The organism is Saccharomonospora sp. (assembly GCF_027317685.1).
Classification (GTDB): Bacteria; Actinomycetota; Actinomycetes; order Mycobacteriales; family Pseudonocardiaceae; genus Saccharomonospora.
In genome coordinates this window covers 1-56,849 of the sequence record NZ_DAHVQP010000045.1, presented here as the reverse complement: position 1 = coordinate 56,849, position 56,849 = coordinate 1, and the positions used below count along the sequence as shown (strand labels likewise).

The 56,849-nt window shown below is 66.8% G+C and carries 53 protein-coding genes (1 of these 53 running past the window's edge); 32 read left to right on the top strand and 21 right to left on the bottom strand.

Going from position 1 to position 56,849, the window contains the following annotated elements:
* Together M7H19_RS05570 and M7H19_RS05565 are read left to right on the top strand one after the other, a co-directional pair.
* Nucleotides 1-772: the 3' portion of an ROK family protein gene (locus M7H19_RS05570; RefSeq protein ID WP_298177840.1), read on the top strand. Its footprint begins 179 nt before the window's first position; the window shows 772 of its 951 coding nt (coding positions 180-951); its start codon lies beyond the left edge, outside the window; it ends in the stop codon at nucleotides 770-772.
* Nucleotides 773-883: 111 nt separating this feature from the next.
* Nucleotides 884-1,786 carry an NUDIX domain-containing protein gene (locus tag M7H19_RS05565; RefSeq protein ID WP_298177839.1) on the top strand — a complete coding sequence of 301 codons (903 nt, stop codon included), beginning with the start codon at nucleotides 884-886 and terminating at the stop codon, nucleotides 1,784-1,786.
* A 7-nt stretch (nucleotides 1,787-1,793) separates the two neighbouring features.
* On the opposite strand, the gene M7H19_RS05560 is transcribed toward M7H19_RS05565, so the two are convergent.
* Entirely contained in the window at nucleotides 1,794-2,303 is a 510-nt protein-coding gene (locus M7H19_RS05560) for a hypothetical protein (protein WP_138977671.1), read from the bottom strand.
* Nucleotides 2,300-3,061, bottom strand: coding sequence for an alpha/beta fold hydrolase (locus M7H19_RS05555; RefSeq protein WP_298177835.1), 762 nt, complete (start codon nucleotides 3,059-3,061; stop codon nucleotides 2,300-2,302). The genes M7H19_RS05560 and M7H19_RS05555 overlap by 4 nt, the downstream gene beginning before the upstream one ends.
* A gap of 250 nt (nucleotides 3,062-3,311) precedes the next feature.
* On the opposite strand from M7H19_RS05555, the gene M7H19_RS05550 reads away from it, so the two are divergent.
* Together M7H19_RS05550 and M7H19_RS05545 are read left to right on the top strand one after the other, a co-directional pair.
* Entirely contained in the window at nucleotides 3,312-4,073 is a 762-nt protein-coding gene (locus tag M7H19_RS05550) for a lysophospholipid acyltransferase family protein (RefSeq protein ID WP_298177834.1), read from the top strand.
* Nucleotides 4,074-4,129: 56 nt separating this feature from the next.
* Nucleotides 4,130-4,645, top strand: coding sequence for a polyadenylate-specific 3'-exoribonuclease AS (locus M7H19_RS05545; protein WP_298177832.1), 516 nt, complete (start codon nucleotides 4,130-4,132; stop codon nucleotides 4,643-4,645).
* A gap of 11 nt (nucleotides 4,646-4,656) precedes the next feature.
* On the opposite strand, the gene M7H19_RS05540 is transcribed toward M7H19_RS05545, so the two are convergent.
* Complete coding sequence (locus M7H19_RS05540) at nucleotides 4,657-5,784, bottom strand: 3-deoxy-7-phosphoheptulonate synthase (protein ID WP_298177830.1); 1,128 nt, start codon at nucleotides 5,782-5,784, stop codon at nucleotides 4,657-4,659.
* Between the two features lie 259 nt (nucleotides 5,785-6,043).
* On the opposite strand from M7H19_RS05540, the gene M7H19_RS05535 reads away from it, so the two are divergent.
* The 6 genes from M7H19_RS05535 (at nucleotide 6,044) to M7H19_RS05510 (ending at nucleotide 12,932) form a co-directional block, all read left to right on the top strand.
* Nucleotides 6,044-7,069: a 6-phosphofructokinase gene (locus tag M7H19_RS05535; protein WP_298178025.1), complete on the top strand. Its 1,026-nt coding sequence runs from the start codon at nucleotides 6,044-6,046 to the stop codon at nucleotides 7,067-7,069.
* Nucleotides 7,070-7,267: 198 nt separating this feature from the next.
* The gene (locus tag M7H19_RS05530) at nucleotides 7,268-8,779 is read left to right on the top strand and encodes an SLC13 family permease (protein ID WP_298177828.1); all 1,512 of its coding nucleotides are present in this window, start codon (nucleotides 7,268-7,270) and stop codon (nucleotides 8,777-8,779) included.
* A 102-nt stretch (nucleotides 8,780-8,881) separates the two neighbouring features.
* On the top strand, nucleotides 8,882-10,306 hold the full coding sequence (gene pyk / locus M7H19_RS05525; RefSeq protein ID WP_298177826.1) for a pyruvate kinase: 1,425 nt from the start codon (nucleotides 8,882-8,884) through the stop codon (nucleotides 10,304-10,306).
* A 47-nt stretch (nucleotides 10,307-10,353) separates the two neighbouring features.
* A complete protein-coding gene (gene tesB, locus M7H19_RS05520; protein ID WP_298177824.1) occupies nucleotides 10,354-11,259 on the top strand; it encodes an acyl-CoA thioesterase II in 906 nt (301 codons plus the stop codon).
* Nucleotides 11,260-11,834: 575 nt separating this feature from the next.
* Complete coding sequence (locus M7H19_RS05515) at nucleotides 11,835-12,686, top strand: helix-turn-helix transcriptional regulator (protein WP_298177822.1); 852 nt, start codon at nucleotides 11,835-11,837, stop codon at nucleotides 12,684-12,686.
* A 36-nt stretch (nucleotides 12,687-12,722) separates the two neighbouring features.
* Nucleotides 12,723-12,932, top strand: coding sequence for a DUF397 domain-containing protein (locus M7H19_RS05510; protein ID WP_298177820.1), 210 nt, complete (start codon nucleotides 12,723-12,725; stop codon nucleotides 12,930-12,932).
* 165 nt (nucleotides 12,933-13,097) lie between these two features.
* Here the strand turns inward: M7H19_RS05510 and M7H19_RS05505 are convergent, their stop codons facing one another.
* Together M7H19_RS05505 and M7H19_RS05500 are read right to left on the bottom strand one after the other, a co-directional pair.
* Complete coding sequence (locus M7H19_RS05505) at nucleotides 13,098-14,711, bottom strand: succinic semialdehyde dehydrogenase (protein ID WP_298177818.1); 1,614 nt, start codon at nucleotides 14,709-14,711, stop codon at nucleotides 13,098-13,100.
* 172 nt (nucleotides 14,712-14,883) lie between these two features.
* Nucleotides 14,884-15,480: a TetR/AcrR family transcriptional regulator gene (locus M7H19_RS05500; RefSeq protein WP_298177816.1), complete on the bottom strand. Its 597-nt coding sequence runs from the start codon at nucleotides 15,478-15,480 to the stop codon at nucleotides 14,884-14,886.
* Nucleotides 15,481-15,575: 95 nt separating this feature from the next.
* Between M7H19_RS05500 and M7H19_RS05495 the strand changes: the two genes are divergently transcribed.
* From M7H19_RS05495 to M7H19_RS05470, 6 genes are all read left to right on the top strand, one after another.
* Nucleotides 15,576-16,727 (top strand): acyl-CoA dehydrogenase family protein, encoded by a 1,152-nt coding sequence (locus tag M7H19_RS05495; RefSeq protein WP_298177814.1) that lies wholly within the window; start codon nucleotides 15,576-15,578, stop codon nucleotides 16,725-16,727.
* A 471-nt stretch (nucleotides 16,728-17,198) separates the two neighbouring features.
* On the top strand, nucleotides 17,199-17,366 hold the full coding sequence (locus M7H19_RS05490; RefSeq protein ID WP_298177813.1) for a hypothetical protein: 168 nt from the start codon (nucleotides 17,199-17,201) through the stop codon (nucleotides 17,364-17,366).
* A gap of 318 nt (nucleotides 17,367-17,684) precedes the next feature.
* Complete coding sequence (locus tag M7H19_RS05485) at nucleotides 17,685-18,179, top strand: helix-turn-helix transcriptional regulator (protein ID WP_298177810.1); 495 nt, start codon at nucleotides 17,685-17,687, stop codon at nucleotides 18,177-18,179.
* A gap of 133 nt (nucleotides 18,180-18,312) precedes the next feature.
* Nucleotides 18,313-19,140, top strand: coding sequence for a lytic murein transglycosylase (locus M7H19_RS05480; RefSeq protein WP_298177809.1), 828 nt, complete (start codon nucleotides 18,313-18,315; stop codon nucleotides 19,138-19,140).
* Nucleotides 19,141-19,206: 66 nt separating this feature from the next.
* Nucleotides 19,207-19,638, top strand: coding sequence for a transcriptional regulator (locus M7H19_RS05475; RefSeq protein ID WP_298177807.1), 432 nt, complete (start codon nucleotides 19,207-19,209; stop codon nucleotides 19,636-19,638).
* A gap of 1 nt (nucleotide 19,639) precedes the next feature.
* Nucleotides 19,640-19,984, top strand: coding sequence for a DUF3817 domain-containing protein (locus M7H19_RS05470; RefSeq protein WP_298177805.1), 345 nt, complete (start codon nucleotides 19,640-19,642; stop codon nucleotides 19,982-19,984).
* Here the strand turns inward: M7H19_RS05470 and M7H19_RS05465 are convergent.
* Genes M7H19_RS05465 through M7H19_RS05455 form a run of 3 tightly spaced genes read right to left on the bottom strand, consistent with a single transcriptional unit; the run spans nucleotide 19,962 to nucleotide 22,374 of the window.
* Nucleotides 19,962-20,825: a spermidine synthase gene (locus M7H19_RS05465; protein WP_298177803.1), complete on the bottom strand. Its 864-nt coding sequence runs from the start codon at nucleotides 20,823-20,825 to the stop codon at nucleotides 19,962-19,964. The genes M7H19_RS05470 and M7H19_RS05465 overlap by 23 nt on opposite strands.
* Nucleotides 20,826-21,215 carry an adenosylmethionine decarboxylase gene (speD, locus tag M7H19_RS05460; RefSeq protein WP_298177801.1) on the bottom strand — a complete coding sequence of 130 codons (390 nt, stop codon included), beginning with the start codon at nucleotides 21,213-21,215 and terminating at the stop codon, nucleotides 20,826-20,828.
* Nucleotides 21,205-22,374: a type III PLP-dependent enzyme gene (locus M7H19_RS05455; RefSeq protein WP_298177799.1), complete on the bottom strand. Its 1,170-nt coding sequence runs from the start codon at nucleotides 22,372-22,374 to the stop codon at nucleotides 21,205-21,207. The genes speD and M7H19_RS05455 overlap by 11 nt, the downstream gene beginning before the upstream one ends.
* 608 nt (nucleotides 22,375-22,982) lie before the next feature.
* On the opposite strand from M7H19_RS05455, the gene M7H19_RS05450 reads away from it, so the two are divergent.
* The 7 genes from M7H19_RS05450 to M7H19_RS05420 all read left to right on the top strand — a co-directional run bounded on the left by M7H19_RS05450 (nucleotide 22,983) and on the right by M7H19_RS05420 (nucleotide 33,359).
* Nucleotides 22,983-26,504 (top strand): nitrate- and nitrite sensing domain-containing protein, encoded by a 3,522-nt coding sequence (locus tag M7H19_RS05450; protein WP_298177797.1) that lies wholly within the window; start codon nucleotides 22,983-22,985, stop codon nucleotides 26,502-26,504.
* Nucleotides 26,501-26,953 carry a roadblock/LC7 domain-containing protein gene (locus tag M7H19_RS05445; RefSeq protein ID WP_298177795.1) on the top strand — a complete coding sequence of 151 codons (453 nt, stop codon included), beginning with the start codon at nucleotides 26,501-26,503 and terminating at the stop codon, nucleotides 26,951-26,953. Before M7H19_RS05450 ends, M7H19_RS05445 begins: the two co-directional genes overlap by 4 nt.
* A 151-nt stretch (nucleotides 26,954-27,104) precedes the next feature.
* Entirely contained in the window at nucleotides 27,105-27,479 is a 375-nt protein-coding gene (locus M7H19_RS05440) for a DUF742 domain-containing protein (protein ID WP_298177793.1), read from the top strand.
* Nucleotides 27,460-28,074, top strand: a complete 615-nt coding sequence (locus tag M7H19_RS05435; protein ID WP_298177791.1) for an ATP/GTP-binding protein — start codon at nucleotides 27,460-27,462, stop codon at nucleotides 28,072-28,074. The genes M7H19_RS05440 and M7H19_RS05435 overlap by 20 nt, the downstream gene beginning before the upstream one ends.
* A gap of 124 nt (nucleotides 28,075-28,198) precedes the next feature.
* Nucleotides 28,199-31,435: a fused isobutyryl-CoA mutase/GTPase IcmF gene (gene icmF / locus M7H19_RS05430; protein WP_298177789.1), complete on the top strand. Its 3,237-nt coding sequence runs from the start codon at nucleotides 28,199-28,201 to the stop codon at nucleotides 31,433-31,435.
* 44 nt (nucleotides 31,436-31,479) lie between these two features.
* Nucleotides 31,480-32,313: an LLM class F420-dependent oxidoreductase gene (locus M7H19_RS05425; RefSeq protein WP_298177787.1), complete on the top strand. Its 834-nt coding sequence runs from the start codon at nucleotides 31,480-31,482 to the stop codon at nucleotides 32,311-32,313.
* Between the two features lie 56 nt (nucleotides 32,314-32,369).
* The gene (locus M7H19_RS05420) at nucleotides 32,370-33,359 is read left to right on the top strand and encodes a TIGR03557 family F420-dependent LLM class oxidoreductase (protein WP_298177785.1); all 990 of its coding nucleotides are present in this window, start codon (nucleotides 32,370-32,372) and stop codon (nucleotides 33,357-33,359) included.
* A gap of 30 nt (nucleotides 33,360-33,389) precedes the next feature.
* On the opposite strand, the gene M7H19_RS05415 is transcribed toward M7H19_RS05420, so the two are convergent.
* Entirely contained in the window at nucleotides 33,390-34,631 is a 1,242-nt protein-coding gene (locus M7H19_RS05415; protein ID WP_298177783.1) for an alpha/beta hydrolase, read from the bottom strand.
* Between the two features lie 255 nt (nucleotides 34,632-34,886).
* On the opposite strand from M7H19_RS05415, the gene M7H19_RS05410 reads away from it, so the two are divergent.
* Complete coding sequence (locus tag M7H19_RS05410; RefSeq protein WP_363321337.1) at nucleotides 34,887-35,426, top strand: DUF5134 domain-containing protein; 540 nt, start codon at nucleotides 34,887-34,889, stop codon at nucleotides 35,424-35,426.
* A 64-nt stretch (nucleotides 35,427-35,490) separates the two neighbouring features.
* Here the strand turns inward: M7H19_RS05410 and M7H19_RS05405 are convergent, their stop codons facing one another.
* Complete coding sequence (locus tag M7H19_RS05405) at nucleotides 35,491-37,050, bottom strand: putative glycoside hydrolase (RefSeq protein ID WP_298177778.1); 1,560 nt, start codon at nucleotides 37,048-37,050, stop codon at nucleotides 35,491-35,493.
* A gap of 142 nt (nucleotides 37,051-37,192) precedes the next feature.
* On the opposite strand from M7H19_RS05405, the gene M7H19_RS05400 reads away from it, so the two are divergent.
* The 3 genes from M7H19_RS05400 (at nucleotide 37,193) to M7H19_RS05390 (ending at nucleotide 39,535) form a co-directional block, all read left to right on the top strand.
* Nucleotides 37,193-38,200, top strand: coding sequence for a polysaccharide deacetylase family protein (locus tag M7H19_RS05400; protein WP_298177776.1), 1,008 nt, complete (start codon nucleotides 37,193-37,195; stop codon nucleotides 38,198-38,200).
* Nucleotides 38,201-38,333: 133 nt separating this feature from the next.
* Nucleotides 38,334-39,005 carry a WGxxGxxG family protein gene (locus M7H19_RS05395; protein ID WP_298177773.1) on the top strand — a complete coding sequence of 224 codons (672 nt, stop codon included), beginning with the start codon at nucleotides 38,334-38,336 and terminating at the stop codon, nucleotides 39,003-39,005.
* Nucleotides 39,006-39,082: 77 nt separating this feature from the next.
* Nucleotides 39,083-39,535 (top strand): hypothetical protein, encoded by a 453-nt coding sequence (locus tag M7H19_RS05390; RefSeq protein WP_298177771.1) that lies wholly within the window; start codon nucleotides 39,083-39,085, stop codon nucleotides 39,533-39,535.
* A gap of 61 nt (nucleotides 39,536-39,596) precedes the next feature.
* Here M7H19_RS05390 and M7H19_RS05385 read toward each other — a convergent pair whose 3' ends face one another.
* The 4 genes from M7H19_RS05385 to M7H19_RS05370 form a co-directional block, all read right to left on the bottom strand.
* A complete protein-coding gene (locus M7H19_RS05385; RefSeq protein WP_298177769.1) occupies nucleotides 39,597-41,303 on the bottom strand; it encodes a fumarate hydratase in 1,707 nt (568 codons plus the stop codon).
* A gap of 353 nt (nucleotides 41,304-41,656) precedes the next feature.
* A complete protein-coding gene (locus M7H19_RS05380) occupies nucleotides 41,657-42,682 on the bottom strand; it encodes a sigma-70 family RNA polymerase sigma factor (protein ID WP_298177767.1) in 1,026 nt (341 codons plus the stop codon).
* Nucleotides 42,683-42,956: 274 nt separating this feature from the next.
* Nucleotides 42,957-43,382, bottom strand: coding sequence for a D-aminoacyl-tRNA deacylase (gene dtd, locus M7H19_RS05375; RefSeq protein ID WP_298177765.1), 426 nt, complete (start codon nucleotides 43,380-43,382; stop codon nucleotides 42,957-42,959).
* The gene (locus M7H19_RS05370; protein ID WP_298177763.1) at nucleotides 43,379-44,878 is read right to left on the bottom strand and encodes a class I SAM-dependent methyltransferase; all 1,500 of its coding nucleotides are present in this window, start codon (nucleotides 44,876-44,878) and stop codon (nucleotides 43,379-43,381) included. The genes dtd and M7H19_RS05370 overlap by 4 nt, the downstream gene beginning before the upstream one ends.
* A 105-nt stretch (nucleotides 44,879-44,983) precedes the next feature.
* On the opposite strand from M7H19_RS05370, the gene M7H19_RS05365 reads away from it, so the two are divergent.
* Nucleotides 44,984-45,328, top strand: a complete 345-nt coding sequence (locus tag M7H19_RS05365) for a DUF3099 domain-containing protein (protein ID WP_298177761.1) — start codon at nucleotides 44,984-44,986, stop codon at nucleotides 45,326-45,328.
* A gap of 36 nt (nucleotides 45,329-45,364) precedes the next feature.
* Here M7H19_RS05365 and M7H19_RS05360 read toward each other — a convergent pair whose 3' ends face one another.
* Together M7H19_RS05360 and M7H19_RS05355 are read right to left on the bottom strand one after the other, a co-directional pair.
* Nucleotides 45,365-46,231 carry a sugar kinase gene (locus M7H19_RS05360; RefSeq protein ID WP_298177758.1) on the bottom strand — a complete coding sequence of 289 codons (867 nt, stop codon included), beginning with the start codon at nucleotides 46,229-46,231 and terminating at the stop codon, nucleotides 45,365-45,367.
* On the bottom strand, nucleotides 46,228-47,163 hold the full coding sequence (locus M7H19_RS05355; protein WP_298177756.1) for a pseudouridine-5'-phosphate glycosidase: 936 nt from the start codon (nucleotides 47,161-47,163) through the stop codon (nucleotides 46,228-46,230). Before M7H19_RS05355 ends, M7H19_RS05360 begins: the two co-directional genes overlap by 4 nt.
* Nucleotides 47,164-47,228: 65 nt before the next feature.
* Between M7H19_RS05355 and M7H19_RS05350 the strand changes: the two genes are divergently transcribed.
* A complete protein-coding gene (locus tag M7H19_RS05350) occupies nucleotides 47,229-47,477 on the top strand; it encodes a DUF3039 domain-containing protein (protein ID WP_298177754.1) in 249 nt (82 codons plus the stop codon).
* Between the two features lie 18 nt (nucleotides 47,478-47,495).
* On the opposite strand, the gene M7H19_RS05345 is transcribed toward M7H19_RS05350, so the two are convergent.
* The gene (locus M7H19_RS05345; RefSeq protein ID WP_298177751.1) at nucleotides 47,496-48,713 is read right to left on the bottom strand and encodes a YihY/virulence factor BrkB family protein; all 1,218 of its coding nucleotides are present in this window, start codon (nucleotides 48,711-48,713) and stop codon (nucleotides 47,496-47,498) included.
* Nucleotides 48,714-48,899: 186 nt separating this feature from the next.
* Here M7H19_RS05345 and M7H19_RS05340 point away from each other — a divergent pair, with 186 nt between their 5' ends.
* Nucleotides 48,900-50,669 carry a DEAD/DEAH box helicase gene (locus M7H19_RS05340; RefSeq protein WP_298177749.1) on the top strand — a complete coding sequence of 590 codons (1,770 nt, stop codon included), beginning with the start codon at nucleotides 48,900-48,902 and terminating at the stop codon, nucleotides 50,667-50,669.
* Between the two features lie 292 nt (nucleotides 50,670-50,961).
* Here M7H19_RS05340 and M7H19_RS05335 read toward each other — a convergent pair whose 3' ends face one another.
* Nucleotides 50,962-51,141, bottom strand: coding sequence for a hypothetical protein (locus M7H19_RS05335; RefSeq protein ID WP_298177745.1), 180 nt, complete (start codon nucleotides 51,139-51,141; stop codon nucleotides 50,962-50,964).
* A 262-nt stretch (nucleotides 51,142-51,403) separates the two neighbouring features.
* Between M7H19_RS05335 and M7H19_RS05330 the strand changes: the two genes are divergently transcribed.
* Nucleotides 51,404-52,267 carry an EamA family transporter gene (locus M7H19_RS05330; RefSeq protein WP_298177743.1) on the top strand — a complete coding sequence of 288 codons (864 nt, stop codon included), beginning with the start codon at nucleotides 51,404-51,406 and terminating at the stop codon, nucleotides 52,265-52,267.
* A 110-nt stretch (nucleotides 52,268-52,377) separates the two neighbouring features.
* Here M7H19_RS05330 and M7H19_RS05325 read toward each other — a convergent pair whose 3' ends face one another.
* Nucleotides 52,378-53,763, bottom strand: coding sequence for an RNA polymerase sigma factor (locus tag M7H19_RS05325; protein ID WP_298177741.1), 1,386 nt, complete (start codon nucleotides 53,761-53,763; stop codon nucleotides 52,378-52,380).
* 232 nt (nucleotides 53,764-53,995) lie between these two features.
* Nucleotides 53,996-54,757: a polyphosphate--glucose phosphotransferase gene (gene ppgK, locus M7H19_RS05320; protein WP_298177739.1), complete on the bottom strand. Its 762-nt coding sequence runs from the start codon at nucleotides 54,755-54,757 to the stop codon at nucleotides 53,996-53,998.
* 82 nt (nucleotides 54,758-54,839) lie between these two features.
* Between ppgK and M7H19_RS05315 the strand changes: the two genes are divergently transcribed.
* A complete protein-coding gene (locus M7H19_RS05315; RefSeq protein ID WP_298178023.1) occupies nucleotides 54,840-55,667 on the top strand; it encodes an inositol monophosphatase family protein in 828 nt (275 codons plus the stop codon).
* Between the two features lie 139 nt (nucleotides 55,668-55,806).
* On the opposite strand, the gene cei is transcribed toward M7H19_RS05315, so the two are convergent.
* Nucleotides 55,807-56,526 carry an envelope integrity protein Cei gene (gene cei / locus M7H19_RS05310; RefSeq protein ID WP_298177738.1) on the bottom strand — a complete coding sequence of 240 codons (720 nt, stop codon included), beginning with the start codon at nucleotides 56,524-56,526 and terminating at the stop codon, nucleotides 55,807-55,809.
* Nucleotides 56,527-56,849: the final 323 nt, after the last annotated feature.

Below are 56,849 nucleotides of genomic sequence, written 5' to 3'. Positions count from 1 at the left end.
GCTGGCTGTGGCGGGGTTCGTGCGGCCGGATCGGCGATCGGTGCTGTTCGCGCCGCACCTGCCGTGGCGAGCGGCGCCGGTGGCCGACAGGATGTCGGCGCGCCTTGGCGTGCCGGTGACGCTGGAGCACGACGCCAATGCCGCCGCTGTCGGTGAGCACCGCTTCGGGGCGGCGCGTGGTGCGAACGTGGCGTTGCTGTTGGCGCTCGGCACCGGCATCGGTGCCGGACTGTTGCTCGGTGGGGAGGTCTTTCGCGGCGCACACGGCGTGGCGCCCGAACTGGGGCATATACGAGTGGTACCGAACGGTCGTCCCTGTCCCTGCGGTCGTCACGGTTGTTGGGAGCGTTACTGCAGTGGTACGGCTCTCGCGGCCACAGCCATCGAACTCCTCGCGCGCTGGCCCGCGAGGCCGTCGACACTGAGACAGGAGGTCGCCGATCCCGCGGCGATGACCGGGCTGCGTGTGGCCCGGGCGGCACGGGAGGGGGACGCGGTGGCGCGGGAGGCGCTCGCCGACCTCGCCCGGTGGCTCGGGGAAGGTCTGGCGCTCATCGCCGATGTCTACGACCCCGAGATCGTCGTTCTCGCGGGAGGCGTGGCGGAGTCGTCGCCGTTGTTCGCCGACGAGGCGCGGGAGCACTACGCCAGGGTCGTCACCGGAGCCGGACACCGGCCGCTCGCTCGCATCCGTACCTCGCAACTCAGTGACGCGACAGCGATTGTCGGCGCGGCTACCCTGGCCGTCGAGCGGATGGCCAGACAGGCCTGACAGACCTTTCCCGAGAGTACTTCCGCGCTGCTCCGGTGCTGCGCCGCCGTATCACGCGGAGAGCCGGTGTCACGGGGTAGTGCGACGCCGAAACGTCGCTAGAGTGGGCGAATGCTGCTCGGTGAAGGCGAGGGGTTCGTCAGCTGCGCGTGTGGACGACGACATTGGGGGCCGTACGGAGCGGCCGGACTGCTGTTGGTCGACCCCCTGCGAGGGGTGCTGTTGCAACACCGGGCTGTGTGGACGCATCACGGCAGTACGTGGGCGTTGCCCGGTGGTGCGGTGCTGCCGGGGGAGACCCCCGCCGACGCCGCCATCCGTGAGACCGAGGAAGAGACCACCGTTCCGTCCGAGGCCGTGCGCGTCCTCGCCTCGTGTGTCGAGGACCACGGCACATGGTGCTACACCACCGTGCTCGCCACCGTCCGGAACGCGGTGGAAGCGCGCGTGGCGAACGGTGAGAGCACGGCCCTGCACTGGGTGCCGCCCGACGAGGTCGAGGGGTATCGGCTGCATCATGATTTCGCGGCCGCCTGGCCCCTGCTGCGAGAACAACTGGGCAGGGAACTCGTCCTGGTCGTCGACGCGGCCAACGTGATCGGTGCTCGTCCGGACGGCTGGTGGCGGGACAGGGCGGGGGCCGTCGCACGGCTACGCGACCGGCTCGCTGTCCTGTCGCGTGTCGGTGTTGCCGCACATCGGGTCGGCCTCGACCTGGAACGGCGTTGGTGCTGGTGGCCGCGCGTGGTGTTGGTGACCGAGGGAAAGGCCCGCCACGTCGACGAGGTAGAGGGTGTGGAGATCGTGGCCGCGCCGGGGGAGGGCGACGACACGCTCGTCGAGACGGTCGCGGACCTGCGGTCGAGTCGGCCCCGGGATCACGTCGTGGTCGTCACCGCCGACCGCGAACTACGCCGCCGGGCAGGCGAACACGGGAGCGCTTTCCTGGGGCCCACCGAGTTGTGGCGGCTGTTCGACGAGTCGGCGGCACAGACTCCGAAACCGCAAGGCTGAAGCGGGCTCAGACCTGGGCACCGTTGGTGGGGTCCGCGCCGTCCGGGGGCCCCTGCCTGACCCGCAGCAGGGCCAGCGCGATGCCGGTGGCCAGCGAAAGCATCCCCAGCGGCAAGGCGACCGAACGGCTCAGCCCGATCAACCCCGGGCCGAGAAGCAGCAGCAGTCCCACCACGAAGAACAGCAGCACGACGATCGCGCCCTTGCGGGGGCGCGGCAGTGGTGGCGGTTCCGGAGGAACGAAGTGTTCGTCGTCGTCGGCATCGGTGGGGTCATCGCCGAGTAGTGTGTCCTCCCAGTTGGTCTCCGACTCGCGCCAGCCCGAGCGGGTGTCGTGGTCACGGGGGTTGCGCAACCGTGTCTGTCCGTGATCGCCTGTGTCGTCGTCCGGAGCGTCGGCGTCGATCACGCGATCGTCGGTATCCGTGCCGAACCCCTCCGCCTTCAGCCCCGCCACGATCTTGGCGAACGTGGCGTCGACATCCTCGGGTCCGTCCGTTCCTGATGCTCTGTTCATCGGGCACCAACCTGTCTGACGGAGTCGACGAACTCCACACTGCGCCGAAACAGCAACGGTGCGTCGTTGTCGAGCGTGGCCACGTGGTAGCTGTGGTGAAGCACTACCTCGCGCAGGTCCTCACTACGCACATTCTCGGCTACCACGGTGGCGTTGACACCTTCCACGATGTGATCGACAGCTGAGCTGGCGAGTAGCAGCGGCTGGGTCACCCGGGGCAGGTCACGGCGCACCAGCGTCCACAGCCGGGACAGGCTCGCCAGCGCACGTACGGGGGTGCGGTCGTAGGCGAGTTCCACGGCTCCGGGTTTGGCGATGTCGCCTCCCAGTCCTTTCGCCGACGGCAGTACCGGTGCCAGCAGGGCGGCCAACTTGGCATCGAGCCTGCGGGTGAGCACCGACGGGTTCACCAGTACCAGACCGCGCACGGCGTCACCGAGATCCTCGGCCAGCCGCAGCGCGAGAGTGCCGCCCATCGACAGGCCGAACACGAACACCGATTCGCATCGACGGCTGAGTTCGGCGAACTCGCCGCGTAGACAGCCGTACCAGTCCGGCCATCGGGTGCGATTGCACTCCTGCCAGCTGGTGCCGTGCCCCGGCAGCCGGGGACAACGCACGGTGAAACCGGCCTCGGCCAGATACTCGCCCCACGGACGCATGGTCGCCGGTGTGCTGGTGAAGCCGTGGCACAACAGCACCCCCACCTCGGGAGAGCCGTCGTGGACGAAGGGTTCAGCGCCGGCGAACACAGGCATGCCCGGTCATCCTCCCGTCGAGCCGCATCATCCTATGTTCGCACGACTTACCGCCATTGGAACGTGACCGGGTGGAACCGCTACGGAGAGAAACGGAGGAGGCCGAATAGGGTGCTGAAGCGAGACCGGGTGTGACCTCGCTCCCGATGTGGGTACTCGAAAGTAGAGGCCTGTTGTGTGCCCGTACCGCGGCTTCGTACGCTGGTCCGTCGGTCGGCATTCGTTTTCCGCAGAGGAGGACCGAGAAGCAGTGCTGTATTGGTTGATGAAGTACGTACTGCTGGGCCCGCTGTTGCGCGCGTTCTGGCCGACCAAGGTGACCGGGGTGGAGAACGTGCCCGCCGAGGGCGGCGCCATCCTCGCCAGCAATCACCTGGCCGTGGCCGACTCGTTCTTCATGCCGCTCCATGTGTCGAGGCGGGTCACCTTCCCCGCCAAACAGGAGTACTTCACCGAACCCGGCATCAAGGGTCGGTTGAAGAAGTGGTTCTTCACCGGCGCGGGCCAGTTCCCCATCGACCGGTCGGGTGGCACGGCCGCGCAGGCCGCCATCGATACCGCCGTACGTCTGCTGCGGGAGGGGCACCTGCTCGGCATCTACCCCGAGGGCACACGTTCGCCCGACGGCCGGTTGTACAAGGGCAAGACCGGGGTCGCCAGGATCGCGTTGGAGGCCAGGGTCCCCGTCATCCCGGTGGCCATGGTCGGTACCGACCGAGTCAACCCGATCGGTTCCCGGATGTGGTGGCCGCGCAGGTTGGAGATCCGCTTCGGTGAGCCACTGGACTTCTCTCGCTACGAGGGGCTGGCGGGTGACCGGTTCGTCGAGCGCTCCATCACCGACGAGATCATGTACGCGCTGATGGAACTGAGCGGGCAGGAGTACGTCGACATCTACGCCGCGAGGGCGAAGGAACTCATCGCCGCCGAGGAGGCGGGGCTGCGGCCCACCGTGCCCGTACAGGCCGACGCGCGCGACGCCACTCGGCTGCCCGAGTCACAGGCCGGCTGATCGGAAGCGACAGGCGGCGTCCAGGACCGATGAGGCCGTCGAGTACCGTGCCCGGCGTGCGGTTTTTCTACGACACCGAGTTCATCGAGGACGGCGTGACCATCGACCTGGTCTCCATAGGTGTCGTGGACGAGTCCGGACGCGAGTTCTACGCGGTGTCCACGGAGTTCGACCCGGCGAAGGCGGGGCCGTGGGTCCGTGAGCACGTGCTGTCGAAGCTCCCGTCGCCCTCGGATCCGGCGTGGCGTAGCCGGGAACGCATTCGTACCGACCTGCTCGATTTCTTCGGCCGTCCTCGCGACGGCATCGAGCTGTGGGCTTGGTACGCCGCCTACGACCACGTGGCCCTGGCCCAGTTGTGGGGGCCGATGCCGTCGATGCCGCGCCGACTCCCACGGTTCACCCGTGACCTGCGGCAGCGCTGGGAGGACGTGGGGCGGCCGAAACTGCCTCCGCCATCCAGCGATGCCCACGACGCCCTCGCCGATGCGCGCCACAATCTTCACCGCTGGCAGGTCATAGAAGCCGCCCGCCAGGACCTCGCCCGGCGGTGCGGCTTCCCGGCCGGCTGAAGCGTCCGGCTTCAGCCCTGCCTGCGGGCCCTCACCGCTGAAGCGAGTTCGTCCAGCAGAGTGGCCGTGGTGGACCAGTCGAGGCAGGCGTCGGTGATGCTGCGGCCGTAGTCGAGTTCGTCGCGACGCCCGAGCGTGAGGTCCTGTCGTCCCTCTTCGAGGAAACTCTCCATCATGAGTCCGACGATGCCGTGCTCACCCGCCGCTATCCGGTCGACGAGTTCACGTACCACGGCCGCCTGCCGCACGTGATCCTTACGGCTGTTGCCGTGGCTGGCGTCGACCATCACTCGCTCGGGCAGCCCGGAGTCGCGCAGTCGGGACAATGTGTCGGACACCGTCCGAGCATCGTAGTTGGGTCCGGACGAGCCGCCGCGGAGAATGACGTGGCAGTCGGGGTTGCCCGAGGTCGTCACCAGTGCCGCCAGGCCGTCGGCGTTGATTCCGGGGAACACGTGACTCGCCGAGGCCGCTCGCACGGCGTCCACCGCCACCTGGACGTCCCCCTCGGTGGAGTTCTTGATGCCGACGGGCATGGACAGTGCGCTGCACAGCTGACGATGCACCTGGCTCGCCGCGGTTCGTGCCCCGATGGAGCCCCAGGTGACGGTGTCGGCGATGTACTGCGGGGTGATCGGGTCGAGGAACTCGCAGCCCACCGGCAGTCCGAGCGCCGAGATGTCCAACAGCAACTGCCGGGCCAGGCGAAGTCCCTTGTTGACCGCGTAGGTGCCGTCGAGGTCGGGGTCGTTGATCAGGCCTTTCCAGCCGAGAGTGGTGCGGGGCTTCTCGAAGTAGACGCGCATGACGATGCACAGCGCGTCCGAGACCCGCTCCGCGTGCTCGGACAGTAGACGGGCGTAGTGCAGGGCGGCCTCCGGGTCGTGCACGGAGCACGGCCCGACCACGACGAGGAGACGGTCGTCCCGCCCGTCGAGGATGTCCACGGTGTCCCGCCTACCGAGAGTGACGGTCTTGGCGACCCCCGGGTCGATGGGGTGTTCGGAACGCAGTAGCGCGGGAGAGAGAAGTGGACTCATGCGTGCTGTGCGGCGGTTGTCCAACGCGGTCAGTGGATCGGATGCCCCGACGGTATCGACCGTGTTGGTGGCGGTATCGGCAGAGGCGTGGTTCGGCATTTCGGCTTCCTTTCCGCAAGCCGCCTCGCCGAGCTGCACAGCCGTCGAGCCGGCTTGTCGTCCGGCTCGAGGGTGGTCGATGGTCAGCGCAGGTTCTCGCCGACCGACCCACCTCGGGCCGGCCCGCTAAACCAGAAATAGAAGACGCGCTGCACGAGGGCGAGTGTAGCAGGGACGCGTCGCTGCACCGATCAAGCATGGTGCGGGCTACTCTACGGCGGGAAAAGTGTGACGTAGAACAAACTGAAAGGCGCAGATGATGCGAGTCGGTGTGCTGACCGGCGGTGGTGATTGCCCGGGGTTGAACGCGGTGATCCGCGCGATCGTCCGCAAGGGCATCGAGGTGCACGGCTGGGAGGTCTACGGCTTTCGTGACGGCTGGCGTGGGCCACTCACCGGGCAAGGCACGTGGCTGTCCTGCGATGACGTCGAGGGCATCCTCACCCGTGGTGGCACGATTCTCGGTTCCTCCCGCACGAACCCGTACTCCGACGACGGCGGCGCCGAGGCCATCAAGCGCGTCCTGTCGGATGAGGGCATCGATGCCCTCATCGCCATCGGAGGAGAGGACACGCTGGGTGTGGCCAGGCGGTTGAACGACGACGGGGTGAAAGTGGTCGGCGTGCCGAAGACGATCGACAACGATCTCGGTGCCACCGATTACACCTTCGGGTTCGACACCGCGGTCCACATCGCGACAGAAGCCATCGACCGACTCCACACCACCGCCGAATCGCACCACAGGGCGCTCGTCGTCGAGGTGATGGGCAGGCACGCGGGCTGGATCGCGTTGCACTCGGGCCTCGCGGGCGGGGCCAGCGTCATCCTCGTTCCCGAGCGGCCGTTCTCGGTGGACAAGGTCGTCGGCTGGGTCGAGCGCCGGTTCGAACGTGAATACGCCCCGATCATCGTCGTGGCCGAGGGCGCACTGCCGGAAGGCGGTGCCGAGGTGCTGCAAAGCGGCGAGAAGGACGCGTTCGGCCATGTCCGGCTCGGCGGTGTGGGTATGTGGTTGGCCGACGAGATCTCCTCTCGCACAGGAAGGGAGGCGCGGGCGGTGGTGCTCGGACACACGCAGCGCGGCGGTACGCCGACCGCCTACGACCGAGTGCTGGCCACGCGCTTCGGTCTGCATGCCGTGGATGCCGTGGCCGACGGCGACTTCGGTGTGATGGTGGCGTTGCAGGGCACCGACATCGTGCGGGCCAAATTGACGGAGGCCACTGAGGAGCTGAAGACCGTGCCGCTGGATCGCTATGCGGAGGCGGAGGTCTTCTTCGGCTGAGCGCCACGTTCGTCCTGATCATCACGCGCGGCCACCGGGGTGAACCCGGTGGCCGCACCTTCATCGTGACCAAGCGTGTCGTGTCCAATGACCCAATGTCACCTCCGGCTGCTGTAGGTCCGTTTCGGGTTCGCTGATTCGAGTGACCGATCGGCTTTGTCGCGGTACATTCCGCACACTCAGCGATGGAGGTGAGTGATGGCTCAGACCATGGGCGTTGAGCCCGGGACCGCGGGCCCCGACACAGCGGCGGGACGCAGACATTGGATCGGGATGGCACTGGGACCCGTTCTCGCTGTGGTCGCCTTCCTGCTGCTGCCTGACAGTCTCTCCACCGACGGCAAGATCACGGCCGCCGTCGCGGCGCTCATGGCGGTGTGGTGGGTCACGGAAGCTCTCCCCTTGGCCGCTACCGCGTTGCTGCCGTTGGTGCTGTTCCCGTTCCTCGGCGTGAATGACATCGGGGATGCGGCGGCGCCCTACGCCGACGACGTGATCTTCCTGTTCATGGGTGGGTTCATGATCGCGCTGGCGATGCAGCGGTGGAACCTGCACAAGCGCATCGCTCTGCGCACGGTGCTCATGGTGGGAACGAAGCCGGTGCTGTTGGTGGCCGGATTCATGATCGCGACGGGCTTCATCAGCATGTGGGTGAGCAACACCGCCACCGCCATGATGATGATGCCCATCGGGTTGTCGGTGCTGGGACTCGTTTCCCGGCTCGGCGACGGCAAGGGGGACGCGAACTTCGCGACGGCACTGATGCTCGGTATCGCCTACGCGGCGTCGATCGGCTCGCTGGCCACGATCATCGGTACTCCGCCGAACACGCTTCTCGTGGGCTACCTGGAGGAGAACTTCGACATCACCATCGGTTTCGGCGAGTGGATGCTTTTCGGTCTTCCCATCGCCGTGGTTTTCCTGGTGCTCGCATGGGTGGTGCTGACCCAGTTGGTGTTCCGGCCGAGGCTGAAGTCGCTTCCCGGAGGGCGGGAGCTGATCCGCGAGCAACTCGACGACCTGGGATCGATGAGTCGGGGCGAGGTGAACGCGCTGATCGTGTTTGTCCTGGCCGCGTTGTCGTGGGTCACCATCCCCACGCTCGCCAGCATCGACGCCGTCGCCTCCGCCGCGCCGTGGCTCGACGGCATCTCCGACGCGGGCATCGCGATCGCCGCGGCGCTTCTGTTGTTCATACTCCCCGTGGACCGGCGCCGGGGGGTTCGGACACTCGACTGGGACACGGCCAAGGGGTTGCCGTGGGGCATCCTGCTGCTGTTCGGCGGTGGCCTGAGTCTGTCGAGTCACTTCACCGAGACGGGACTGAGCGAGTGGATCGGTGAGCAGGTCGGTGGGCTGAGCGCACTCCCTGCCATCGTGCTGGTGGCGATCGTCGTGTTGCTCGTGCTCCTGTTGACCGAGCTGACCAGTAACACCGCGACCGCGGCGGCGTTCCTGCCGATCCTTGGTGGGGTGGCGGTGGGGCTGGGTTACGGGCCGATGGTGCTGGCCGTCCCCGCCGCTCTCGCCGCGACCTCCGCGTTCATGCTGCCCGTGGGGACGCCTCCGAACGCCATCGTGTTCGGTACCGGGCACGTCACGATCGGCCAGATGGTCAAGGGCGGTGTGTGGCTCAACGTGGCCGGGCTGGTGATCGTGACCCTCGGGTCGTACACGTTGGGCGCCTGGGTCCTGGGCCTGGCGTACTGACGCGTGCCGGGCGGGCCACGTGGCCCGCCCGGCGGTCGTAAGACGTGCCCGATCCCGGAATCGGTGCAACCTACCCGGATGTAGCGGCTAGGCTGTTTGGGTGTGAGTAGACGAGCGAAAATTGTATGCACCCTCGGCCCGGCTACGGCGACGGCGGACAAGGTCCGAGCGCTCGTCGACGCGGGTATGGACGTGGCGAGGATGAACTTCAGCCACGGCAGTCACGGTGATCACAAGCAGGTCTACGACTTGATCAGGGCCGCTTCGGCGGAGTCCGGGCGAGCGGTGGGTATCCTCGCCGACCTGCAGGGCCCGAAGATCCGGTTGGGCACGTTCGCGGGTGGTCCCGTGGAGTGGCGCACCGGCGACGCCGTGCGCATCACGGTGGAGGACGTCGCCGGGACCCACGAGCGTGTCTCCACCACTTACAAGGGCCTGGCCAAGGACGCCAAGCCAGGGGATCGTCTGCTCGTCGACGACGGCAAGGTCGGGCTCGTGGTCGAAAGCGTCGAGGGCCCCGACGTCGTGTGCGAGGTCACCGAGGGCGGGCCGGTCAGCAACAACAAGGGTGTGTCGCTTCCCGGCATGGACATCTCGGTTCCTGCGCTCTCCGAAAAGGACATCCAGGACCTGGAGTTCGCTCTCGAGCTGGGCGTGGATTTCGTGGCGCTGTCCTTCGTCCGCTCGCCCGCCGACATCGACCTTGTGCACCAGGTGATGGACCGGGTGGGCAAGGGCCGTGTGCCGGTGATCGCGAAGCTGGAGAAGCCGGAGGCCGTGGCCAACCTGGAAGCGATCGTGCTCGCTTTCGACGGCCTCATGGTGGCGCGCGGTGATTTGGGCGTGGAGCTGCCGCTGGAGAAGGTCCCGCTGGTGCAGAAGCGCGCTATCCAGATCGCGCGCGAGAACGCCAAGCCAGTGATCGTGGCTACCCAGATGCTCGACTCGATGATCAACAACTCGCGACCGACGAGGGCGGAGGCGTCCGATGTCGCCAACGCGGTGCTCGACGGTGCCGACGCCGTGATGCTTTCCGGCGAGACGAGTGTCGGCCGGTACCCGATCGAGACCGTACAGACCATGAGCCGCATCGTGCAGGCGGTGGAGGCGGACATGCCGTCGGTGCCGCCGTTGAGTCACGTGCCCCGCACCAAGCGCGGTGTCATCTCCTACGCCGCGCGTGACATCGGGGAACGGCTCAACGCCAAGGCGCTGGTGGCGTTCACGCAATCCGGCGACACGGTCCGCAGGCTCGCACGGCTCCACACCCGGCTGCCCCTGCTGGCGTTCACACCGTTGGAAAGCGTGCGCAGGCAGCTCTCCATGACTTGGGGAACCACCGCGCGCCTGGTCGACCAGGTGGATTCCACCGACCGCATGATCGAGCAGGTGGACCACGCGATGTTGGACACCGGGCGGTACGAACGTGGTGACCTGGTGGTCATCGTCGCCGGATCGCCGCCGGGGACCGTCGGCTCCACCAACCTCATCCGAGTGCACCGGCTGGGTGAAGACGATCTCTCCTGAGACCCGGTGCGGTGGCGCCGCCGGCGATACGGTGTTGAATCACGGGTATGACTGAGTCGGCAAGGGAGGCTGCGTTCGCGCTCGATACCGACGGTGATGCCGAGGGACAGCCTGTGCTCGACAGGCTGATCAGCCTGTTGGACCTCGAGAAGATCGAGGAGAACATCTACCGGGGTGTGAGTCCACCGCGTTCGTCGACCCGCGTGTTCGGTGGTCAGGTCGCAGGGCAGGCCTTGGTGGCGGCGGGACGCACAGTGCCGAGTGAACGTGGCGTGCACTCATTGCATGCCTACTTCATCCGGCCGGGTGATCCGAAGGTGCCGATCATCTACGAGGTGGACCGTATCCGGGACGGCCGGTCGTTCACCACGCGCCGAGTGGTGGCGATCCAACACGGCAAGGCGATCTTCTCGCTGTCCGCGTCGTTCCAGGTGGTCGAACCTGGTGTCGAACACACCGAGTCGATGCCCGATGTGCCCGATCCCGAGTCGCTGCCCACGCTGGCCGAACGGGCGATGGGATACGAGGACAGGCTCGCCCTGCGCGCGCAGCCACGGCCGTTGGACATTCGCTATGTCAACGACCCGCCGTGGGTGACCAGGGAGACGGATTCCACGCCCGAGCGTAACCAGGTGTGGATGAGGGCCGACGGAACTCTCCCGGACGATCCTTTGCTGCACGTGTGTGTCCTGACGTATGCGTCCGACCTGACGTTGCTGGACTCCACGCTGGCACGGCACGGTGTGTACTGGGATTTCGATCGGGTGCTCGGAGCGAGTCTCGACCACGCGTTGTGGTTCCACCGGCCGTTCCGCGCCGACGAATGGTTCCTGTACGACAGTGACTCGCCGACAGCGTCGAACGCCCGTGCGCTGGCGACGGGACGACTGTTCTCTCGTGACGGCACGTATATCGCCACCGTGGTGCAGGAAGGACTGATCCGCCTGTTGTGAGCCGCCACGGCTCACAGTGGAACGGTTTCAGGGCAGGGAGTAGTACATGCGTTCGCGGGGCCGGTGATGCGAGGCGCCATCCGGCGTCCTCGCCACCGGCTCGTCGGGTACAAGAGCGACTTGAGCCGCGAGGTAAGCCCGGCAGGGTAGGGGTCCGCGCCTACGGGCGAACGGCTTGCGTCTGCCGTGACAGAGAGTGCAGTGGCCACTGGCGTCGGGGCGGTGCTCGGCCAGTACTGTGCGCAGCGCGCCGGCCAGAAGAGTGACACTGAGACTGTCGAGTTCGTCCTGGATTTCGGGTGAGGTCGTATATGCCGAGTGCGTGATTTCGTCGAGTCTACGATGCACGCTTTCCTGTAACGGAGTGACGAAAAGATCGCGCCCGGCCACCTGTTCTCCCGATTATTTGTGTTACGGAACGATCGTTGGTCTGTCGAGCATGAGCGAGCATACAACCATCTCGTGCAAATTGCAGTCCATCGATCGGGGAATCCGTGTCTACGGTCGGTTGTCCACGCCCGATCCGGTTGCCCGTCCTGGTTAGATATGCGCGGGTGAGCAACCGGAGGTGGATCATGACGCGAGGCCACGGCCCGACCGTACGGCGACGCAGGCTAGCGGGCGAGTTACGGCGGCTCCGGGAGAAAGCTGCGCTCACCATCGATGAGGTGGGCGAGAAGCTGGAGTGCTCGGCGTCGAAGATCAGTCGCATCGAGACGGGCCATGTAGGGGTGACCCCCCGCGACGCCCGTGACCTGCTGGCGCTGTACGGCGTGCACGGAGACGAGCAGGAGGCGTTGGTCCAACTTGCCCGGGAGGCTCGAAAACGTGGCTGGTGGCACGCTTACAACGAGGTCTTCACGGGCGCTTTCGTGGGCTTGGAGGCCGACGCCAGCTCGCTGCGGGCGTTTCAGGCATTGCTGGTCCCGGGTCTGTTGCAGACCGAACGGTACGCGTATGCGGTGATCAGGGCGATGCGGCCCGGCGCCGTGGACTCCGAGATCGAACGCAGGGTCGCGGCGAGGATGGCGCGTCAACGGCTGTTGCGGGACCCGAATCCGCCCGAGTATTGGGCCATCATCGACGAGGCGGTGTTGCACCGGGTCGTCGGTAGTCGAGAGGTGATGGCCGAACAGTTCACTCAAATGAGTGAAATTGCCCGGCTTCCTCACGTCACTATCCAGGTGGTCCCCTTCGAAGCGGGCGCTCATTCAGGGATGGAAGGTCCCTTTCTGATTCTGGGATTTCCCGAGATGGCGGACCCCGACGTGGTTTATGTGGACAGCACCAACAGCGGCTTCTATCTCGAATTGGAATCCGACGTGCGTCGGTACTCCTTGATGTTCGATCATTTGCGGGCTGCCGCGCTCAAACCGGAAGATTCCATCGAGGCAATCACCGGGGCGGCACGGCGGTTCGCCAAGTGACATCAACTTTTCGACCGAATTGACTAAGGAGTAGGGATGGTGGCCGACACGGACCTGGCAGGGCTCCACTGGCGCAAGAGCAGCTACAGCGGTGGCGGCAACGACTGTGTCGAGATCGCTTTCACCAACGACGGTGCTGCCGTGCGTGATTCCAAGAACCCAGACGGCGGTGTCTTGAGGCTGTCGGGACGGGAATGGGACGCTCTGCTGGCCGCCGCACGGGCCGGCGCGCTCGACCTGCGCTGAAAATCGAACGACGTGCGAGCGCTCGGCTCCCTGCCCGACCGGTGCTGGACCGGGGGCACGGAGCCGAGCCACGTCGCAGTCGAGGTGATCACGCGGAACGGTCTCGACGGGGCCGGCGAAGACCGAGATGCCGACGGGAAGGCCCCGCGGCCCGGCGGAGAACACTCAGCGGCCGGGCAGCCTCCGCAACACGCGCAGCCCCGCGGTCAATGCTTTGGCCCACAGCGTCGGGGGAACACCACGCGCCGGACGCAACCTCAGTCCACGCTGGACGGCGATCGACTGCGATTCGGTGTACTTCAGCAGCCCGTCGGACCCGTTGCGTCGTCCGACACCGGAATCCTTCATGCCGCCCATCGGCACACCCACGGTGCCGAAGGTGGCGGCGTAGCCCTCGTTGATGTTGACGGTCCCCGCCTTCAGCCGAGTGGCGATCTCCTGCGCACGACGCGTGTCGCGGGACCAAACGCTGGCGTTGAGCCCGAACGGAGTGTCGTTGGCCAGTTCGACCGCCTCGTCGACATCGGCGTAGTCGTAGACGGAGACGACCGGCCCGAACGTCTCGTCGGCGAACAGCGTCGAGCGGTCGGTGACGCCGGTGAGGATGGTCGGCTCGTAGAACAACGGGCCGACGTCGGGCCGGGCTCGGCCCCCGGTGACCACGGTGACACCGTGTGCCCGAGCGTCCTCGACGTGCTCCGACACCGCCCGCAGTTGCTCGACCGTGGTCAACGATCCCATCCCGGCGTGGTAGTCGAGTGACGCGCCGAGCCGTAGGGCGCGGGTCCGCTCGGCGAATTCGGTGAGGAACCGGTCACGGATGCTGTTGTGGACATAGATCCTCTCCACGGACACACACAGCTGCCCGGCCGACGAGAAGCATGCTGCGACGGCGCCTGCCGCGGCTTTGGATACATCGGCGTCGGGTAACACGATCATCGGGTTCTTGCCGCCGAGTTCGAGCGAGTAGTCGGTGAGTCGCTTCGCGATGGTGGAGGCGAGCCTCTTGCCCGTGGGCGTGGAACCGGTGAAGCAGACGTAGTCCGACTCCTCGACGAGGGCGTCACCGATCACCGAGCCACGGCCGAGCACGATCTGCCACGCATCGTGCGGTAGGCCCGCGCGTTCGGCGAGCTCGTGCAGCCACAAGGCCGACAGCGCTGTCTGGTTGTCCGGTTTCTGCACCACGGTGTTGCCCGCGACCAGTGCGGGCAACACGTCCATCGCGGTCAACGCGAGCGGATAGTTCCACGGTGAGATGACCCCGACGACGCCTCGGGGATGGCGAGTGTGCGTAGCGCGGGTGAGAAGGGGGAGTACGCCGGGTGCGCGGCGTGGCGCGAGCAGACGAGCGCTGTGTTTGCCGTAGTAGGCGGCCACGAGGGCGGTCGCGCTAATCTCGTCGAAGGCGTCGAGCCGTGCCTTGCCCGATTCGACCTGTATCAGGTCCAGACCCTCGTCCTGGTGGGCGAGTACGAGTTCGTGCAGTCGCAACAGGATTCGTTGCCGTTCGGCCACGCTCGTGGCGGCCCACGACGGTTGGGCCTTTCGGGCACGGGCGAAGGAGGCGCGGGTGATGTTGTCTGTCGCCTGGGGGAGGACGGCTGTGGGTCGTCCGGTGAACGGCGCGGTCATCGTCACCGATTCGATGCCGGGCCCGGTCGTCACCCTCTTGAGGAGGGCTTCGGCTCGCGCGGTGGGGGGAGCACCGACGACCCCTCCGATCGTGTCGGGGTCTTGCTCCCGCGTCGCTGTGGCCGCAGCCAACGTGCTGGTCATGACGCCTCCGAGAACCGCCTTGCTACTCCAGAGTAATTCCCTGGAGTGAAGCATACCGTCGGTATGGAAGACAAGAACACCGTCGCGAGGCGGGTGAACACACCAGGTCTGGAAGGGCAACGGATTCGCGGAGTTCGACCGGAACAGAGCGGTGTCCGATGGGGCTCTGTGATCACGCGCGGAGCGTGGCCGCGATGCGCTTCCACTCGTTCAGCAACAGCTCACGCCGCTGTGGATCCCCTCCGAGCTCGGCGTCGAGCGCGAGCCCTCGGGCCAGATTCACCGTCAGCCAGAACAGGGTTTCCAGGCGCTCTCTCGGCACGTCGTCCATGAGGGCTGCGAGCCGATCCAGTGTCGCTCGGCCGAGCGCCTTGTCCACCGGTCGCATCGCGGCTCGCAGGGCGGGATCGGTGCGTGCCGCGACCCACAATTCCGTCGTCGCCGTGGCCAGCGTTCCCGAGTACGACTGCCACAGCAGGTCCACCAGCGCCGCCACGCGGCCCCGTCCGGGTGGCAGTTGGCCCTCCCGTGGCGTGTTGCGTTCGGCCAGTTTCGTCGTCAGATGCGCCACCGCGGCGGCCATCAGTTCCGCCTTGTCCGAGAAATGGTGCTGAGCCGCGCCTTTGGACACCCCGGCTCGCGCGCAGATCTCCTGCATCGACGTGCGTGCGTGGCCGAGCTCCACGAGGCAGTCGATGGTGGCGTCGAGCAGGGCGGTCCGCGTCTGAGCACTCCGCTCGGCCTGCGTGCGGTGCCTGCGTTCCGTCATGGTCGCCCGACTCCTTTACCGGAGGACGATTCCGGCGTACATTCCAGGCGTAACTTACCTTCCGAGCGTAATGTTTTCTACCCGGAGGAGCGCCGGTGCCGCTGCAGACTCGTCGAAGCCCGTGGATAACCGAGGAACTGGACGACTTTCGGGATCTCGCCAGGACGTTCTGTCGCAACGAGCTCACGCCACACCAACAGCGGTGGGCGGACCAGAAGCAGATCGACCGGGAGGTGTGGACCAAGGCGGGCGAGGTCGGACTGCTCGCCTTGTCCATTCCGGAGGAGTACGGAGGCGGCGGGGGTACGTTCGCCCACGAAGCGGTGCTGTACGAGGAACAGGCCCGCAGCGGTGACAGCGCGTGGGGCGTGTCCGTGCACAACGGCATCGTGGCGCACTACCTGCTCGCCTACGCTTCCGAGGGGAAGAAACGGGAGTGGCTGCCCAAACTCGCCAGTGGCGAATACGTGGGTGCCATCGCGATGACCGAGCCCGGCACCGGGTCCGACCTGCAGGGAATCACCACCCGGGCTGTGCGCGACGGTGACCACTACGTCCTCAACGGCGCGAAGACGTTCATCACCAACGGAGCGCTGGCCGATCTCGTCGTCGTGGCCGTCAAGACCGATCCCGACGCCGGCGCCAAGGGGATATCCCTCATCGTCGTGGAGACGTCCACACCCGGGTTCCGGCGCGGGCGTGTACTCGACAAGGTCGGCCTGCGTGGGCAGGACACGGCGGAGCTGTTCTTCGACGACGTGCGTGTTCCCGTGGAGAACCTGCTGGGTGACGAAGAAGGACAGGGCTTCATCCAGCTGATGCAGCAGTTGCCGCAGGAGCGGCTCATCATCGCGGTCACCGCTGTAGCCGGCATGGAAAGCGCGATCGAGCAGACCATCGCCTACACCAAGGAACGCAGCGCCTTCGGCCGCCCGTTGATCAAGTTCCAGAACACCAGGTACAAGCTCGCCGAGGTCGCCACCGAGGCCGCTGTCGCCCGGGCCTTCCTGGACGAATGCATCGAGCGTCATCTACGCGGCGAACTCGACGTACAGGGTGCCGCCATGGCGAAGTTGTGGAGCACCGAACGAGTCAACAAGGTCGTCGACGAGTGTGTGCAGTTGTTCGGCGGCTACGGCTACATGACCGAGTACCCGATCGCCCGTGCGTGGGCAGACGTCCGGGTCTCCCGCATTTTCGGTGGCACGAACGAGATCATGAAGGACATCATCTCCCGCGCGCTGTGACGGCGTCGGTGGCGGACATCGGTGGGAGGCAGTACTGCTGAAGTACCGCTGAAGTCCGAACGGCTCGAAAGCGTTCGAGTCCACATTCTTCGCCGTGTCGGTGGACGCGCTCGGGGCTCGATGCCGAGCGGTGTTGTCGCGGTCGGGTTCGCGTGAGTGGCCGCGGTCGTGCGGAGTGGGCACGACCGCGGTGCTGGAGGAACGCGGATTCTCCTCGAACGTCCATCGTCACGCCGCGGGCCGCGGGGACAATCGATCGAATCGGTCGACGGTGCCGTCGGCGTGTTGCGAACCAGAGGATCCGAAGAATCTTCTACAGTTCTCCGTGATCGCGTTCGGCCATGGGTGACTACCTTCGCGTGATTGGCCGTCGCGCGCACCTGTGATCAGGCATGATGGAGACGCTGGCGGGAATGGTGCCGTCACCGGGATAAGCAGTGACGCCGAGACGAGACGAAATCAGGTGGAATTATGTCGCCGGGAGTGAAGAAGATCCTCATCTTTGGCGTCGTCGCGCTCGTACTGTTCCTGCTGATTTCGCGACCTACCGAGTCGGCGGATGCCGTGCGTTCGGCGCTGGCCTGGCTGCAGGAAGGCGCGGAAGCCATCATCACGTTCTTCCAAAGTCTTTTCCACTGACCCCATTCGCACCCTCGATGTCCGGCCCCGGAAGCACCCGGGAGCCGGACATCGTGCTGTCCGGAAAAGGTGCGTACACAGCGTGATCATTTGGCTGATGCCGGGCGTTTCACTGCGGCAAACGGGTGGATTACGGCCCTGAAGCCACAGGTCATCGAAATCGTGCACGGCTGACCTCTTCCGGATTGCCGTCCGGCTCTCCTACGGTGCTCACATTGCGTGACCCGCGGTACCCGAAAACTCACGCTTCGAAATCTGCACACGGCACTCGATCAAATCCTTGAGGAACCACGGCAGTGGGTTGCGAAGGAGGCAGGGATGCATGATCCCGGAGTTGACGCGGTGATTCGGCAGTGGGCGGCGGAACGTGAGCAGAGTGAGGAGGACAAGGAGATCCAGCGCATTGCCTCGGCGTGGCTCGCGGAAGCCCCGCGCACCGAAGTGCCCAGCCCCGGCATTCCCGCGCAGCGGCGAGGAGCGGGCACGGCGGGATGGGCATCCGTCGATCTCGCCGACCCCGATTTCGTGGAGGCGATGCGGGAGCGGTTGCCCGAGGCGCCGCTCGACCTACTGGCTGCGGCGGCGGGCTGGTGGCAGATGGTCGGCGACATCGAAGAGGCCAAGGCGTGGTGGGATGCCGGCGTGAGCCCGCTCGACCAACGCGCACTCGACTACCGTGCGGCCGGGCTCACACCCGACGACCTGGCGCGCAGGCTCGGACCGTTGACCGTGCTGGATCATCTTCGGCGCGGCAGTGCACCGGCGTGGTGTGTGGCCCGCCTGTCACGGCAGCGTCGCGACGCCGCCAGCTGAGTTCGTGACGACGCGCTGTGACACGTCCCGGCGCGTCGTTGTCCTTCCGTCAGCAGCCGGATACAGTGCGGCCTCGTGCTTCTGATCTCCACCACGCGTGCACGGTCCTCGCGACGCGCGGGAGGGCCCGCCGGTGGCTGATTCCGACTCGTCGACCAGCACGAGCCGGGTGGTGCTCGTCCGGCTCCTCGTGGTCCTTGTAGTGCTCCTCCTGGGTGCGGGTGGCGTCTGGCTCGTCGCCAGGGCCGCGATCCCGTTCGCGAGTCCCACGACCACCGACGTCCCCGCGTTGCGTATCGAACCCGCCGATGTCGAACCGGGGTCGGAGGCACCGGTCGACGACAGCGATACCGGTCCGCTCCGGAAGGACGACACCGACACCGGTGTCAACACGCTCGAGGAGTGGGCCGAGTACCTGGCCCCGGCCGTCGGGGTCCCGGCGCGGGCGATGGCCGCTTACGGCAACGCGGAGCTCGTGATGCGGGACGAGGCTCCTGCGTGTCACCTGTCGTGGGCCACGCTCGCGGGTATCGGTCGGATCGAGTCCGACCATGGTCGCTACGGCGGGTCGGTGCTCGGCGGCGACGGACGTCCGTCGCCGCCGATCATCGGTATCGCCCTGGACGGATCGCCCGGCGTGAAGGCGATAACGGACACCGACGACGGTGTGCTCGACGGTGACCGCGAGTACGACAGAGCCGTCGGGCCGATGCAGTTCATCCCCAGTACCTGGAAGCTCTACGGTGTGGACGCCTCCGGGGACGGTAAGGCGGATCCGCAGCAGATCGACGACGCGGCCCTGGCCGCCGCGCGTTATCTCTGTGACCACGGCCGAGACATGGCCACGGGGCAGGGCTGGTGGGACGGGGTGTTCTCGTACAACCACTCCGTCGATTACGGGCGCAAGGTATTCGCTCTCGCCGAGCACTACGCGGAGCTGGCGCGGTCGACCACCGGCTAGGGCGGTCACCACAGACAAACCGGGCAGTAGGTCGCCTAACTCGATGAGAATGCTAGCGTCGAGAGCGTGTCCACTCACCCCACGGCCGCACGTAAGCTGCTGATCGCTTGTGTGTGCGTGCTGAGCCTCGTTCTGTGCTGCGGCCTGGCGTGGTGGCAGTGGGGACGCTACACCTCGGCGGGCGGCAGCTTCCAAAATCTCGGCTACGTTCTCCAGTGGCCGCTGTTCGGACTCTTCCCTGCTTTCATGTTCTGGCGGCTGCGCGCGCTGCGCAGGCAGGCGAAAGAGCAACAGTCGGCCACGTCGACCACTCCTGAACCGGAATCACGTCGACCGCGACCGGCTGCGGTGCCGGCCCCGCGACGGGACACGGGCGCGACGCGGGTGCAGGCAGTCGACCGGAATGCGGACGCCCCGATGGACAGCGAAGATGCGGCATTGGCCGAATACAACGCCTATCTTGCGGAACTGAATGCCCGTGAGCAGGAGGGGAATTGACATGGTGACGACCGCGCGCGACGAGACGGCGACGACCACGAACCTGCGGAAGCCGTTGCAGCGGTTTCGGGTCGCCGCCTTCGTCACGGGGCTCGGTCTGCTCGGGATGGTCGTGGTGATGGTGATCCGCTACGGCTTCGACAACCCGACCCCCTCGGCCGTGTACTCGCCCATCCACGGCGTGATCTACATGGTGTACCTGGTGATCGCCGTGGACCTGGCCTTGAAGGCGCGCTGGTCCGTGAAGGGCACGATCGGCGTGTTGCTCGCCGGATGCGTGCCCTTCTTCTCCTTCGTCGCCGAACGCGCCGTCACTCGACGGGTCACCGAGGGCCGGAAGCTCTGAGCCTCACCGACCGCGGCGGCACGGTGCACCCACGCAGCGTGTCACCGTCGATGGACTCGGGCTGATACGCCGACCCGGACAGCTTGTCGATCATCGACTCGACGGCGTTCGGGTGCTGGTCGGGCCGCCCCGACAGGAAAGCCCATTCGTGCTCGTCGGAACCGAAGTAGACGACGGTGCCGAACGATTCGGTGAACCTCTGCCAGGCGGCGAGCAAGGTGTTGTTGCGCCACAACGTAGGGCAGCCCGCTTGGCAACACACGACACCGCCCGGGGTCAGCACCTCCGCGCAGCGGCGTAGGAATTCCTTGCTGTAGAGCCGGTTGTGCTGGGCGTCCGGGTCGGTGTTCTCGTCGGGCAGATCGATCACTACGACGTCGTAGCGGGTGGTTGTGGTCGACAGGAACTCCCACCCGTCGCGGTAGTGCACCCGAATACGTCCGGTGCCGCGTTCGGCCTCGGCCAGTTCCTCGGGGGTGTAGCCGTACGGAAGATGCTGGGCACACAGGCGCACCGTCTCGGCGTCGATGTCGACGTGGTCTACCTGTTCGGCGCCGTAGGCGATGGCGAGTTGGCTGGCCACTCCCTCACTGGAGCCGATGATCAGGACACATTTCACCGTGTCGGCGAGCAGCATCGGCGGCACCGTCAAGGCCTCGTGGTAGACGAGCTGGCTGGCCTCGGTGCTCTGCCGTTCCTCGTCACAGAACAGCGACAGCCCCTGACTGGTGCGGCCGATCACCACGTGCTGGTAGTTGGTGTGCGTATCGAGGATCACCTCGGAGACGTCCCAGACCCGAGTCAATCCCTCGCCCATCGGTTCGACAATCTGTGTAGTCATTCACTTCCCCGAGTTCGCAGGCTGACGGCCGCGTGTGATGGTGGACATGGACACAGGCTCGGTGCCGAGCGCTTTGGCGAGCAGGCGCACGGCATGTTCGGGATCGGCGCGTTCGCCGCACGTGAAGACGTCAACGAACATGGCACCGATCTCGGGATAGGTGTGTACGGACGCGTGCGACTCGGCCAGCATCGCCAGCACGGTGACGCCCTGGGGTTCGAAGCGGTGGGATATGACGTCGCACACCGTTGCTCCCGCATCGGCCAGCGTGTTCGCCAAGGTGTTGCGCAGAAACTCGTCGTCGTCGAGCAGTTGGGCCTCGATGCCGTCCAACTCGGCGAGGACGTGCTTGCCGGAGAACACACCGACCGGCACGAATTCACTCGGCACTGATCAGCCTCCCTTCGGAAATGCAGTACGTACGTAGGGGCTCTATCCCGTTGAACGCGACAGACGAGTAGCTCGCCGTGTACGCGCCGGAGGAGAGGATGTCGATCCGGTCGCCGGGCCGCAAGGACAGGGGCAGCCGGTACGGCGTCCTCTGGTAGAGCACGTCGTCACCATCGCACGTCGGTCCGGCGATGATCACAGGGCCGTCTTCCGGCGAGTGTTCCCCGACGGGGACGAGTCGGTAGGCGATCGCCTCGTTCTCGGTCTCCGCCAGCCCGTTGTATCGGCCGATGTCGAGATACACCCACCGGTGTTCGTCTGTGGGGTGTTTGCGGGACACCACGACGACTTCGCCGCGGATCAGTCCCGCCTCGGCGACGAGGGCGCGTCCCGGTTCGCAGACGAGTTCCGGTGGTTCGGGGAAGTGGGCATGCAAGGCGGAGAGAACGGTGTCGGCGTATGCCGACATGGGTGGCGCGGTATCGATGTAGCTGATGCCGAACCCACCGCCGATGTTCAGCCGCCGCAGTGTGACGCCGTGTTCGGCGGTACCGGAGAACACCTTGGCGGCCGATGCCACGGCGACGTCCCAGGCGTCGGGCTCCAGTTGCTGGGAGCCGACGTGGAAGCTGACACCCACCGGGTCCAGTCCGGTTTCCGCCGCCCGCACCAGCAGTCGCACGGCGTCGTCGACGTTGCAGCCGAACTTGTCGCCGAACGGTGTGACGGAGTCGGGTCCGCCTTCCAACAGCAGGCGTGCCGAGACCTGTGCTCCCGGCGCATGCCGAGCGATGTTGTCGAGGTCGCAGCGTGCGTCGAATGTGTACTCTCGTATGCCCGCGGCGTGGGCGTGGGCGACATCGGCCGGTTTCTTGATGGTGTTGCCGTACGACAGGGTCTCCGGTCGCGCCCCGACCTTGAGGCAGAGGTCGATCTCGCCGGGGCTCGCCACGTCGAAAGCGGCTCCGGCACCCACCAGCGCGCGGAGTACGGCGGGGTGGGGGTTCGCCTTCACCGCGTATTGCACACGTGCTCCCGGGAAGGCCTCCGCGAACTCCGAGTACCGGTCGATCACGGTGTCGACGTCGACCACCAGGCACGGGGTCGGGGGCCGATGGTGGTCCAAGAAGGCGCGGATCCGGTCAACCGTTGTGCTCACCCCATCGAGGGTAGAGGTAGGGACACGCGGATCTTTCGGTGGAACTCTCGCTGTTTCGGACACAGTGTCCGGTGTTTTGTAACAGTGTTCCGGATGGGGTCGTCTCGCGATGATCAACACAAGATCGTGCACACTTCGCGGCACGTATTACACCCAAAATCCTTGTTTGGTGGGCTGAACGGGTGACGTGCGCGGGCCCTCATCGGCTGTGTGGGTGAGACTTGACCGTCTCGAACAGATGAAACTCGTAATCGGAGCGCGACTGCCGGAGCGGATATCGGCGCGAGAGTTGCAAAGTTGATCATGCTTGTTCGCGTTTAGGCAGCTCAGAGCCCTGTTTGCAACCAAGATCATCAATGGTGTGCGTGGTGTAGGCTCCTCTGCACCCGACCGATCCCTGCCTCTGAGCGTGGCAGGCGGACATCACGGACGGTGGCCGACCGTATGCGGCACGCCCGTGGTCGGAAGGGGCGGCGCGAGAGTGGACAAGACAGGCGTGGGTCGGCGAGAGCGACGGCGCTCACCTGACGACACCCGAGGGCTCTCGGGTGGGCAAGCCGCGCGAATCGTGAGCACACAGTGGGCGAGCCGGAGGAGGAGTCACCTTCGTGAAGGTTGCGTCAGATGGCCAAGTGCCGGTGGGCGAGCTCCTCGGTGAGGAGGAACGCCCCCGTTCCCTCTGGCGGGAGGCCCTGCGATGGCGTGACTGGAACCTGCCGGTCAAGCTCGGGGCGGTCACGCTCATTCCGATCGTCATCGCGCTGGTGTTGGGCGGCGTCACCCTCGCAAACCAGCTCGACCGTGCGAACCGATACGAGAGCCAGCATCAGCTCGCGCAAGTGAGCGCGGCGGGCCACACGCTCCTGGAAGCTCTCCAACGGGAACGCACCCTCGTCGCCGAGGCGATGACTGCCGGGAGTGGACTCGACTCGCCGGAACTACGTGAGATCCGGGCCGAAGTCGACAGTGCCCGGGCTCCGCTGACCGACGCCGTCGCTCAGGCCGGAGAACCGCTGGAGTCACTTCGGGCGGATCTGGGTGAACAACTCGGCACGATCGACGGGATCAGGGAACAGCTCTCCGCCGGTCAACTCGGGACTGTCGAGGCGACCGAGGCGTACACGGACGTCATCGGCACGCTTCTGGAGCTGGACACCGCCGTGGTGGCCGGCATCGGCGCCGAAGGCCTCGGTGTCACGGCCAACGCCTCCCACAACCTGCTGGTGGCGCGCGAAGAGGTGTCGTTCCACCAGGCATTGATCACACACGGCGTTTCGTTCGGACTGACGCCCAGCGAGTTCAACGCCGTGCGCACCGCCGAGGTTCGGCGGGCCGACCGCCTGACCGAATTCTCCGTCGTCGCCACCGAACAGCAACGCGCTCTGTTCGACGACACCGTGCGTGGCCAGACTTTCGATGAGTACCAGCGCATCGTCGAAGCGTTGTTGTCCAGTCAGGACGCGGGCAGCGAGCTTTTCTCATCGACCACGGCCGAGCACTGGGCCGAGACCGGCGGCACCGTGTTCTCCGCGATGGTCGAGGTCGGAGAGCAGCTCGGTGACGAACTCTCCGGTGGTACGGGAGCGTTGGCCGACGACGCGAACACCGGTGTCGGTGTTCTCGCCGTGTCGTTGTTCGTCGCGCTGGTGCTGGCTGCGCTGGTGGTGTTCTGCATCGCGCGGCAACTGCTGCGGTCACTGAAGATCCTCCGCAACAGTGCGCTGGAGGTCGCCCAGCACGAGCTACCGGAGGCGGTGCAGGCCATTCAGGAGGGCGACACCGACGACACCGAGATCAACCAGGTGCCGGTGCACACCCGCGATGAGATCGGCGAAGTGGCCAGGGCCTTCGACGCCGTGCACAGCGAGGCTCTGCGACTGGCCGCCGAACAGGCGGGGATGCGCGCTGGCTACGCGAGTGTGTTCGTCAACCTGTCCCGGCGCAGCCAGAGTCTCGTGCAGCGACAGCTTCAACTCATCGAGCGGTTGGAGCGTGATGAGGAGGACGCCGACCAGCTTGCGACGCTGTTCCAGCTCGACCACCTCGCCACGCGGATGCGCCGCAACAACGAGAATCTGATGGTGCTGTCGGGAGCGGAACCCGCGCGCCGTTCGGGACAGCCGGTGAGCGCCACCGACGTTCTGCGTGCCGCAGTGTCCGAGATCGAGCAGTACCAGCGCGTGGTGGTACGTACCCCGCCGCCGGTGAGTGTGGTCGGGTACGCGGCCGGCGACCTCATCCGGCTCGTGGCCGAGTTGTTGGACAACGCGGCCTCGTTCTCCGCGCCGGAGACGCAGGTGACGGTGGCCACGCGTCAGCTGGACGACGGATCGCTGTCCGTCGACATCCTCGACAAGGGCATCGGCATGAGCGAGGACGAGGTCGCCGAGGCCAACGAGCGGTTGTCCGAGGCTGGCTCGATCGACCTCACCACATCGCGCCGCATGGGCCTGTTTGTGGTGGGCAGGCTCGCGAGTCGGCACGGTTTCGGAGTGGAGCTGCACGGCGGCAAGGACATCGTCGGGGTCAGGGCTACGGTCTCCGTGCCCGGAGAGCTCGTGACGGACCAGCAGGCTCCGTATGCCGCCCCCGAACCTCCTGCGGCTCGGGAGTCGGTCGAGCCACAGCAGGCCGATTCCGGCGCCGGTGCCGATTCGGGCGACCAGGGACAGGCCGGGCAGCTGCAGACCGCGGGCGGGCCCCTCCCTCGGCGCAGGCCCGGCGGGTCGTCCCGGCTGACGCCTCGGGGCGGGGACGGCGGGTCCGCGCCCGAGGAGACCGACAACGAGATGACGGGTACGGCGCTGTTCACCCCCATCGGCTGGGATGACGCCTCGCAAGGCAGGCCGTCGTCGGCGTCGCGGCGTGGGGCTCATCCGACCACGACGGGTGCCGCGTCGGAACGCGATCCCTCCGGCCAGGAGGCGGGTGCCGAACACAACGGTGCTGTGGGACCGGCCTGGCCGTCGGAAGCGCAGGCGGCGGAGCGCGGCGGTGAGCACGCCGAGCGCACCGACAGCCGCACACGCGATGGCGACGTGGACGGTGACCAGCAGCTCTCGGGCAGCAAGCTGTTCGAGGCCACCGGCACCGCGGTGAGCGACTGGTGGAGCGCCGCCGTTACCGAGAGCAACGCGGGTGCGCCCACCGAGGCGCAGCGCCGGGCGCGCAAGGCGGCCGTGGAGAACGCCGAGACGACACCGATCTTCGACGAGATGGTCTCCGCGTGGTTCCGCAAAGTCACCGATGCGGCGGGGAGTGGCCCGGCCCCGGACGGGAACTGGGAGTTCGCCGCCGACGAGACGTGGAAGACTGTGCAGGAGGTGTCGCAACGTCAGGAGCCCTCCGAGTACACCGAGGCCGGACTACCCAGGCGGCGCCGTGGTGAGCGGCTGTTGCCCGGCAGCGCGACCCCGACTCCGGACAGTGGGCAGCAGGTCGAGCCCTCCGGTCCTCCGCCGCGGCGGCAGCGTGACCCGGCGGAAGTGCTCGGCAGGCTCAGCAGTTTCCAGCAGGGCGTCACGCGTGGACGCCGCCACCGTCGGGCCGAGACACCGGATGAGCAGGCGGACGCAACGGAGACGACGTCGAATATCCATCGGCCCACCGAGGCCGGGGATGGAAAGACGGACTCGGGTCTGCCGCAGAGGGCGAGGCGTGCCCCTTCGGGAACCACGTCCTCCGAACCGGCTGCCGAGGAGATGACCGACATCGTCACCGATGGCGGAGGGCTGTTCACCGACGCTTCGCAACCGGCCACCGATTCCTTTCCCGACGATTCGGGCGACCGGTCGTCGTCTGATGTGTCCACATCGGGCAGTGCGGAATCCTCCGAGGCTTCTCCGAGCTGGGCTTTCGCCGTCGACGAACGGTGGCGTGCCGTTGAACAGGTCTCCCGATCGGTGCCGTCGAGTTATACGGCGGCCGGCTTGCCTCGACGACAGCGGGGGGAGAGGCTGTTGCCCGGCAGCGCGGCCCCCGAAAGTCAGGTCGAGCCGCGCCGCCGGCTACCGAGAGACCCCGCCGATGTGCGAGGGAGGCTGGCGAGCTTTCAACAGGGAGTCCGCAGAGGTCGGCACCGCACCGCCAGTGAAGCCGACAACGCAGACGAAGGACTGGAGGGTGAATGACCGTGTCGGATCGAGCTGCGCCCCAGCAGAACCAGTTCGGGTGGTTGGTGAACGACTTCGCCGAGCGCGTGCCCGGTGTCGCGCACGCCGTGGTGGTCTCGGCCGACGGTCTTCTGCTCACATCGTCGAACCGATTGCCGTTGGACCGTGCCGACCAACTCGCGGCGGTGGCATCGGGCCTGGTCAGCCTCACGCAGGGCGCGGCGCGCTGCTTCGAAGCGGGCGCGGTGACAGAGACCGTCGTGGAGATGGAGCTCGGCATCATGGTGCTGATGTCGATCAGTGATGGTTCGTGTCTGGCGGTGCTGGCCGCTCCGAACTGCGACATCGGCCAGGTCGCCTACGAGATGACGCTCCTAGTCGAGCGGGTGGGACAGATCCTCACTCCGGAGTTGAGGGCTGCTCTTCAGGGCTCGGGCGGACCTCGGATCGGCGAACCGGTGGGATGACCGCGCGATGAGCACGGGGCCCGGAACTCCCCATGACCGGCCGGGCGCATCAAAGGCGCCCGCCGAACCGGTCAGGGATTGGAACGGCCCCGGGTCGGCGCAGTGTGAACACGGAGACGGCGAGAACGGAACGAGCATCAAGGAGCAGCCTGTGGCAGTCGAAGCTTTCCCGTTGCAGCCGGTGGAGGAAACCGGGTTCGTTCGCCCTTACGCCCTCACGGGCGGTCGGACGAAGGCGAACTACCACCTGGAGCTCGAGACGTTGGTCTCTACCCGGACCGCCGCGCTCCTTGCGGTGCCCGAGCAGATCGAGCTCCAAGTGATCATGGAAGAATGTCGTACCCCGCAGTCGGTGGCTGAGATCGTGTCGAAGCTCCGGGTCCCGTTGGGTGTGGCCCGGGTGCTGATCAGTGATGCGGCCGACGAGGGGTTGGTCACCGTGCACAGAACCGTCTCCGGTGACGAAGGCGCCGAGGCGCATCTGATGTTGATGGAAAGGGTGTTGAGTGGACTCCGCCGGCTTTAAGGCACCGCGCGAAGCCGCGCCGAAGACGATGACGTCCGCCAAGATCGTCGTGGCAGGCGGGTTCGGCGCCGGCAAGACGACGTTCGTCGGGTCGGTGTCCGAGATCGTCCCGCTGACCACCGAGGCGATGATGACCAGTGCGAGCACCGGCATCGACGATCTGGAGGCGACGCCGAACAAGGCGACCACGACGGTCGCTATGGACTTTGGCAGGGTGTCCTTGGACGAGGATCTGATCCTGTACCTGTTCGGAACACCCGGTCAGCAGCGTTTCTGGTTCATGTGGGACGATCTCGTCCGCGGTGCGATCGGTGCCGTGGTGCTCGCGGATACGCGGCGGCTGGCCGACTCGTTCGCGCCGGTGGACTTCTTCGAAGACCGCGGTCTGCCCTACATTGTGGGGGTCAACACGTTCGACGGCGTGCTGCACCACGACCTCAACGACGTCCGGGAGGCGTTGTCCATCGACGCGAGTATCCCGATCGTACGGTGTGACGCGCGGGACCGAGAGTCCACTAAGCAGACGCTTATCACGTTGGTGGAGTACGCCATGCGGCAGTGGATCGCGTTGCGGGCGGCGAACTCCGCTTCCTGATTCCCGGCTGATTCCGGCGCTGTCACGGAGCGCTTCCCCTTCTGTACCGATGCGGTCCGAATGAGGTCCGCATCACGGTGTTGCTTGGCTTTCAGAAAGTAGGAAGTCCAAGTATTTTGGAGGTATGACCTCCGAACTTCATCGACCCGCGAACCCGGTCCGGTTCGTGACCGCCGCGAGCCTGTTCGACGGCCACGACGCCTCGATCAACATCATGCGGCGCATCCTGCAGTCGCAGGGCGCCGAGGTGGTGCACTTAGGGCACAACCGGTCGGTCGACGAGGTCGTGACGGCCGCCATCTCGGAAGATGTCCAGGGCGTCGCCATCAGCGCCTACCAGGGTGGGCATGTCGAGTACTTCACCTACCTCGTGGACCTGCTGCGCGAGCGCGGCGCGGGCCACGTGCGTGTGTACGGCGGTGGCGGCGGAGTCATCGTCCAGGACGAGATCGAGTTGTTGCACTCCCGCGGAGTCGCACGCATCTTCTCGCCCGATGACGGCCTCAAGCTGGGTCTGCCGGGCATGATCAACCTGATGATCCGGGAGTGCGACGTCGACCTCGCCGAACGGGAGGCCGGCTCCGTCGACGCACTCCTCGGCGGGGACATGCCGACGCTGGCCCGAGCCATCACACAGCTTCAGCAGGACACCCTTCCCGAGTCCTGGCGCACGACCATCGCCGAGGCCGCGTCCGCGCGCACGGTCCCGGTCCTCGGCATCACCGGTACGGGTGGGTCGGGTAAGTCGTCGTTGACCGACGAGTTGCTCCGGCGGTTCCGACTCGACCAAGAGGACAAGTTGCGGATCGCCGTGCTCGCCGTCGACCCGACCCGGCGTCGTGGCGGTGGCGCGTTGCTCGGTGACCGCATCCGCATGAACAGCCTCGACAGTGATCGGGTGTTCTTCCGTTCGCTGGCCACGCGCGGAGCGGGGTCGGAGATCCCCACCGGTCTCGCCGATGCGGTCCTGGCGTGCAAGGCCGCCGGATACGACCTGGTGATCGTGGAGACACCGGGGATCGGCCAGGGTGACGCCGGCATCGTGGAGTACGTCGATCACACGCTGTACGTCATGACGCCGGAGTTCGGTGCGGCGTCGCAGCTGGAGAAGATCGACATGCTCGACTTCGCCGACGTCGTGGCCATCAACAAGTTCGAACGGCGAGGGGCCGAGGACGCCCGGCGCGACGTGGCGCGGCAGCTGATCCGCAACCGGGAGGAATTCGGGGCCTCGCCCGAGGACATGCCGGTTTTCGGCACCAGTGCGGCGAAGTTCAACGACGACGGTGTCACTGCTCTCTACCAGCATCTGCGCGACGAGCTCGCCGAGCTCGGGCTGTCCGTCTCGGCCGGTGTGCTGCCGCAGGTGTCCGGCAAGGTCTCCAGCGACACCAGTGTCGTCATCCCCGGCAACCGCACGCGCTACCTCGCCGAGATCGCCGAGATGGTGCGCAACTACCACGAGCGCACCCGACAGCAGGTGGAAGCGGTGCGCAGGCGGGAACAGCTGACCGCCGCGCGGGAAGCGCTGGTCGCCGAGGGCGCGGCCACCGATGACCTCGACCGGCTGATCGAACAGGCGGACGCGGCCGTGGCCGACGACACCAGGTCGCTGCTGGAGAGCTGGGAGGAACTGGCCGAGTCGTACCGGGGCGACGAGCTCGTCTTCACGGTGCGTGATCGGGAGATCCGCACCGGATTGTGGCGGGAGACGCTGTCGGGCAGCCGTATCCCGAGGGTGGCGTTGCCGCGGTACACCGACAAGGGCGAGTTGCTGTCGTTCCTGCGTCGGGAGCATCTCCCCGGTTACTTCCCCTTCACGGCGGGTGTGTTCCCGTTCAAACGCGACGGGGAGGACCCGGCGCGGATGTTCGCCGGCGAGGGCGACGCCTTCCGCACCAACCGCCGGTTCAAGTACCTGTCCTCCGAGTCGGAGGCCAAGCGACTGTCTACGGCTTTCGACTCGGTCACGCTGTACGGGTGGGACCCGGACACGCGCCCGGACATCTACGGCAAGGTCGGTACGTCGGGTGTGTCCATCGCGACGCTGGACGACATGAAGGCGCTCTACGACGGTTTCGACCTCACCGCGCCCACCACGTCGGTGTCGATGACCATCAACGGTCCCGCGCCGACCATCCTGGCGTTCTTCCTGAACACGGCCATCGACCAGCGGATGGACGCGTTTCGCGCCGAGCACGGTCGCGAGCCCACCGAGGAGGAGGCCGCCGAGATCCGGGCGTGGACACTGCGCCAGGTGCGCGGCACGGTGCAGGCCGACATCCTCAAGGAGGATCAGGGCCAGAACACCTGCATCTTCTCCACCGAGTTCTCGCTGCGGATGATGTCGGACATCCAGGAATGGTTCATCGCCAACGGGGTCCGCAACTTCTACTCGGTGTCGATCTCGGGCTACCACATCGCCGAGGCCGGAGCCAACCCCATCACGCAGCTCGCGTTCACGCTCGCCAACGGCTTCACCTACGTCGAGTCGTACCTGGCCCGGGGCATGCACATCGACGACTTCGCGCCGAACCTGTCGTTCTTCTTCTCCAACGGCATGGACGCGGAGTACTCGGTGCTTGGTCGGGTGGCCCGCCGTATCTGGGCCATCGCCATGCGCGAGCGCTACGGCGCGAACGAGCGCTCGCAGAAGCTCAAGTACCACGTCCAGACCTCCGGCCGTTCGCTGCACGCGCAGGAGATGAGCTTCAATGACATCCGCACCACGCTGCAGGCGTTGTGCGCGCTGTACGACAACGCGAACTCGTTGCACACCAACGCCTACGATGAGGCCATCACCACACCGACCGAGAACTCGGTGCGTCGTGCGCTGGCCATCCAGATGATCATCAACAAGGAGTGGGGCCTGTCGAAGAACGAGAACCCACTGCAGGGCTCGTTCATCATCGATGAACTGACCGACCTGGTCGAGGAAGCCGTGCTCACCGAGTTCGAACGCATCACCGAACGTGGCGGTGTGCTCGGGGCGATGGAGACCGGCTACCAGCGCGGCAAGATTCAGGACGAGTCGATGCTCTACGAGCGGCTCAAGCACGACGGATCGTTGCCGATCGTCGGGGTCAACATGTTCCGCAACCCCGACTCCGAGGAAGACGAGGTGGTGGTGGAGCTCGCCAGGGCCACCGAGAAGGAGAAGCAGTCGCAGCTGCAGCGGCTGGCCGACTTCCACGAGCGGAACCACGAGGAGGCCCAGCGGGCGCTGACTCGCCTGCGTGAGGCCGCGGCGAGCGGTGAGAACGTCTTCGAGGTCCTCATGGACGCTGCACGAGTCTGCTCCCTCGGGCAGATCACGCACGCGTTCTTCGAGGTCGGCGGGCAGTATCGCCGGAACGTGTAGGACCACAGGGAACAAACCAAAGCCGAGCGTGGTTGGCCGGTGACATGAAGTTCGGAATTTCGACTTTCGTCACCGACGAGGGGATCCGGCCGACCACGCTCGCCCGCGCCTTGGAAGAGCGTGGTTTCGACGCATTGTTCTTGGCCGAGCACTCGCACATCCCGGTGAGTCGACAGACCCCGACCCCGGGAGGCGGCGAGCTCGCACGGAAGTACTACCGCACGTTCGATCCCTTCGTGGCGTTGAGCGCGGCGGCCGCCGTCACCGACACGCTGCTGTTGGGCACCGGGGTGGCGTTGGTGATCCAGCGCGACGTCATCCACACGGCCAACGAAGCGGCGAGTCTCGACCTGGTGTCGAACGGACGGTTCCTCTTCGGTGTGGGCGTGGGTTGGAATCGGGAGGAGATGCGCAACCACGGCACCGACCCGCGTACCCGAGGCGCGCTGCTCGACGAGCAGCTCCAGGCGATCAAGGCCATGTGGACCCAGGAGAAAGCCGAGTTCCACGGGACGTACGTGGACTTCGACCCGATCTACGCCTGGCCCAAGCCGGTGAGCACGCCGCATCCGCCGATCTACATCGGCGGGGAGAGCCCGGCCACGTTGGCCCGACTGGCCGCACACGGCGACGCCTGGCTGCCGCGAGGGCACACCGAACCGGAGACGATTCGGGAAGCGCTGCGGACACTGGCCGAGCAGGGCAAGCCCGACATACCCGTGACGGTCTTCGGGGCGGCCCGGGACGAGGCCCGGATCGAAGGGTGGGCCGAGGCCGGTGTGGAACGGGTGGCGTTCGACCTGCCCACGCTGTCCGAGTCCGACAGTCTCGCGGTGCTCGACGAACTGGCCGTGTTGGCTCAGCGGTATGCGGGGTAGGTTCACGGCGAAGAAGCCGGGACAGCACAGGGGTACGACAGGATAGGACTGAACACGTGGGTGACGTGCAGATCGGTATCGCGGCGGCGCTGGAACAGTTCTCGCCGAGAGAGTCCATCGAGATAGCCGAACTGGCTGAGCAGCACGGATTCTCGGGACAGATGGCCGCCGACCATTTCCAGCCATGGGTTCCCGCCCAAGGGCAGGCGCCGTTCGTGTGGAGCGTGCTCGCGTCGTTGGCGGAGCACACCACCGGAGACCTCGGGCCGGGTGTGACATGCCCGTCGTTCCGGCAGCACCCGGCGCTGGTGGCCCAGGCGGCGGCCACTTTGGAGGCGACGTATCCGGGGCGTACCTGGCTGGGACTCGGCTCGGGTGAGGCCCTCAACGAACACGTGATCGGTGGTTACTGGCCGGAGGCTCCCGAACGGGTGCGCCGCCTGTTCGAGGCTTTGGAGATCATCCGGAAACTGTTCACCGGTAAGGACGTCAAGCACCGCGGCGAGTTCTTCAAGCTCCACACCACACGGCTGTGGACGATGCCGGAGGTGCCCCCACCGATCTACATCGCCGCCTCCGGTCCGTACACCTCCCGTAAGACCGGGGAACTGGCCGACGGGCTCATCACGCCGGGCGCGTCACTGGAGAAGCTGGCGGGAATCCTCGACAAATTCTCCCAGGGCGCGCGCAAGGCGGGGAAGGACCCCGATGCCATGCCGAAGTTGCTGCAGGTGCATCTGTCGTGGGCGCCCACCGACGAAGAGGCCTGGCGCAACGCGCTGGAGCAGTGGCCCAACGGCGGCATGAAGTTCCCCAAGGCCGACATCCGTTCACCGTTCGACTTCGAACAGATGGCGAAGCTCGTGCGGCGGGAGGACTTCGAAGGGCGCATGGTGGTGTCGTCCGACCCGGACGAGCACCGTGCTTCTCTGCAGCGTTACATCGACGCCGGATTCACCCGCATCTACGTGCACAACGTCGGCCGTAACCAGAAGGAGTGGCTGGAGGTCTTCGGCCGCGAGGTGCTGCCGAAACTGAAGGCCTGAAGCCGCCCCGCCGGACAGCGTCGTCCGGCCTTAAGGCGTGGCGGCCTTCCTGTTCAGGTACACCCAGTCGAGGAAACGCTGCACACCGCGCACGACGTGGGCACTGCGGATCGACGGGAAAATGTCGAAGGCGTGTTGAGCCCCGGGGATCTCCGCGTAGACCACCGGGTTCGTCGACGCTGTGCGCAGCCTGCGCACGAACTCTCGCGCTTCCCTCACCGACACGAGGGTGTCGTGTTCACCGTGGACCACGAAGAAAGGCGGTGGCTCCGTCTCCCCGATGCGATCCAGGGGGGAGGCCGCCACGTAGTCGTCCAGCGACAGGTCGGGGTCCGAGCCGACGACGTAGCGCGCGAGGAGATGACGCAACCGGGCCTGGCTCGCCCTCGCTCCGGTGGTGGCCGCGAAGTCATACACCCCGTAGTGCGGAACACAGGCCTGAACGCTCGTGTCGACGTCTTCGAAGTCCGGCTGGAACGCCGAGTCGTTCGCTGTGAGCGCCAGTAGTGCGGCCAGATGGCCGCCTGCCGACCCGCCCGTGGCCGCGATGAACGTGGGGTCACCGCCGTAGTCGGCGATGTTTCGGCGTACCCAGGCCAGAGCCTGTTTGGCCGCCACGATGTGTCGCGGCCACCGCGCGGCGGGGGAGAGCGGGTAGTTGATCGCGACACACACCCATCCCCGCGCCGCCATGTGCAGCATCAACGGCACGCCCTGCTGCTCCTTGTTGCCCGTCATCCAGGCACCGCCGTGGATCTGCAACAGCACCGGCCTGCCCGACACGGGCTCGTACGGGCGGTAGACGTCGAGCAGAAAACGCTTGCCGCCCTGCGCGTAGGCGATGTCACGATCGATGCGCACATCGGGATGCCGCATACGAAAAGGCAGCATCAACTGACCCCACGGGGTGGCGAGGTCGGAAGCCGTGAGGGGAGGCTGCAACGACCGCGCGTACTCGGGTCCCAGGGTCTCGGCGAGCGCCTGTTCGACGACGTCCTTCGCCCGCTGCGCCGATGCGATCAAGGAACCGAGTCCGACCGTCGACAGCGCCGCCAGCGCGAGTCCGGTCCGGTCGGTGTTGCGCACTCCTCTCCTCGCCACGTGTGCCGCCGTGTCGGTGACGGTGAGGGCGAGCAGATGCGGCGCCAGCTCCGAGGTCAACCATCCGGTGACGAACGACGGGATGCCCACTCGGGTGCCGCGGAGGGGCCGGATCGCATTGGCCGTCAGGGCGAGTTGGACGGCCCTGCGGGCCCGGAAAGACAGGCGCATGGCCCGAGATTAACGAGCCCGTTCTCACCACCGGTGCTCCGGGCCGAGGAGCTGCCTGTGCGCTGCGTATCCGAACACGAGCGAATGTTTCACCTGCTTGACCGCTAGTGGGTGCCCGGGACGGGTGACACGGTAAGAGTTATCGGCGGACACGAGCGGGTTCGTGTCCTTCTTACGAGTGAGAGGCTGATGGGAATTCCGGTGGCCGCTGCCTGGGGCGCGACTGCCGTGTTCGTTCTACTTGCGTACCCCTGCATGTCGAGGCTCGTGAGACTCGACTACTGGCGTCTCGGCACCGGTGTACGTGAGGCCGACCTGGCGGGTCTTCTCATGGCGGTGGCGATGGCCGCGATGGTGTCACCGGTGGGTTTTCCCGTGCCGGTAGCGGGATGGCAGGCGTTGTTCCTCATCGCGACCTGCTGGTTCGCCGTCAACGTGGTGCGGGCGCCGGCATCGCGGAACGTGTGCCGACACTGCGACTTCCACCACGGTGTGAGCGCGGCCGCGATGATGTACATGCTGGCGGCGATGCCACACGGTGACGGCGATCATAGCGGGCACAGTGTGTGGCCGATGATGGTCGACCCGGACAGTACGCAGACATACGCGCTGCCCGCCGTGGCCGCGCTGTGCACGGTGTACTTCCTTGCCGACAGCGCACACGCCGCCTGGCGTGCCTTGCGGAACCGGCGGGTGGGCATCGCTTCGCCGCCGGGTGTGCGATCCCGTTTCTGTTGCCGCGTGGTCATGAACTTCGGTATGGCGGGGATGTTCGTGGCCGGGTTAGTGCCCTGAGGAACGTCGGCCGGCCGAGTGTGCCGACGACGTCACCGGACGCTCCTCTGTCCTTTGTCGGCTGTCACGTCGGGGGGAGTGCGCGCGCGTCGTACCGGGACGCCGCGTTCCACAGCAGGAACGAGTCGATACCGATGTCCTCGGCGGCCTGGATCTGTGCGCGGATCTCTTCGGGGCCGTAGGACACGCCCATGCTGAACGCCTGCAACCACGGTATGACCTTGGCGTGGCCGTTCTCCTTGGCCAGTTCCTGGAAGTCGGCGAGCGAGCGTGCCGTGATGTCGTACGGCTGGTTCTCCGGGCTTTCGACACCGTACTCGCCCGGGCCCCAGTGCGACGGGTACACCATCGGTGCCACGTAGTCCACATGCTCCGATATGGAGGGGATGTCCTGCGCGATCTGTTCGGGTCGGCTGGCGGCGATGCCGAACACCGACGCACCTTGGAAGGCGCCGTGCTTGTGCAGGGCCACACGCGACTCGGCGAGGAAACTCGTGATCGACTCCTCCGGAGTCGCCGTCAGGCCGGGGAACACCATCTGCGACACATCGCCGTCGGGCCGGCGGATGTAGTCGTAGAGGATGTCGTCGAACCCGAGTTCGGCGGCCTCCTCGGCCAGCGCGATGTTGTAGGCGCGCACTTCGGGATCGGCGAAGTTGGTGAAGGAGTATTCGCCGTAACCCGCCCAGGCATTGCCTCCCGTGTCCTGGATGACGCGGTCGTACTCGCCTGCCTCCCAGGACGCCTTGCCGAGAATGGGGTCGCGGAAGGCGACGAGCCTGCCCACCACGTGCACCCCTTCCGAATGCAGGGTGTCGAGGGCCTCTCTCGCGTCGTAGAGTCCGGTGTTGGCGCCGATCCGCTGGGCCAGCGGGACCTGCGAGGCGTATCCGATCTGGCCGCTCTCGTCCTTGATGTCGAGCTGCACGGTGTCGATGCGGCCTTCTCGGACCAGTTCCAGCACGGGTTCCCGTAATTCAGCGCTCGCCCACGCGCTCGCCGTCATGTGCACGGCCTTCATGCCGGGGTGCCGCAGCACCACCGGAACCTCCTCGATGACCGTGTTGCCCGCCGCATCACGTGCGGTGACGGTGACGGTGCGCGCGCCGGCCTTCACCGGGAGAACGAACGAACCGTCCTCGTTCGGATGCACCTCGTTGTCGCCCGCCGTGACGACAACGGCGTCCCGTGCCGTTCCCCGGATCTCGCCGTCCGCTCCGTTCTTCACCGGTTCGGGCGGCTGCACCCTCAGCTCGGGAGGGGTGCCGTCGACCTTGAAGGTGACTCGGGCCGGCTCGGCGTTGCCGAACAGGTCCGGTGGCGGCACGACCACGAGTGTGTGCCAGCCTTCGGACAGTTCGCCGACATCGGGCCGTAGCCGGTCGCCATCACGACGCAACGGCAACGGTTCATCGTCCAATGTGGCTTTCAGCCCGTCGATCCCGTGCTGGGAGCTGATGACGACATCACGTAGAGCTGTCGGAAGGACCGTTTCGTCGGACAAGCCCAGGATCGTCGCGTCAGGCCGGTCGGGAATGCTCAACGGGATCGCCACGGCGGCGGCCACCGCTGTCACCGACACGATCGTGACTATCCATTGCGGACTCATTTTAAGCCTGGGCATCGGCGGTTCCCTCCAGTCTCCTCGGTGTGGCCGGTGCAGGGCTACCCACGGTGTGACTGGTACGGACAGATAAGAGGGCAGGAATGCCTGGACGAGTGAACGCGCCGCGCGGTCGGGTTCCGGCTGGCCTACGTTGCCGAGCATGGCCCTTCGACGCTTTCTGATTCTCGCCGCGGCAGCAGCGGTCACCGCGGGCTGCTCAAACTCGGTCGCTCCCGAAGCGAGTCCACAAAGGGCAGAGCAGACGGGCGGGGGCACGAGCTCCGTCACGCCGCTTCCGATCCCGGAGGAGATCGGCGCCAACGAGCTCGGTGTGATTCCCGTGCTGATGTATCACCGGATCGTTCCCGAGCCGACCTCGGTGTACGACAGGACGCCCGAGGACTTCCGTGCCGAGCTACAACGGCTCGCCGACGAGGACTACGTCCCCGTCACCACCGCCGAACTGGCATCGGGAGAACTCGACATCCCCGCGGGAACTCATCCGGTGGTGTTGACGTTCGACGACGGCGACCCTTCCACGATCCGGATGGAGGGTGATCAGGTGGCGCCGGATACCGCCATCGGCATCCTGTTGGAGGTGGCGCAGGAGAACCCGGGCTTCCGTCCTGCCGCGAGTGTGTACGTCAACGAGGAGCCGTTCGGGGGAGGCGAGGTCGGTCGGCAGGCGTTGCGCTGGCTCGCCGACAACGGTTTCGAGGTCGGCAACCACACATACGGGCACGCGAACCTCCGCACGGCATCGCCCGACGCCGCGCAGGAGGCCATCTCCCAGGGCGATCAGCTGGTTCGAGACGCCGTTGCAGGATATGAGCTCACGACGCTCGCGCTGCCGTTCGGCGCGCGGCCGCAACCCAGCGAGCTCGCCTTGCGAGGCGAGGGGTACGACTATCAGGCTGTGCTGCTCGTGGGCGCGAATCCCGCACCTTCGCCTTTCGCAGCGGAGTTCGACGCGGCAGCCGTGCCCCGGATCCGGTCGCAAGGGCCGGACGGTGACGAGGCGGAGTTCGGCTCGACCGCATGGCTCGACAAGCTCGCGGCCAACCCCGAGGTGCGCTACACCTCCGACGGTGACCCCACGCGGATCTCCTATCCCGCCGGCGACGAGTCGTTGAATCCCGAGTTCGCAGAGGTCGCGGCTCCGTACTGAGGTGGAAGACATGCTCGGCGGTCCACGCTTCCGACCGGCCGGTGCGGTCACGGTGGCTGCTCGGACGGGTGATCGGGGGCTGAAACCGGCCTTGAGTGGGTAGCTCATCTTGTGACTGCATGTGGAGGATAGTATGCGCAGAGTAGTTGCCGGTCGGGTTGCGGCGGTGGCGATGTGTGCACTCGTGCCGCTGTTCGGAGCACCGGCAGCACAGGGCGAGCCCGGGCCTGTCGTCGTGGCCACCGCCGAGATGCCGTCCGCGCAGGAGAGCTCCCAGGGAAACGATTCGGCTTCCTGGGGCCTGCTGGGACTGCTCGGCCTCTTGGGGTTGGTGGGGCTGGCCCGTCCTCGACGTCACCGACCGGTGGCGTCCGACCCGCTCTCCGCGTATCCGGTGATGCGTGACTGGCGGTCCTCCGCACGAGCAACCCCCACAGCCGCTCGGCGCAACGCGCCTTCGACTCCACCGCGGAACACACCCGCGGCCCCACCACGAAACCGCCCGTACCCGCCCGCGCCGACCGCCTATCTGCCCTCGGTCGTCCCAGCACAGAACCGAGGTGACGGAGAACGCTCCTCCGTCCGGCCGAAACCGACACCGCCGCCACCGCCGTCTCCCACGCAGCGCACGTCCTCGGACGGATCGGCGACGAGCATCACCCAAGACGGCAGCATCCGGCTCGCGCCCGCGCCGCCACTGCATGCCGAGCGGCTGAGCGAACCGAGTCTCGACGACATCGACGTATCCGGCACGACCGTTGTCCCCGCCGTCGAGCCGCGATGGCCCCAGCGCGAGTACTACTGAAAACCACCCGCACGCCGGTTTTCGAGCGGGTGCGCCGGCGATGCAACCCGACACGTGGTGCGTTACGTCAACCCGGCATGAGGTGGATACGAGCGATCGTCGGCACGGCCGCGCTGTTGTTGGCCGTGACCGCGTGTGGAGAACAGACGGCGACCAACGAGCGACCCGAACAGGATCCCGGTGTGGCACCCGCGGCACAGGAGTTGTCCCGGGCACCGCAGGACGGCCCCGTTCCGGAAGAGAAGATCGACGCGTCCGCGTTGCCGGAGGGCTATCCGATCGACGCGATGGCCTCCGACGAAGGGCGCACGTTGACGATCGTGGCCCAGGAGGGAGGCTGCACGAAGGTGAGTGCGACGCTGGCGGAACAGACTGAGGAACGAGTCACGGTGACACTCGTGGAGGCCAAGCCTGCCGATGAGAACACGATGTGCACAATGGACGTTCGATACCCACCGCTGACGGTGGAACTCGACGAGCCACTGGGGGACCGTGAGCTCGTCCTCGAACACGAACACACCACCTACTGACACCGGCGGGCTGACGCTGTCGCGAAAGGACTCGGCGTCAGCCCGCCCGGCCGGTGTCCGGTTATGAGCGGAACGAGATCTGCAACACCGGTTCGGACGTGTCGGCGAAGAAGTCGTTGCCCTTGTCGTCGATCACGATGAACGCGGGGAAGTTCTCGACCTCGATCCGCCACACGGCTTCCATGCCCAGCTCTGGGTACTCCAGGACCTCCACCTTCTTGATACAATCCTGTGCCAGCCGCGCGGCGGGGCCACCGATCGAGCCGAGGTAGAAGCCGCCGTGCTTCCGGCACGACTCGGTCACCTGCTTCGACCGGTTGCCCTTGGCCAACATCACCAGCGAACCACCGGCGGCCTGGAACTGCTCGACATAGGAGTCCATTCGGCCCGCCGTCGTCGGTCCGAACGAACCGGACGCGTAGCCGTCGGGAGTCTTCGCTGGCCCCGCGTAGTACACCGGGTGGTCCTGCAGGTACTGCGGCATCGGCTCGCCCGCCTCCAGCCGCTCGGCGATCTTGGCGTGGGCGATGTCGCGGGCGACCACCAACGGACCGGTCAGGCTCAGGCGCGTCTTCACCGGCAGGCTCGACAACTGCTGCCGGATCTCGGACATCGGCCTGGTCAGGTCCACCTCGACGACCTCGTCCGACAGCTCGTCGGCGGTCACGTCGGGCAGGAACCGTGCCGGGTCCCTTTCGAGCTGCTCCAGGAACACGCCTTCCGGAGTGATCTTGGCCTTGGCCTGGCGGTCGGCCGAGCAGGACACCGCGATACCGACGGGGCAGGACGCCCCGTGGCGGGGCAGCCGGATCACCCGGACGTCATGGCAGAAGTACTTGCCGCCGAACTGGGCGCCGATGCCGAACTGGCGGGTCATCTCCAGCACCTGCTGCTCCAGCTCGACGTCTCGGAAGCCGTGGCCGAGCTCGGAACCTTCCTGGGGCAACTCGTCCAGGTAACGTGCGGAGGCGAGCTTGGCCACCTTCAGGTTGTACTCGGCGGACATGCCTCCGACCACGATCGCGAGGTGGTAGGGCGGACACGCCGCGGTGCCGAGGCTGCGCAGCTTCTCGTCCAAAAACCGTGCGAGCCGCTTCGGGTTCAACACGGCCTTCGTCTCCTGATACAGGAACGTCTTGTTGGCGCTGCCGCCACCCTTGGCCATGAACAGGAACTCGTAGCTGGGGTCCTGGTCGCCCCCGGCCTCGTCCTTGTGGAACAGCTCGATCTGGGCGGGCAGGTTGGTGCCGGTGTTGCGCTCCTCCCAGAAGTTCAGCGGCGCCATCTGCGAGTACCGCAGATTCAGCTCTTGGTAGGCGTCGAAGATGCCCTTCGACAGGGCCCGCTCGTCGTCCCCACCGGTGAGCACGCCTTCCGTGCGCTTACCGATGACGATGGCCGTGCCCGTGTCCTGGCACATGGGCAGCACCCCGCCCGCCGAAATGGCGGCGTTGCGCAGCAGGTCCATGGCCACGAACCGGTCGTTTCCGCTGGCCTCGGGGTCGTCGACGATCGCGCGCAACTGCGCCAGATGCGACGAGCGCAGCAGATGCTGGATGTCGTTGATGGCCGTGCGCGCCAGCAGTGTCAGCGTCTCCGGCTCGATCTCCAGGAACCGGCGACCCGCGGCCTCCACGACACGCACCCCTTCGGCTGTCACGAGCCGGTACTCGGTGGTGTCCTGGCCCAGCGGGAGGACGTCTGTGTAGTTGAACTCGGGTGTGGTGCGGCCGGGGGAGGACCCCGACCCGGGAGTGGTCACAGTCACAGCTCGGGCTCCGTTGCACATGGGTCTCGGGGGTCTTGACCGTATCGCGCGGACGGAGCCGAGAACACCGGACCACGCCGGGTCGCGATGCAGATCACCTGCAGAACACCTGCTGGCAGCTCTGTGACGACGGGCTTATGCGCGCAGTCGGAAGGCCGGACCCACCCCGACAAGTCCGACCTTCCGCGGCAGGCGACCGGGAATACCGGTCGCGTAGACCAACACTGCCGAAAACGGCCGAAGCCGCCCTGTGAGCGCGCCCTCGACCGTCTCGTGAACCGGGCCCCTGGTCAACAGGGCATCCGGGTGATTGTGGTGCCCGCCGTAGGTGTTACTCGGGGTGTCGCTGCGGATCAGCTCGCGTAGGCGCGGAGACGATCGGCGCGCTCGCCGTGGCGGAGCTTGGCCATGACCTCGCGTTCGATCTGCCGCACCCGTTCCCGGGACAGGCTGAAGTGCTTGCCGATCTGGTCGAGCGTGCGGGGCTGGCCGTCGTCGAGGCCGTAGCGCAGCCGGATCACGCGCTGTTCCCGGTCGTCGAGCGTGGCCAACACACGCCGCAGGTCGTCCTGCAACAGTGTCGTGATCACCGAGTTCTCGGCGTCGATGGCCTCGGAGTCCTCGATGAAGTCGCCCAACGGCGCGTCCTCTTCCGTGCCGACGGGCATGTCGAGGCTTACGGGATCGCGTGCGTGATCGAGCAGATCCGCCACCTTGTTCTCCGCGATACCGGACTCGGCGGCCAGCTCCTCGTGGGTGGCCTCCCTGCCGAGCTTCTGGTGCAGGTCGCGCTTGATGCGGGCGAGCTTGTTGACCTGCTCCACGAGGTGGACCGGCAGGCGGATGGTGCGGCCCTGATCGGCCATGCCGCGTGTGATGGCCTGGCGGATCCACCAGGTCGCGTAGGTGGAGAACTTAAAGCCCTTGGTGTAGTCGAACTTCTCCACCGCGCGGATCAGGCCGAGGTTGCCCTCCTGGATGAGGTCCAGCAGTGGCATGCCGCGCCCCGTGTAGCGCTTGGCCAATGAGACCACGAGCCGGAGGTTCGCCTGCAGCAGGTGGTCCTTGGCGTTCTCCCCGTCGCGCACGACCTCGGACAGCTCCGCCCTGCGTTCCCGGGAGAGGTCGCCGGAGGTGTCCAGCATGTGCTTCGCGAACACGCCCGCCTCGATACGCTTGGCGAGGTCGACCTCCTCCTCTGCGGTCAGCAGTGCCGTTTTGCCGATACCGTTGAGATACACACGCACTAGGTCAGCGGCAGGCCCCTGCGCGTCGAGGTCGGCTTCCTCGGCGGGCGCAGGCATCACCTCGTCGGTGGGCACGGGAATGTCCCGTTCGCGAATGCCGCGAGCCTCACGTTCGAGTGTCTGGACGGACATATTGCCTCCCCGGTCAACGGGCTGACGTGTCGTGCTTCGCTCACGCCTGCTTCTGCGCCGCGTGGCGAGCCTGTGGAACCCGCCTCGCGTGCCCAGCTCCCCGGCTGGACATTCAAGTCAACGTCGGGATGCGCCAAATCGTTCCCGAGCGCCATGCTGTGTTGACTGCCTCACGCTGAGGCATCCGGAGAGCACGGTGCGGCGTGAACGGAAAGGACGGTCTGCCGTTTCGGGGAAGCGGCAACGAAGGTGGTCCAGACCTCTTTGGGTGGTGTCAGACCTCCACCAGGACGGTGAAAGGGCCGTCGTTGACGCTGTGTACCGACATCATCGCGCCGAAGCGTCCGGTCTCCACTCGGGCGCCACGATCGCGCAACCTCTGCACGACGGCGTCGACGAGGGGCTCGGCCTGCTCGGGGCGCGCTGCCGCCGTCCATGAGGGGCGCCGGCCCTTGCGGGTATCGCCGTAGAGCGTGAACTGACTGACCACGAGCAGTGGCGCTCCCGTGATGGCGCACGACTGTTCGTCCTGGAGAATGCGCAATTCGTGCAATTTGCGGGCCATTGTCTCCGCTTTGTCGGGAGTGTCGTCGACGTGCACACCCAACAGCACGAGCAACCCGGCCTCGGTGATGGCACCCACGACCTCGTCGTCCACGGTGACCGAGGCCTCGGTGACCCGGGCGACCACGGCCCTCATCGGCTCGCCTCCAACATTCCGTGCCTCACCAGTTCCGCGACGAGCGGTCGAGCGGCCGTACGCAGGGTGTCCGTGTCCTCGCCGTGCGCCGCGGCCAACAATTCCAGTAGGTCGTTCATCGACAGCACGCCGCGACAGCCCGCGAGCAGGGCGGTGGTGAGTTCGTCGAGTTCGTGTTGCCAACCGGGGCCGTCTCCACGGTGCAGCCTGCGTACCGTCGTAGACCACCCGTCCTCGGTAGGCGCGTCGATGCGTTCCAACGCGACGGTGTCGGGCACGCGGTAGACGACGTCGAGCAGGTCGTGGTCGTGGGCTCGCAGCCAGTCCACGCGATCGAGCCAGGCCGCCGCCTCCTCGCCGAGCGGATCGTCGTAGGCGTGCCGCAGGTCCTCGCACACGATGGTGGGCGAGGCGGCGTTCTCAGCGCGTCGCAAAGTGACGAACCCGAAACCGACACCCTCCACGTCGTTCTCGGCGAACCAGTCCAGCCACGCGCCCGCCTTCGCCCGCCCCTCCTCGGAGCGGGGTTCGATACCGGCGTCCCGTAGCCACGTTCCCACGTACAGCGCGGGGTCGGCGATGTCGCGTTGGACGAACCAGGCGTCGGTGTGGGGCGGCAGCCAACGGGTCACTCGATCCGTCCAGTCCTCGTCGCGCACATGCAGCCACGAGGCCAGCAGGTGTCCCGTGCCGTTCTCGGTGAGGAACCCCGGGAGCTGCCGCACCAGCAGGGCGCTGGCGTCGTCACCCGCGAGGCCCGAATCGCGATAGACGTAGTCGACCCTCGGCGGGCCGACCACGAACGGCGGATTGCACACGATGCGGTCGAACCGCCGCCGTGCCACGGGCGCGAACCAGTCGCCCTGAAGCAGTTCGACGTCGAGCTCGTTCAACGCGAACGTCGCCTGCGCCAACCGCAGCGCCCTCGCGGACGTATCGGTCGCGGTGACCCGCTGCGCGTACTTGCTCGCGTGCAACGCCTGGACTCCGTTGCCGGTGCCGAGGTCGAGCACGCTTTCCACGGGACGTCGGCTCGTGGCGCGCACGAGGCTGAGCGACGCATGCCCGACCCCGAGCACGTGATCGGATGCCGCGGGCCTGCCCGCCTGCTCGGGATCGAGGTCCGATACCACCCACCAGCTGTCGTTCTCGTCACCGTGTGGACGGATGTCGAAACCCGCGCGCAGACCGGAGCCGTCCGCGCCGCGCACGATGCCGACATCGAGCGCGGCGTCGAGCGACAACGGAGCCAACGCGGCGGCCACGGCGTCGCGAGGCTCGGTCTCTCCGAGCAGGAAGAGCCGCACCAGTACGCCCAGGGCCCCGGCGTCCAGACTGGCCCGGCGGGCGGGTTCCGGCTCACCTCGGCCGAGCGCGGCATGGGCCTGTGGGCCCAGAAGATCGACTACACCGTCGGTGTCGTAGCGGGCGTTGCGGAACGCCTCCCGAAGACGGGAACAGACCTCGGTGGAGAACTCGGGCAGAGCATCGTTCACGGTTCGTCATCGTCGCACGCCAGCCGCACCGCGTGGCGCCGGGAGCCCACGCGGGCCCAAAAAGTTGCCCTCCTGGTGTGTTGGGCGAACTCCTCCGGTGAGAGCATGGGGAGTGGAGGTGAGGCGGTGAACGAGCACGACAAGCACGCCGAACCGGTGCTGATCACCGAGGCAGCGCCCTCCTACGAGGATGAACACGCGGCGCGCAAGCGCAAATACCTCATCATGATGGCCATGCGACTGCCCTGCCTGGTACTGGCAGGGGTCTTCTACCAGACGTGGTGGTTGGCGCTGGGGTTGGTGGTGCTGTCGCTCCCGCTGTCGTGGGTCGCGGTACTGATCGCCAACGACCGCCCGCCTCGCAAGGCCGAGCGCGTCCACAGGTACCGACGCTCGGCCCGCGCGATCGAGAGCAACAAGCACCGCGTCATCGACGCACCCGAATCCTGATCGAACGTTTCCGGGTCGTCGATTTTCCCCACATCGTCACGGTTGAGCGCCTACGCGGCTGACGGCTCTGGCACCGAGTGCCGCGCCGTGGGCCAGCGCGGCTCTCGGCGATTCGCCCTGTAGCCAGGCGATGATGACGCCCGCATCGAACGCGTCGCCGGCGCCGGTGCTGTCCACACACTGCACGGGCTCCGCCGGCGCGGTCACGATGCCGTCGTCGTCGACCCAAGCGGCGCCCTCCAGCCCGAACGTGACCGCTACCGCGCCCACCGAGTCGAGCAGCCGTCTCGCCGCCTCGGGGGCTTGAGAGCCCGTGAGCGCCCGCAGCTCGTCCGCGTTGGGCAACAGCAGGTCCACGCCCTGTACGTCCGCGAGGAAGGCCTGGGGATCGGTCAGCAGTGCGGCAGCTTGAGGGTCGACCGATGTCGTCAGGCCCCTTCGCTTGGCCTCGGTCAGCGCCTCCAGACCGCCGGCGCGTGAGGACGGATCCAACAGCACATAGCCGGACAGGTGAAGGTGGTCGGCTCCCTCCAACGCGGTTGCGGGGATGTCGTCGGGACGGAACCGCTTGTTGGCCCCCCGGTCGGGGAGCATGGTGCGCTGTCCCTCCGCGTCGACGAGCACTACCACACAGCACGTGGCCGTGTCGGGGTCCACGGCGAACTCGCAGTGCACCCCGGCCGCTTCCAGCTCGCTACGGAGCAGGCGACCACCCGCGTCGTCGCCCACGCGAGCGACCAGCGTGGGGTCGGCGCCCTGATCTCGCAACCACAGCGCCGTGTTGGCTCCGGCGCCGCCACCCGTGACAGCGACGGCCGCGCGGGTGTCACCGCCGTGGACGATGGGGTTCTCGTGCCGGGCCACGATGTCCAGGCCGACATCTCCGACGACCACGACCCTCATCGCGCCAGCTCCGCGGCGACGCGCGCGGCGAGGCCGGCATTGGACAGTACGAGTGCCTCGTTGGCGTCGAGACTGGCACCACCGCTCGCGGTGTGGAAATGCTCCAGCAGCATCGGCGTGACGTCGGCTCCGGTGATACCGCGGTCCCGCACCAGCTCCAGTCCCTCGGCCAACAGTCGATCGTGCATCTCGCGGTCGAGTTCGTGTTCGACGGGCACGGGGTTGGCCAGGACCATGCCGGAAGTGGAGAACCTCCGGTGCGCGGCCAGGACGGCCGCCGCCTGCGCGGGGTCGTCCACCCGATGCGGGACCGGGTGACCGGACGAACGCAGGTAGAAAGCGGGGAAGTCGTCGGTGCGGTAACCCAGCACGGGAACCGAATGCGTCTCCAGCACTTCCAGGGTGGCGGCGATGTCGAGGATCGACTTCATCCCCGAACACACCACCAGGATGGCCGTGTTCGCCAGGGTGCCGAGGTCGGCGGAGACGTCCCAGGTCACGCTCGTGCCCGGCGTCGGATGGTGCACACCGCCGAGCCCGCCGGTGGCGAACACCGAAATGCCCGCCGCGGCGGCCAGCGTCGCCGTGCTCGCCACGGTGGTGGCCCCCGAGCGGCCCAGCGCCACACTGGGGCCGAGATCGCGCAGCGACAGCTTGTCGAGCTCCGAGTCCGCGGCACAGACACGCTCGAGTTCGACTTCGGTGAGTCCTATCCGGGGAATGCCGTCCAGAACGGCGATCGTGGCGGGCACCGCACCCGCGTCCCGCACGACGCCTTCGAGTCGGTGAGCGACCTCCAGGTTGCGTCCGGGTGGCAGGCCGTGGGACAGCAGGGTGCTTTCGAGGGCGACGACCGGCGCGTGGGTGGTGACGGCGTCGGCGACCTCGGGGGACAACGACAGCGGGGTGTCGGGCTGTGTGTTCACGGGCATGCATCCTCGCCCATCGGGTCGGCAGGACTTCATGGGGCATCGTGGAAGTGAGGCATCATGGAAGTGTGAGTACGATGACGCTTCCTGAAGTCGAGACCAGGCCGGAGAGCACCGACACCACGGACGACGACTCTCCGAAGATGTTCCACTACGTGCGCAAGAACAAGATCGCCGAGAGCGCGGTCATGGGCACGCACGTGGTGGCGCTCTGCGGGGAGGTCTTCCCGGTGACGAAGTCGCCGAAGCCGGGCTCGCCCGTCTGCCCGGAGTGCAAGCGCGTCTACGAGAATCTGCCTCCCGGCGGCGAGGACTGACCTTCCCATCGAGGCCGGTCAGTCGGGATCGGCCCGGTTCGCCTGGTTCGTCGCCTCGCCGCGGGCCGTCGGCAGTTCCGTGGTCCGCGGCGACGGTCGGGGAAGGGGCCGCGTGCTCGTGTCCTCGTGGCCCTCGTTCTCCCCGGTGTCCTCACCGTCTTCGCCTTCCCCGTGGGGTGTGGATTCCTCACCCCGGCGCGGCCTGCGCAGCGGTTGGGTGGTGCGGTGCCACAGGGTGCCCTTGGCCGCCTCCTCGTTCTGTATGCGTTCTTTGAGCCGTTCCATTTCCAGCCTGCGCCACTTGCGACGCTGCCTGCGGGTCATCTTCGCCGGCCAAAGCTCCTGGATGGCGCTGTTGAAGTAGGCGCCCGCCACGATGGCCAGGCCGATGAAGAACGTGAACAGCAAAAACGCGATCGGTGTCGCCAACGCCCCGTAGGTGTAGCCGGTCGTGGTGATCCAGCTGATGTAGAAGCGCAGGCCGACACTGGACAGCAGGAAGATCACCATCGCCAGAACGGCGCCCGGAAGTCCTCGATGCCAGGGCAGTTTGCGCGGTAGCGCGAGCTTGTACAACGTGGCCAACGCGAGCACCAGCAGCACCGCCACGGTGGGGTAGTAGAGCACGCTCAGCCACGACGCGATGGTGGGTTGCCAGTCAGCCGGGAAGAACTCCGGCAGCAGATCCGGCCCGATGGCGATGATGGGCAGCCCGATCACCAGCAACACCAGGCTGCCCAGGTACAGCAGCAGCGCGAAGATGCGTTGCCAGACTTCGTTGCGCACGCCGTACTGGTCGTGGGCCACGGTGATGGCGTCCACGAACGACGACATCGCCGACGAACCCGCCCACAACGAGATGAGGAAACCCACGGATACGATCTCGCCTTTGCCCGTGGTCAGTATGTCGTCGACCGTCGGCTCGATGATCTGCGTGACCACGCTGTCACTGAAGATCGTGTCCGAGAAAGCGATGATCTTGTCGTGCACCTGGCGGACGATGTTGTCGCCGAACCAGTTGCCGACGAATCCGAGACTGCCCAGCAGGCCGAGCAGCAACGGCGGTAACGACAGCGTCTGCCAGAACGCGGCCTCGGCCGACTCGGAGAAGATGTTGCCTTCCCACGCTTTGCTCAACGTGCGGCCCAGCAGACGCAAAGGCCCCTTGCGTCTGGTCGGTCGCGCGGGTCGGGGTTCACCCTTATCGTCGGTGGTGCCGCTTTTTCGCGTCTGCATTGCGGCTCCCAGCATGGTCTATCGGGGCCGGAACGGCCCGCCTACCCCCACGGCGTGTCCTTCTCAGTTTCCCCGATGCCGCTCCAGGTAAGCTTGCGCGGGCACCCTCACTGACTTCAGGCACGGCAGCCGAGCACCGTCGTGAGGGTTTTCGCATGTCCCGTGTGTCGAGGAGTTGGAGCGTCGGTGTCGGAGACGGCCAAGGTCCGGGGCGGTGTCACCTCCGCACCCGAGCCCGCGCACGACGCGACGGCCCGCCCCCTGCGTGCGTGGCAGCGTCGCGCGCTCACCAAGTACCTCACGCGCAAGCCTAAGGATTTCCTCGCCGTGGCGACGCCCGGCGCGGGTAAGACGGTATTCGGTCTGCGGGTGGCTGCCGAACTGCTTTCCGATCGCACCGTCGAGGCGGTCACCATCGTCACCCCCACCGAACACTTGAAGCACCAGTGGGCGGAATCGGCGGAGCGTGCCGGTATAGCGATCGACTCGAACTTCCGTAACTCCGACGGAGTCACGTCCTCGGACTACCAGGGTGTCGCGGTCACCTATGCCCAGGTCGCCGCCCATCCGACTCTGCACAGGGTGCGTACCGAGAACCGTAAGACCCTCGTCATCCTCGACGAGATCCATCACGCGGGCGACGCCAAATCGTGGGGTGACGCCGTCTTTGAGGCGTTCACCCCCGCGGTCCGCAGGCTGGCGTTGACGGGTACCCCGTTCCGCAGCGACGACTCGCCGATTCCTTTCGTCACCTACGAGCCGGACGCCGACGGCGCGCTACGCAGCAAGGCCGACCATGCCTACAACTACGCGGACGCGCTGGCCGACGGTGTCGTGCGGCCCGTGGTGTTCCTGGCCTACTCGGGCGAGGCGTCGTGGCGCACGAGCGCGGGTGACGAGTTCACCGCCCGGCTCGGGGAACCGCTCACCGCCGAGCAGAACGCCAGGGCGTGGCGCACCGCCCTCGACCCCGGCGGGGAGTGGATCCCAGCCGTGTTCCAGGCGGCTGACACGCGGTTGACGCAATTGCGGACCAGCGGCATGCCCGACGCGGGCGGATTGGTCATCGCCACCGACCAGGAATCGGCCCGTGCGTACGCGAAGATCCTGGCGAGGATCGCGGGAGAACAGCCCGTGGTGGTGCTTTCCGACGATCCGAGGGCGACCAAACGCATCGCGGAGTTCTCCGAGTCCGATCAGCGCTGGCTCGTGGCGGTCCGCATGGTCTCCGAAGGCGTCGACGTGCCCAGGTTGGCTGTCGGCGTGTACGCCACCAGCGCGTCGACCCCGTTGTTCTTCGCCCAGGCCATCGGCCGATTCGTGCGTTCCCGGCAGCCCGGGGAGACGGCGAGTGTCTTCCTGCCCAGCGTCCCGGTGCTGCTGGAACTGGCCAGCGAACTGGAGGCCGAACGGGACCACGTGCTCGGCAAACCCCACCGGGAGAAGGACGGCTGGGACGACGAGCTGATCGTCGCGGCCAACCGCACCGACGACGAGCGCGGTGAGGAGGAGAAGTCGTTCACCTCGCTCGGCGCCTCGGCGGAGCTCGACCAGGTAATCTACGACGGTAACTCGTTCGGTACGGCCGTGTTCTCGGGTAGCGAGGAGGAACAGGAATACCTCGGTCTACCGGGACTGCTGGATGCCGATCAGGTGCGGGCGTTGCTGCGTAAGCGGCAGGAGGAACAGCTCGCCGACGCCAAGCGACGCAAACCCAAGGCCGACAAGACCGAGGAACAGCAACCCGCGCCCACGCCCCGTCCGGCTTCGGTGAACGAACGACTCAAGGCGCTGCGTAAGGAACTGAACACGCTCGTCGGTCTCTACCACCACCGCACGCGCAAACCGCACGGTGTGATTCACAACGAGTTGCGGCGGGTCTGTGGCGGGCCGCCGACGGCGATGGCCACTGTGGAGCAGTTGGAGGAGCGCATCGCCACCCTGCGCTCCTGGTAGACCCGGCAAGCCTGGTAAGCCGCCGTTTCCGGCTTCCGGGCCTTTCACGAGTCCGAGGAGACAAGCTGCGAGGCTCTTGCGGCGCGTCCGGCCTCGTCTACAGGGTTTTTTCGTTCCGGCCGCAGCAGTGGTCTCATCGCCTTTCCGTCGATGGAAAGGGAATTTCCGCGTGGGCACCGGGGAAGTCGCCGCAGAGGCCCACGCTATGCGGAGGACGTGCATACGAAACGGGGGCGGAGACCCCTCATTGGGAATCCCCGCCCCCGTACACCTCTGCGGCTGGATGACGGCGTCAACGCTGGATGTCGGCGTCCAGCTCCTTCAGCTTGGCCTCGTACTCGCGGCCGTGGTGGCCACAGAACAACAGCTCTCCGCCGTTCGGGAGAACGGCGCGCATCTGTGCGGCTGCTCCGCAACGGTCACAACGGTCCGCAGCGGTCAGTTCGGGGCGGGTGAGCGTCGTCGATGTCATTGGAGTCTCCCTCCGTCCCGGCATCGCCAGCCGATGCCATCGTTCAGCCGCGACCACCGTGGTCTGCGTCCCCGCCGATCGCGGTGGCTCGCTGCCTCCACTCTTGCAGACGTTTCGGCTCTCGCAAGTGTTCCCGAGTCGTGTGGGAGCCGTGTCACGTCTGATTAGCCCGAATGTCGCAGGCAATTCAACGATACCTGTGTGGGGGCCTGAAAAGCCCGTATCGAGGGCCGTTTGCAGTGGTCAGGCACTATCGGAAGACGTGACGCTCTCCACCAGGAAAAGCACGATGGATGCCGTTCCCGCGCCCGTCGTGTTCGTTATCAGCGGAATTTCCATGTACGTCGGCGCGGCGCTGGCGGTGTGGCTGTTCGAAGTCGCCACGCCTGCGGGAGTGGCATGGCTTCGATGCCTCGGAGCGGCTCTCATCCTGCTGGCCTGGCGCAGACCCGGGCGGGAGGCCTGGCGGGGCCGCGCGCTGTGGCTGGCGGGCGCTTTCGGCATGGTGACGGCCGGGATGAACGTGTTGTTCTACGAGGCGATCGCACGCCTGCCGCTGGGAACGGCGGTGGCGATCGAATTCGTCGGCCCCGTGTTGGTGGCAGCGTTGGGATCGCGGGGGATGAGAGATCTCGCGGCTCTCGCCAGTGTCACCGTCGGTGTCGCGGTGATCGCCGACGTGCAATGGGAAGGCAGTCCCGCGGGAGTGGCGTTCGCTCTGGGCGCGGCGGTGGCGTGGGCGGCCTACATCGTGCTGGGCAAGCGCGTCGCTCTCGCGGGCAACGGCGTCGACAGCCTGGCCGTGGGGTTCACCGTCGCCACAGTGGTGCTCTCACCTCTTGTGCTCGGCACCACCTCGGTGTGGGGAGAGCCGGACCTACTCGCGTTCGCGGTCGGTGTCGGCCTGCTGTCCACGGTCGTGCCCTACGCGCTCGACCAGGTGGTTCTACGCCGGGTGGGCCAGTCGCGGTTCGCGCTGCTGTTGGCTCTGCTACCCGTCACGGCCGCCGTCATAGGGTTCGTGATGCTACGCCAGGTACCCACCCTCGGTGAGACTCTCGGCATCCTCGCCGTCGTGGTAGGTGTGGCATTGCGGTCGGGCTCGACCGATCGGGAAGCGGCGTAAGCCGAAACAGGGCCACAAACGCATGTTGGGGCCGGGAGAGCCTCCGGGGATGCCGATCCCGGCCGTCTCTCCCGGCCCCAACGCGCCGAGTGGAGTCGGTGCTACGACCTTTAGTCCAGGTAGTCCCGCAGGACCTGCGAGCGGGACGGGTGACGCAGCTTCGACATGGTCTTGGACTCGATCTGCCGGATGCGTTCCCGCGTGACGCCGTACACCTGGCCGATCTCGTCCAGGGTGCGGGGCTGGCCGTCGGTGAGCCCGAAGCGCAGCCGCACCACGCCGGCCTCCCGCTCGGACAGCGTCTGCAGCACCGATTGCAGCTGGTCCTGCAGCAGTGTGAACGACACGGCGTCCACGGCCACCACGGCCTCGCTGTCCTCGATGAAGTCACCCAGCTGCGAGTCGCCTTCGTCGCCGATCGTCTGGTCCAGCGAGATCGGCTCTCGCGCGTACTGCTGGATCTCCAGGACCTTCTCCGGAGAGATGTCCATCTCCTTGGCGAGCTCTTCCGGCGTGGGCTCGCGGCCCAGGTCCTGCAGCAGCTCACGCTGGATACGGCCGAGCTTGTTGATGACCTCCACCATGTGCACCGGGATACGGATGGTGCGGGCCTGGTCGGCCATGGCCCTGGTGATGGCCTGGCGGATCCACCAGGTCGCGTAGGTGGAAAACTTAAAGCCCTTGGTGTAGTCGAACTTCTCCACCGCACGGATCAGGCCGAGGTTGCCCTCCTGGATAAGGTCCAGGAAAGCCATGCCGCGCCCGGTGTAGCGCTTGGCCAGCGACACCACGAGCCGGAGGTTCGCCTCGAGCAGGTGGCTCTTGGCCCGCTCACCGTCACGCACGATCCACTTCAGGTCACGGCGCATCTGGGTGGAGAGCTTCTCGCCCTCCTCCTCGGCGACCCGGAGTCGCTCGGCGGCGTAGAGCCCGGCCTCGATGCGCTTGGCGAGCTCGACCTCCTCCTCGGCGTTGAGCAGGGCGACCTTACCGATTTGCTTCAGGTAAGCCCGTACCGAGTCGGCGGATGCGGTGAGCTCGGCGTCCTTGCGCGCCTGGCGCAGGGCCTCGGACTCCTCCTCGTCCCACACGAAGTCCGGGTCGTTCCGCGATCCGGACTCCTCGTCGGATTCGTCGGAGTCCTCGGTGACGGTGGCGTCGACGACGTCCACTTCTACGGCGTCGACGTCGAGGTCGGACAGGTCGACGTCCTCGAGCTCGGGACTGTCGAGGTTCTCGTCCGCCTCGGAGGCCTTCTTGCTCTTGGCCTTCGACCGAGTCGTCTTGGACTTCTCCGACTTCGTGGTGGTCTTTCGCGTCCGAGTGGTCTTCGCGGACTTCGCGGGAGCCTTCTTCGCGGCCGTCTTGCGGCCCGACGACTTCGCCTCCGGCGTGGCCGTTTCGTCCACGGCCGCCGTGCCCTCATCGACAGTCGTCGGTTCAGCGGCGCTCGTTGTCTTAGTCCCGCTTCGGGATGCGGTCTTTGCGGCTGCCACGTACGCCCTTTCGCAGCGGTCGGTCACGACGAACCGAGACGTGGGGTCCCGGCTGCCTCAGGATCGGGGAACATGCCCCGGCCTGCGGTTTTGTCTCCCGCAGCCGAGAGCCGTGTTCCATTGTAACGACGGCGACGGAAAGAGTCGCGCGGGCGATCATCTTTCGAACCCTCTTCGGGCTCCCGGCGGCGTCGTTCGCGGCGGGGGAAGGAGCCGGAGGCGGCGCGGGGGATCAGTGCGAAAGACCCTCCCTCGCGGCGGCCGCCGCGCCCACGATCCCCGCGTTGTTCAGCAAGGATGCCGTGATGACCGGTGTTCGGATGTCCAGCAGCGGCACCCACTTGTGTGACTTCTTGCTCACCCCGCCGCCGACGATGAACAGATCGGGCCAGATGAGGTTCTCCAACACAGTCAGATAACGATTGACGCGCTTGGCCCAATCCGGGTACGAGAGGCCCTCGTTGTCCTTCACCGAGGCCGCGGCTCTCTTCTCCGCGTCGTGGCCGTCGATCTCGATGTGCCCGAACTCGGTGTTCGGCATGAGCGTCCCGTCCTGGAACAGAGCGCTTCCGATGCCTGTGCCGAACGTGAGCAGCGCGACGACCCCCTTCTTCGCGGCCGGGTCCCCGAAACGGATCTCGGCCATGCCCGCGGCGTCGGCGTCGTTGAGCATCGCCACGTTGGAGACGTTCCGGCCGAGCCGTTCCGCGAACAGTGCCCCCGCGTCGAGGCCGATCCAGCTGGGGTCGATGTTGGCCGCGGTCTGGGCGACGCCCTTCTTGATGACGGAAGGGAGCGTGATGCCGATAGGGCCGTCCCAGTCGAAACGGGCCACGATCTCACCGACGACATCGGCCACTGCGGCGGGCGTCGAGGGCCTGGGTGTGTCGACGCGGACGCGGTCGCCGATGAGCTCACCTTTGTCCAGGTCGACCAGCGCACCCTTGATACCGCTTCCGCCGATGTCGATACCGAACCCGCGGTTCGCCGTCATGGGCGAGGCCCCTTCCTTCTCGATTCAGAAGTCGTTGGGCGAAACTGTAACCAAGTGTGCTCCCATAGTCGGTGTGGGAGCTGTGGAATCCGACATCGAGAGCCTGACCGCGACCGCCGAGCAGGTCGCCGTCGAGGCCGCTGATCTGGTCCGGGACGCCTACGAGTCCATGCTGGCGGGAACGTCCGTGGACGTCGACACCAAGTCCAGCGAGACCGACGTGGTGACAGCGGTGGACACCGCCTCGGAACGACTCGTCCGCGAGAGGCTGGCGGTGTTGAGACCGCACGATACGGTGCTCGGCGAGGAGGAGGGTACCCACACCGCCGAGCACTCTCCGGAAGGCACCGGGGTGACCTGGGTGGTGGACCCGATCGACGGGACCGTCAACTTCCTGTACGGACTGCCGTGGTTCGCCGTCTCTGTCGCCGCGCAGATCGACGGGATGTCCGTGGCCGGTGCGGTGGTCGAGCCCGCCAGCGGACGACGGTGGACCGCCACCCGAGGGCGCGGGGCATGGCTCGACGGGCGCCCGTTGCGGGTCTCGGCGCCCGACGACCTCGGAGTGTCGCTGCTGGCGACCGGATTCGCCTACACCTCCGAGCGTCGAGCACGTCAGGCGAGACTCGTCGCGGCGGTGTTGAACAAGGTGCGGGACATCCGGCGGCAAGGCTCGGCCGCGCTCGACCTGTGCGCCGTCGCTGCGGGGTGGATCGATGCCTATGTCGAGCACGGGCTGCAACGTTGGGATTGGGCCGCGGGCGCGCTGATAGCCGAGGAGGCGGGAGCCGTAGTCACCCTTCCGGGCGAGGATCCGGAGCTGGGCGCGGACGCCATCCTGGCCGTGGCGCCCTCGATCGCCGAACCACTGCGCGCCACACTGCTGGAGTGCGACATCTCCGATGTTTGACAGAGCCTGACAGAGCCTGACAGGCCGGGTAGAACCTCCGAACCTCTGACAAGAGCCTGGTGGGGCCTGAGGGGACCTGGGGCCGCGTGGGGACAGCGGCCGGGTGTGTTCCCCGGGTGCGTTCGGGTCTTCGGGGCGCTCAGCAGTGCTTGGGCAGCGTTTCGGCGAGCAGTTCGTCGTCGATCACGGGACCGCCGCCATCGATGGACTGCTCGTCGGTCTCGGCACCGTTGTCGGACTCCCACGACTTGAGTCGGTCGAGGATGTCCACAGCCGCGTCCGGCATCCGGAAGTCGTTGAATTGCGTGCCGATGGCCAGATCCACCGACGCGTCCTCGCGGTCGTCCTGGACGAGTTCGAGACACGGGTCGATCAACTGCACCGTGCGGGCGGCGCGTTCGCCGTCCGGGCCGAACCGGATCTGCCCGTGGCAGTCGGCCACCGCACCGTTCGTGTACACCTCGTCGTTGCGGGGATCCAGGACGCGGGTGAAGCCGAGTCGGCGCAACTCCTCTGTGGCGATCGAGGCGTCACCGCGGGTGCCGTTCGCGTTGAGCACCGTGACCTCGACCAGTGACGGGGGAATCGGCGACGTTTCGATCAATGTGTCGTAGGGCAGGCGAGTGAACGTCGTTTCCGCGGGCGGATCGAGCTTCGGCTCACAGGCGATCTCTTCGGCGATGTCCGGCGAGGAGCCGAGGGCGTTCACCCACACGGCCACCGCCGCCACACCGAGCACTCCGAGGAAAATCAAAGCCGGCAGCTGTCTCCGTTTCCGGTACGGCCGCCCCGCGCGCTGCCTGCCGCTTCCGGTGCGGCCCGCTGTACCCGACGCCACCTGCTCGTCCCTCCGCAACACTTGTCCCCAGGGTGTCCGTCACCATGTCCATCGCCATGGCTGGCTCAGGCGTGACAACACGGCGTACCCGACCGCCACTGGATAGCATCACGGCGGTGCCCGCCCGGCAAGCGAGTGGCGGGGGAGCCAGCTCACGGTGCCGCGTCACAACCTGAACGGTGTAGATCGCGCTCCACGAGGTATTAACCCTGTTGGGTGACGTATCTTAGGGCTTGGGTGACCAGCTTCGAGTCGGGGTAGGTGGTGGGCTACCCTTCCCGGGCTCCATCGGTGACGGCGAGGTCGTGAAAGAGACCTCACTCACGCCGGATTCCGGGCACAAA

Bases quoted from the DNA above. Each gene is read 5' to 3' on its own strand.
- M7H19_RS05565 (WP_298177839.1), top strand. From the start codon at position 884: ATGCTGCTCGGTGAAGGCGAGGGGTTCGTCAGCTGCGCGTGTGGACGA.
- M7H19_RS05560 (WP_138977671.1), bottom strand. From the start codon at position 2,303: ATGAACAGAGCATCAGGAACGGACGGACCCGAGGATGTCGACGCCACG.
- M7H19_RS05555 (WP_298177835.1), bottom strand. From the start codon at position 3,061: ATGCCTGTGTTCGCCGGCGCTGAACCCTTCGTCCACGACGGCTCTCCC.
- M7H19_RS05540 (WP_298177830.1), bottom strand. From the start codon at position 5,784: ATGCCGAACCACGCCTCTGCCGATACCGCCACCAACACGGTCGATACC.
- M7H19_RS05535 (WP_298178025.1), top strand. From the start codon at position 6,044: ATGCGAGTCGGTGTGCTGACCGGCGGTGGTGATTGCCCGGGGTTGAAC.
- M7H19_RS05530 (WP_298177828.1), top strand. From the start codon at position 7,268: ATGGCTCAGACCATGGGCGTTGAGCCCGGGACCGCGGGCCCCGACACA.
- tesB (WP_298177824.1), top strand. From the start codon at position 10,354: ATGACTGAGTCGGCAAGGGAGGCTGCGTTCGCGCTCGATACCGACGGT.
- M7H19_RS05515 (WP_298177822.1), top strand. From the start codon at position 11,835: ATGACGCGAGGCCACGGCCCGACCGTACGGCGACGCAGGCTAGCGGGC.
- M7H19_RS05510 (WP_298177820.1), top strand. From the start codon at position 12,723: ATGGTGGCCGACACGGACCTGGCAGGGCTCCACTGGCGCAAGAGCAGC.
- M7H19_RS05505 (WP_298177818.1), bottom strand. From the start codon at position 14,711: ATGACCAGCACGTTGGCTGCGGCCACAGCGACGCGGGAGCAAGACCCC.
- M7H19_RS05500 (WP_298177816.1), bottom strand. From the start codon at position 15,480: ATGACGGAACGCAGGCACCGCACGCAGGCCGAGCGGAGTGCTCAGACG.
- M7H19_RS05490 (WP_298177813.1), top strand. From the start codon at position 17,199: ATGTCGCCGGGAGTGAAGAAGATCCTCATCTTTGGCGTCGTCGCGCTC.
- M7H19_RS05485 (WP_298177810.1), top strand. From the start codon at position 17,685: ATGCATGATCCCGGAGTTGACGCGGTGATTCGGCAGTGGGCGGCGGAA.
- M7H19_RS05470 (WP_298177805.1), top strand. From the start codon at position 19,640: ATGGTGACGACCGCGCGCGACGAGACGGCGACGACCACGAACCTGCGG.
- M7H19_RS05465 (WP_298177803.1), bottom strand. From the start codon at position 20,825: ATGACTACACAGATTGTCGAACCGATGGGCGAGGGATTGACTCGGGTC.
- M7H19_RS05445 (WP_298177795.1), top strand. From the start codon at position 26,501: ATGACCGTGTCGGATCGAGCTGCGCCCCAGCAGAACCAGTTCGGGTGG.
- icmF (WP_298177789.1), top strand. From the start codon at position 28,199: ATGACCTCCGAACTTCATCGACCCGCGAACCCGGTCCGGTTCGTGACC.
- M7H19_RS05425 (WP_298177787.1), top strand. From the start codon at position 31,480: ATGAAGTTCGGAATTTCGACTTTCGTCACCGACGAGGGGATCCGGCCG.
- M7H19_RS05415 (WP_298177783.1), bottom strand. From the start codon at position 34,631: ATGCGCCTGTCTTTCCGGGCCCGCAGGGCCGTCCAACTCGCCCTGACG.
- M7H19_RS05410 (WP_363321337.1), top strand. From the start codon at position 34,887: ATGTCGAGGCTCGTGAGACTCGACTACTGGCGTCTCGGCACCGGTGTA.
- M7H19_RS05405 (WP_298177778.1), bottom strand. From the start codon at position 37,050: ATGCCCAGGCTTAAAATGAGTCCGCAATGGATAGTCACGATCGTGTCG.
- M7H19_RS05400 (WP_298177776.1), top strand. From the start codon at position 37,193: ATGGCCCTTCGACGCTTTCTGATTCTCGCCGCGGCAGCAGCGGTCACC.
- M7H19_RS05395 (WP_298177773.1), top strand. From the start codon at position 38,334: ATGCGCAGAGTAGTTGCCGGTCGGGTTGCGGCGGTGGCGATGTGTGCA.
- M7H19_RS05390 (WP_298177771.1), top strand. From the start codon at position 39,083: ATGAGGTGGATACGAGCGATCGTCGGCACGGCCGCGCTGTTGTTGGCC.
- M7H19_RS05380 (WP_298177767.1), bottom strand. From the start codon at position 42,682: ATGTCCGTCCAGACACTCGAACGTGAGGCTCGCGGCATTCGCGAACGG.
- dtd (WP_298177765.1), bottom strand. From the start codon at position 43,382: ATGAGGGCCGTGGTCGCCCGGGTCACCGAGGCCTCGGTCACCGTGGAC.
- M7H19_RS05365 (WP_298177761.1), top strand. From the start codon at position 44,984: ATGGGGAGTGGAGGTGAGGCGGTGAACGAGCACGACAAGCACGCCGAA.
- M7H19_RS05360 (WP_298177758.1), bottom strand. From the start codon at position 46,231: ATGAGGGTCGTGGTCGTCGGAGATGTCGGCCTGGACATCGTGGCCCGG.
- M7H19_RS05355 (WP_298177756.1), bottom strand. From the start codon at position 47,163: ATGCCCGTGAACACACAGCCCGACACCCCGCTGTCGTTGTCCCCCGAG.
- M7H19_RS05345 (WP_298177751.1), bottom strand. From the start codon at position 48,713: ATGCAGACGCGAAAAAGCGGCACCACCGACGATAAGGGTGAACCCCGA.
- M7H19_RS05335 (WP_298177745.1), bottom strand. From the start codon at position 51,141: ATGACATCGACGACGCTCACCCGCCCCGAACTGACCGCTGCGGACCGT.
- ppgK (WP_298177739.1), bottom strand. From the start codon at position 54,757: ATGACGGCGAACCGCGGGTTCGGTATCGACATCGGCGGAAGCGGTATC.